Source organism: Paenibacillus sp. MDMC362 (assembly GCF_003269305.1).
Taxonomy (GTDB): Bacteria; Bacillota; Bacilli; order Paenibacillales; family Paenibacillaceae; genus Paenibacillus_AQ.
Genome location: NZ_QLYT01000003.1, coordinates 57,672 through 115,342, shown reverse-complemented (window position 1 = coordinate 115,342; position 57,671 = coordinate 57,672). Strand labels below are relative to the sequence as shown.

General features: G+C 50.7%; 58 protein-coding genes (2 of these 58 cut by a window edge). 15 read left to right on the top strand and 43 right to left on the bottom strand.

Annotated elements, in window-relative coordinates:
* Nucleotides 1–592: the 5' portion of a GerMN domain-containing protein gene (locus DP091_RS00585; protein WP_113056588.1), read on the bottom strand. The gene continues 467 nt to the left of window position 1, outside the view; 592 of the gene's 1,059 nt are visible here — the first part of the coding sequence; it begins with the start codon at nucleotides 590–592; its stop codon lies off the left edge, out of view.
* A gap of 167 nt (nucleotides 593–759) precedes the next feature.
* On the opposite strand from DP091_RS00585, the gene DP091_RS00580 reads away from it, so the two are divergent.
* Nucleotides 760–1,323, top strand: a complete 564-nt coding sequence (locus DP091_RS00580) for a phosphatidylglycerophosphatase A family protein (RefSeq protein WP_113056587.1) — start codon at nucleotides 760–762, stop codon at nucleotides 1,321–1,323.
* Between the two features lie 359 nt (nucleotides 1,324–1,682).
* Here DP091_RS00580 and DP091_RS00575 read toward each other — a convergent pair whose 3' ends face one another.
* From DP091_RS00575 to DP091_RS31665, 7 genes are all read right to left on the bottom strand, one after another.
* Complete coding sequence (locus DP091_RS00575; RefSeq protein WP_113056586.1) at nucleotides 1,683–4,127, bottom strand: glycogen/starch/alpha-glucan phosphorylase; 2,445 nt, start codon at nucleotides 4,125–4,127, stop codon at nucleotides 1,683–1,685.
* Nucleotides 4,128–4,165: 38 nt separating this feature from the next.
* On the bottom strand, nucleotides 4,166–5,269 hold the full coding sequence (gene glgD / locus DP091_RS00570; RefSeq protein ID WP_113056585.1) for a glucose-1-phosphate adenylyltransferase subunit GlgD: 1,104 nt from the start codon (nucleotides 5,267–5,269) through the stop codon (nucleotides 4,166–4,168).
* A 14-nt stretch (nucleotides 5,270–5,283) separates the two neighbouring features.
* Entirely contained in the window at nucleotides 5,284–6,468 is a 1,185-nt protein-coding gene (locus tag DP091_RS00565; protein ID WP_113056584.1) for a glucose-1-phosphate adenylyltransferase, read from the bottom strand.
* A 426-nt stretch (nucleotides 6,469–6,894) separates the two neighbouring features.
* A complete protein-coding gene (locus DP091_RS00560) occupies nucleotides 6,895–7,917 on the bottom strand; it encodes an MBL fold metallo-hydrolase (protein WP_113056583.1) in 1,023 nt (340 codons plus the stop codon).
* Between the two features lie 521 nt (nucleotides 7,918–8,438).
* Nucleotides 8,439–10,163, bottom strand: a complete 1,725-nt coding sequence (locus DP091_RS00555; RefSeq protein WP_113056582.1) for a proline--tRNA ligase — start codon at nucleotides 10,161–10,163, stop codon at nucleotides 8,439–8,441.
* A 368-nt stretch (nucleotides 10,164–10,531) separates the two neighbouring features.
* Nucleotides 10,532–10,837 carry an ArsR/SmtB family transcription factor gene (locus DP091_RS00550; protein WP_113056604.1) on the bottom strand — a complete coding sequence of 102 codons (306 nt, stop codon included), beginning with the start codon at nucleotides 10,835–10,837 and terminating at the stop codon, nucleotides 10,532–10,534.
* Nucleotides 10,838–11,172: 335 nt separating this feature from the next.
* Entirely contained in the window at nucleotides 11,173–11,517 is a 345-nt protein-coding gene (locus DP091_RS31665) for a hypothetical protein (RefSeq protein ID WP_258394351.1), read from the bottom strand.
* A gap of 183 nt (nucleotides 11,518–11,700) precedes the next feature.
* Between DP091_RS31665 and DP091_RS00540 the strand changes: the two genes are divergently transcribed.
* The 3 genes from DP091_RS00540 to DP091_RS00530 are packed head-to-tail and all read left to right on the top strand — an operon-like array spanning nucleotide 11,701 to nucleotide 14,031.
* Nucleotides 11,701–11,952: a FeoA family protein gene (locus DP091_RS00540; protein ID WP_113056581.1), complete on the top strand. Its 252-nt coding sequence runs from the start codon at nucleotides 11,701–11,703 to the stop codon at nucleotides 11,950–11,952.
* Nucleotides 11,949–12,695, top strand: a complete 747-nt coding sequence (locus DP091_RS00535) for a FeoB small GTPase domain-containing protein (RefSeq protein ID WP_113056580.1) — start codon at nucleotides 11,949–11,951, stop codon at nucleotides 12,693–12,695. The genes DP091_RS00540 and DP091_RS00535 overlap by 4 nt, the downstream gene beginning before the upstream one ends.
* Nucleotides 12,646–14,031 (top strand): nucleoside recognition domain-containing protein, encoded by a 1,386-nt coding sequence (locus tag DP091_RS00530; RefSeq protein ID WP_113056579.1) that lies wholly within the window; start codon nucleotides 12,646–12,648, stop codon nucleotides 14,029–14,031. Before DP091_RS00535 ends, DP091_RS00530 begins: the two co-directional genes overlap by 50 nt.
* A gap of 105 nt (nucleotides 14,032–14,136) precedes the next feature.
* Here DP091_RS00530 and DP091_RS00525 read toward each other — a convergent pair whose 3' ends face one another.
* The 7 genes from DP091_RS00525 to DP091_RS00495 form a co-directional block, all read right to left on the bottom strand.
* Complete coding sequence (locus DP091_RS00525) at nucleotides 14,137–15,021, bottom strand: carbohydrate ABC transporter permease (RefSeq protein WP_113056578.1); 885 nt, start codon at nucleotides 15,019–15,021, stop codon at nucleotides 14,137–14,139.
* Between the two features lie 13 nt (nucleotides 15,022–15,034).
* On the bottom strand, nucleotides 15,035–15,916 hold the full coding sequence (locus tag DP091_RS00520; RefSeq protein ID WP_113056577.1) for a carbohydrate ABC transporter permease: 882 nt from the start codon (nucleotides 15,914–15,916) through the stop codon (nucleotides 15,035–15,037).
* 99 nt (nucleotides 15,917–16,015) lie between these two features.
* Nucleotides 16,016–17,335 carry an extracellular solute-binding protein gene (locus DP091_RS00515; protein WP_113056576.1) on the bottom strand — a complete coding sequence of 440 codons (1,320 nt, stop codon included), beginning with the start codon at nucleotides 17,333–17,335 and terminating at the stop codon, nucleotides 16,016–16,018.
* Nucleotides 17,336–17,450: 115 nt separating this feature from the next.
* Nucleotides 17,451–18,236 (bottom strand): response regulator transcription factor, encoded by a 786-nt coding sequence (locus tag DP091_RS00510; RefSeq protein WP_113056575.1) that lies wholly within the window; start codon nucleotides 18,234–18,236, stop codon nucleotides 17,451–17,453.
* Nucleotides 18,211–20,004 (bottom strand): cache domain-containing sensor histidine kinase, encoded by a 1,794-nt coding sequence (locus tag DP091_RS00505; RefSeq protein WP_113056574.1) that lies wholly within the window; start codon nucleotides 20,002–20,004, stop codon nucleotides 18,211–18,213. Before DP091_RS00505 ends, DP091_RS00510 begins: the two co-directional genes overlap by 26 nt.
* A 179-nt stretch (nucleotides 20,005–20,183) precedes the next feature.
* Nucleotides 20,184–20,456 carry a hypothetical protein gene (locus tag DP091_RS00500; RefSeq protein WP_113056573.1) on the bottom strand — a complete coding sequence of 91 codons (273 nt, stop codon included), beginning with the start codon at nucleotides 20,454–20,456 and terminating at the stop codon, nucleotides 20,184–20,186.
* A 281-nt stretch (nucleotides 20,457–20,737) separates the two neighbouring features.
* Nucleotides 20,738–20,962 (bottom strand): helix-turn-helix domain-containing protein, encoded by a 225-nt coding sequence (locus DP091_RS00495; RefSeq protein ID WP_006208732.1) that lies wholly within the window; start codon nucleotides 20,960–20,962, stop codon nucleotides 20,738–20,740.
* A 288-nt stretch (nucleotides 20,963–21,250) separates the two neighbouring features.
* On the opposite strand from DP091_RS00495, the gene DP091_RS00490 reads away from it, so the two are divergent.
* From DP091_RS00490 to nagA, 3 genes are read left to right on the top strand one after another with little or no spacing between them, the layout of a single operon-like run.
* Complete coding sequence (locus tag DP091_RS00490; protein WP_113056572.1) at nucleotides 21,251–22,126, top strand: MurR/RpiR family transcriptional regulator; 876 nt, start codon at nucleotides 21,251–21,253, stop codon at nucleotides 22,124–22,126.
* A 3-nt stretch (nucleotides 22,127–22,129) separates the two neighbouring features.
* Nucleotides 22,130–22,858 (top strand): glucosamine-6-phosphate deaminase, encoded by a 729-nt coding sequence (gene nagB, locus DP091_RS00485; protein ID WP_113056571.1) that lies wholly within the window; start codon nucleotides 22,130–22,132, stop codon nucleotides 22,856–22,858.
* Nucleotides 22,855–24,042 carry an N-acetylglucosamine-6-phosphate deacetylase gene (nagA, locus tag DP091_RS00480; RefSeq protein ID WP_113056570.1) on the top strand — a complete coding sequence of 396 codons (1,188 nt, stop codon included), beginning with the start codon at nucleotides 22,855–22,857 and terminating at the stop codon, nucleotides 24,040–24,042. Before nagB ends, nagA begins: the two co-directional genes overlap by 4 nt.
* A 97-nt stretch (nucleotides 24,043–24,139) precedes the next feature.
* On the opposite strand, the gene DP091_RS00475 is transcribed toward nagA, so the two are convergent.
* From DP091_RS00475 to DP091_RS00385, 19 genes are all read right to left on the bottom strand, one after another.
* On the bottom strand, nucleotides 24,140–25,180 hold the full coding sequence (locus DP091_RS00475; protein WP_113056569.1) for a YhcN/YlaJ family sporulation lipoprotein: 1,041 nt from the start codon (nucleotides 25,178–25,180) through the stop codon (nucleotides 24,140–24,142).
* A gap of 176 nt (nucleotides 25,181–25,356) precedes the next feature.
* Nucleotides 25,357–26,316, bottom strand: coding sequence for an NAD-dependent epimerase/dehydratase family protein (locus tag DP091_RS00470; protein WP_113056568.1), 960 nt, complete (start codon nucleotides 26,314–26,316; stop codon nucleotides 25,357–25,359).
* Complete coding sequence (locus DP091_RS00465) at nucleotides 26,298–27,125, bottom strand: SDR family oxidoreductase (protein ID WP_113056567.1); 828 nt, start codon at nucleotides 27,123–27,125, stop codon at nucleotides 26,298–26,300. Before DP091_RS00465 ends, DP091_RS00470 begins: the two co-directional genes overlap by 19 nt.
* Nucleotides 27,122–28,108, bottom strand: a complete 987-nt coding sequence (locus DP091_RS00460; protein WP_113056566.1) for a polysaccharide biosynthesis protein — start codon at nucleotides 28,106–28,108, stop codon at nucleotides 27,122–27,124. The genes DP091_RS00465 and DP091_RS00460 overlap by 4 nt, the downstream gene beginning before the upstream one ends.
* Nucleotides 28,098–29,192: a non-hydrolyzing UDP-N-acetylglucosamine 2-epimerase gene (gene wecB / locus DP091_RS00455; RefSeq protein WP_113056565.1), complete on the bottom strand. Its 1,095-nt coding sequence runs from the start codon at nucleotides 29,190–29,192 to the stop codon at nucleotides 28,098–28,100. Before wecB ends, DP091_RS00460 begins: the two co-directional genes overlap by 11 nt.
* A 153-nt stretch (nucleotides 29,193–29,345) precedes the next feature.
* Nucleotides 29,346–30,746, bottom strand: a complete 1,401-nt coding sequence (locus DP091_RS00450) for a glycosyltransferase family 4 protein (RefSeq protein WP_113056564.1) — start codon at nucleotides 30,744–30,746, stop codon at nucleotides 29,346–29,348.
* 149 nt (nucleotides 30,747–30,895) lie between these two features.
* The gene (locus DP091_RS00445; RefSeq protein ID WP_113056563.1) at nucleotides 30,896–32,020 is read right to left on the bottom strand and encodes a CgeB family protein; all 1,125 of its coding nucleotides are present in this window, start codon (nucleotides 32,018–32,020) and stop codon (nucleotides 30,896–30,898) included.
* A 49-nt stretch (nucleotides 32,021–32,069) separates the two neighbouring features.
* Nucleotides 32,070–33,161, bottom strand: coding sequence for a CgeB family protein (locus tag DP091_RS00440; RefSeq protein WP_113056562.1), 1,092 nt, complete (start codon nucleotides 33,159–33,161; stop codon nucleotides 32,070–32,072).
* 203 nt (nucleotides 33,162–33,364) lie between these two features.
* Nucleotides 33,365–33,673: a hypothetical protein gene (locus DP091_RS00435; RefSeq protein ID WP_113056561.1), complete on the bottom strand. Its 309-nt coding sequence runs from the start codon at nucleotides 33,671–33,673 to the stop codon at nucleotides 33,365–33,367.
* 7 nt (nucleotides 33,674–33,680) lie between these two features.
* Nucleotides 33,681–33,995 carry a hypothetical protein gene (locus DP091_RS00430; protein ID WP_113056560.1) on the bottom strand — a complete coding sequence of 105 codons (315 nt, stop codon included), beginning with the start codon at nucleotides 33,993–33,995 and terminating at the stop codon, nucleotides 33,681–33,683.
* A complete protein-coding gene (locus DP091_RS00425; protein WP_258394350.1) occupies nucleotides 33,992–34,306 on the bottom strand; it encodes an alpha-helical endospore appendage domain-containing protein in 315 nt (104 codons plus the stop codon). Before DP091_RS00425 ends, DP091_RS00430 begins: the two co-directional genes overlap by 4 nt.
* Before the next feature lie 32 nt (nucleotides 34,307–34,338).
* Nucleotides 34,339–34,629, bottom strand: a complete 291-nt coding sequence (locus tag DP091_RS00420; protein WP_113056559.1) for a nucleoside-diphosphate sugar epimerase — start codon at nucleotides 34,627–34,629, stop codon at nucleotides 34,339–34,341.
* Between the two features lie 71 nt (nucleotides 34,630–34,700).
* Nucleotides 34,701–35,432 (bottom strand): glycosyltransferase, encoded by a 732-nt coding sequence (locus DP091_RS00415; protein ID WP_113056558.1) that lies wholly within the window; start codon nucleotides 35,430–35,432, stop codon nucleotides 34,701–34,703.
* Entirely contained in the window at nucleotides 35,429–36,160 is a 732-nt protein-coding gene (locus DP091_RS00410) for a sugar phosphate nucleotidyltransferase (protein WP_113056557.1), read from the bottom strand. The genes DP091_RS00415 and DP091_RS00410 overlap by 4 nt, the downstream gene beginning before the upstream one ends.
* Complete coding sequence (locus DP091_RS00405; protein ID WP_113056556.1) at nucleotides 36,157–36,918, bottom strand: glycosyltransferase family 2 protein; 762 nt, start codon at nucleotides 36,916–36,918, stop codon at nucleotides 36,157–36,159. The genes DP091_RS00410 and DP091_RS00405 overlap by 4 nt, the downstream gene beginning before the upstream one ends.
* Nucleotides 36,915–37,850: a glycosyltransferase family 2 protein gene (locus DP091_RS00400; protein WP_113056555.1), complete on the bottom strand. Its 936-nt coding sequence runs from the start codon at nucleotides 37,848–37,850 to the stop codon at nucleotides 36,915–36,917. The genes DP091_RS00405 and DP091_RS00400 overlap by 4 nt, the downstream gene beginning before the upstream one ends.
* Nucleotides 37,851–37,995: 145 nt before the next feature.
* Complete coding sequence (locus tag DP091_RS00395) at nucleotides 37,996–38,853, bottom strand: glycosyltransferase family 2 protein (RefSeq protein ID WP_113056554.1); 858 nt, start codon at nucleotides 38,851–38,853, stop codon at nucleotides 37,996–37,998.
* A gap of 178 nt (nucleotides 38,854–39,031) precedes the next feature.
* Entirely contained in the window at nucleotides 39,032–39,592 is a 561-nt protein-coding gene (locus DP091_RS00390; protein WP_113056553.1) for a WIAG-tail domain, read from the bottom strand.
* 82 nt (nucleotides 39,593–39,674) lie between these two features.
* A complete protein-coding gene (locus DP091_RS00385; RefSeq protein ID WP_113056552.1) occupies nucleotides 39,675–40,820 on the bottom strand; it encodes a glycosyltransferase family 4 protein in 1,146 nt (381 codons plus the stop codon).
* A gap of 291 nt (nucleotides 40,821–41,111) precedes the next feature.
* Here DP091_RS00385 and DP091_RS00380 point away from each other — a divergent pair, with 291 nt between their 5' ends.
* The gene (locus DP091_RS00380) at nucleotides 41,112–42,215 is read left to right on the top strand and encodes a YheC/YheD family endospore coat-associated protein (protein ID WP_113056551.1); all 1,104 of its coding nucleotides are present in this window, start codon (nucleotides 41,112–41,114) and stop codon (nucleotides 42,213–42,215) included.
* A 250-nt stretch (nucleotides 42,216–42,465) separates the two neighbouring features.
* Here the strand turns inward: DP091_RS00380 and DP091_RS32300 are convergent, their stop codons facing one another.
* From DP091_RS32300 to DP091_RS31180, 6 genes are all read right to left on the bottom strand, one after another.
* Nucleotides 42,466–45,702: a DUF5704 domain-containing protein gene (locus DP091_RS32300; RefSeq protein WP_373456878.1), complete on the bottom strand. Its 3,237-nt coding sequence runs from the start codon at nucleotides 45,700–45,702 to the stop codon at nucleotides 42,466–42,468.
* Nucleotides 45,703–45,712: 10 nt separating this feature from the next.
* Nucleotides 45,713–46,636 (bottom strand): copper amine oxidase N-terminal domain-containing protein, encoded by a 924-nt coding sequence (locus DP091_RS00370; protein WP_113056550.1) that lies wholly within the window; start codon nucleotides 46,634–46,636, stop codon nucleotides 45,713–45,715.
* Between the two features lie 322 nt (nucleotides 46,637–46,958).
* On the bottom strand, nucleotides 46,959–47,357 hold the full coding sequence (locus DP091_RS00365; RefSeq protein ID WP_076323038.1) for a helix-turn-helix transcriptional regulator: 399 nt from the start codon (nucleotides 47,355–47,357) through the stop codon (nucleotides 46,959–46,961).
* 113 nt (nucleotides 47,358–47,470) lie between these two features.
* Entirely contained in the window at nucleotides 47,471–48,094 is a 624-nt protein-coding gene (locus tag DP091_RS00360; RefSeq protein ID WP_258394348.1) for a hypothetical protein, read from the bottom strand.
* Nucleotides 48,095–48,387: 293 nt separating this feature from the next.
* Complete coding sequence (locus tag DP091_RS00355) at nucleotides 48,388–49,122, bottom strand: hypothetical protein (protein ID WP_113056548.1); 735 nt, start codon at nucleotides 49,120–49,122, stop codon at nucleotides 48,388–48,390.
* A 253-nt stretch (nucleotides 49,123–49,375) separates the two neighbouring features.
* Nucleotides 49,376–49,531 (bottom strand): hypothetical protein, encoded by a 156-nt coding sequence (locus DP091_RS31180; protein ID WP_181469697.1) that lies wholly within the window; start codon nucleotides 49,529–49,531, stop codon nucleotides 49,376–49,378.
* A gap of 218 nt (nucleotides 49,532–49,749) precedes the next feature.
* Between DP091_RS31180 and DP091_RS00350 the strand changes: the two genes are divergently transcribed.
* The 6 genes from DP091_RS00350 to queF all read left to right on the top strand — a co-directional run bounded on the left by DP091_RS00350 (nucleotide 49,750) and on the right by queF (nucleotide 53,748).
* Complete coding sequence (locus DP091_RS00350) at nucleotides 49,750–50,202, top strand: cell division protein ZapB (RefSeq protein WP_113056547.1); 453 nt, start codon at nucleotides 49,750–49,752, stop codon at nucleotides 50,200–50,202.
* A 51-nt stretch (nucleotides 50,203–50,253) separates the two neighbouring features.
* Nucleotides 50,254–50,958, top strand: a complete 705-nt coding sequence (locus DP091_RS00345) for an AIM24 family protein (RefSeq protein ID WP_113056546.1) — start codon at nucleotides 50,254–50,256, stop codon at nucleotides 50,956–50,958.
* 277 nt (nucleotides 50,959–51,235) lie between these two features.
* Nucleotides 51,236–51,907: a 7-cyano-7-deazaguanine synthase QueC gene (gene queC, locus DP091_RS00340; RefSeq protein WP_113056545.1), complete on the top strand. Its 672-nt coding sequence runs from the start codon at nucleotides 51,236–51,238 to the stop codon at nucleotides 51,905–51,907.
* Nucleotide 51,908: 1 nt separating this feature from the next.
* Nucleotides 51,909–52,400, top strand: coding sequence for a 6-carboxytetrahydropterin synthase QueD (queD, locus tag DP091_RS00335; protein WP_113056544.1), 492 nt, complete (start codon nucleotides 51,909–51,911; stop codon nucleotides 52,398–52,400).
* On the top strand, nucleotides 52,393–53,184 hold the full coding sequence (gene queE / locus DP091_RS00330) for a 7-carboxy-7-deazaguanine synthase QueE (protein WP_373456877.1): 792 nt from the start codon (nucleotides 52,393–52,395) through the stop codon (nucleotides 53,182–53,184). Before queD ends, queE begins: the two co-directional genes overlap by 8 nt.
* Nucleotides 53,185–53,250: 66 nt before the next feature.
* Nucleotides 53,251–53,748: a preQ(1) synthase gene (queF, locus tag DP091_RS00325; protein WP_009591586.1), complete on the top strand. Its 498-nt coding sequence runs from the start codon at nucleotides 53,251–53,253 to the stop codon at nucleotides 53,746–53,748.
* Between the two features lie 109 nt (nucleotides 53,749–53,857).
* Here the strand turns inward: queF and DP091_RS00320 are convergent, their stop codons facing one another.
* The 3 genes from DP091_RS00320 to DP091_RS00310 all read right to left on the bottom strand — a co-directional run bounded on the left by DP091_RS00320 (nucleotide 53,858) and on the right by DP091_RS00310 (nucleotide 57,096).
* Nucleotides 53,858–54,763 carry an EcsC family protein gene (locus tag DP091_RS00320; protein ID WP_113056543.1) on the bottom strand — a complete coding sequence of 302 codons (906 nt, stop codon included), beginning with the start codon at nucleotides 54,761–54,763 and terminating at the stop codon, nucleotides 53,858–53,860.
* Between the two features lie 204 nt (nucleotides 54,764–54,967).
* The gene (locus DP091_RS00315) at nucleotides 54,968–55,441 is read right to left on the bottom strand and encodes a Dps family protein (protein WP_113056542.1); all 474 of its coding nucleotides are present in this window, start codon (nucleotides 55,439–55,441) and stop codon (nucleotides 54,968–54,970) included.
* A gap of 206 nt (nucleotides 55,442–55,647) precedes the next feature.
* Entirely contained in the window at nucleotides 55,648–57,096 is a 1,449-nt protein-coding gene (locus DP091_RS00310) for a potassium/proton antiporter (RefSeq protein ID WP_181469696.1), read from the bottom strand.
* A gap of 194 nt (nucleotides 57,097–57,290) precedes the next feature.
* On the opposite strand from DP091_RS00310, the gene DP091_RS00305 reads away from it, so the two are divergent.
* On the top strand, nucleotides 57,291–57,671 hold the start of the coding sequence (locus DP091_RS00305) for a GNAT family N-acetyltransferase (RefSeq protein WP_113056540.1). It continues 729 nt past the right edge of the window; 381 of the gene's 1,110 nt are visible here — the first part of the coding sequence; the start codon lies at nucleotides 57,291–57,293; the stop codon falls past the right edge of the window.

Sequence of the window (57,671 nt, the reverse complement as noted above, 5' to 3'; positions counted from 1 at the left end):
TTGCTCGTGAAAGCGGACGGTCCAGCGGCGTGTGATTGACCGGCATTTCCGTTAGTTTGACTCCATCCACCCATACCTGCATCGATTCAATGCCTTCATGTCCCGTCAGCGTCCACGTCAACGCCTCCAAGATTCTTCGTTCATCTGCCGCTTGATACTCCGTAAACGATTTATTGAATTCAACAACGGCCAATTTGCTCTCCGGATCGACCGTCACATTGTGGATCTGCGTACCGGCAGGCAATACCGCCTGGAAACCCTGTGGAACATAGCCAGCATAGCGGCCTCCGTTCACAAGCACTTCAAGAGATTCCTTCACGGCGCTTGCACCTTCTACCTTCGGAATACCCAAGGTCACAGGTGCCAGCATTCCCCGTGCATCCGAAAGATAAACCGTTGTCTGCGTGCCAATGTCACCTTGTGCCGCTGTGGATCCGGCCGTGCCCAGCATCTGCTTCTCCACTTGCGCAGGCGGCGGGTCAATCGCCTCCGATTGCTTTCCGGAAAATACGCCGCAGCCGGACAACACGATCGGAACAGCAAGCAGCCCGGCGGCGGAAAGCTTGCGAAGATTACGTTTACTACGTTTCATGTATTGTTCCTCCCTAACATTTTTTTGTACAGGTTGTACTCCTATGTATACGAGCCCTTTCCAAAAAAATAACTCTCAGTTTTACCCTTTCTGGACAAAGGGGGGGTGGAAAAAGTACAATCGTCGTAAGCATCTTCATCAACCACGAAAATGAGGTGAGTTCCATCATGGCAGAAAAGGATTCAAACATTCCATACAGTCTGAACAGCAAGAAGGTAGCGGACGCGACACGGAGCCTGCTGCATAAGCGTGGAATCAAGTTGGAGGAAATCGCGGAACTGGTGATGATCCTTCAGAATAAATACTACCCGGATTTAACCATGGAAGAGTGCTTGGAGAACGTGGATGCTGTACTCAGCAAACGCGAAGTCCAAAACGCGGTATTAACCGGAATTCAACTAGATATTTTGGCGGAGGAAGGGAATCTTATATCCCCGCTTCAAGAAATGCTGGCCAATGACGAAGGGTTATACGGCGTGGATGAAGTCCTGGCATTTTCCATCGTTAACGTGTATGGAAGCATCGGCTTCACCAACTACGGGTATATCGACAAGCTTAAGCCCGGCATTCTTGAGCAATTGAATGATAAATCAAGCGGCCGTGTACATACCTTCCTCGACGATATCGTCGGCGCGGTTGCCGCTGCCGCCAGCAGCCGCATCGCCCATCGCAAGCAAGCGGAGCGTGAGATCGAGTTGTACGGCACGACCGAAGAGCTTCCAAAAGAATAATTCGCTCATAAAAAGAAGATTCGCTCAACATGCGAATCTTCTTTTTTCTGCCTACCAGAAGGAAGCAGCTACCGGGCCTATCCAAGCCGAAAGTGGGTAATTTCAAACAATTATAGACGATTGCAGATAGAAAGCATTCAACTTTACGGGCCGGAACGATGAGTTTCTTCTATAATAATAAGGCTTCTCTCACCTATGAAAAAACGGGCTGTCCAATTACGTTAATCGGTAAATCTATCTAGTCATTTTTGAGTAGATCCATCATATGATATGATGAAGAACATTCCAATAGAGCACCTATGGAAACCCCGCCAAGCCTATGGCGGGGTTCTTTTTTTAAAAATAGTGATAGAGATAGATTACCGGCTCGCACCAACCTTAACAGGAGAAACATTCCAGATGTCGGATGCATAACGGTGAATCGTGTTATCGCTGGAGAAATGTCCGGAGTGGGCCATATTTATAATCGATTTCTCGGTCCAGGCTCCGGTATTCAAATAAGCACGATCGATCTCCGACTGGGTTGCCACATAACTGGCAAAGTCCGCCAATACAAAAAACTCATCGTTATGATCAAGCAGGGACTGCAGAATCTGACCAAATTCCAACTCGTGACAGCAGAAAGGTCCTGAAGCTATTAACTGATTCAGCACACGGGCGATTCTGGGATCCTGCTCATACCGCTCCCTGGATACATAAGCTCCCGTCCTGTAATACTCGAGCACTTCCTCCAGCTTCAAACCGAACAGGAACATATTCTCATGGCCAAGCAGCTCGAACATCTCCACATTAGCCCCATCCAGCGTGCCAATGGTCAATGCGCCGTTCAACATGAACTTCATGTTTCCCGTGCCGGATGCCTCCTTGCCAGCCGTGGAAATTTGCTCGCTCACATCGGCTGCGGGGATAATCTTCTCCGCCAGAGACACCGAATAATTTTCCAGGAACAGCACCTGGAGTTTGTCATTGACCTGCGGATCCTTATTCACGACTTCGGCAACGACATTAATGAGTTTGATGATGCTTTTGGCCAGATAATAGCCCGGCGCTGCCTTCGCCCCAAAAATGACGGTACGGGGAACGCGATCCGCGCTTGGCTTATCCTTAATCTCGTTATACGCGTGCATCACCCGTAATATATTCAGCAATTGCCGTTTATAGCCGTGCAGCCGCTTCACGTGGACATCGAATATGGAATCGGGATTAATCACAATCCCTTGCTTATTCGCGATGTAATCGGCAAGCCGTTCTTTATTGTTCCGTTTGATCCGCTGAATCCCCTGCTGAAAGGCGGAATCGGTCTTCAGTCCTTTGAGCTGAATTAATTGATGCGGATCCCTGATCCATGAATCGCCGATACCATCGCATATCAATTGACTCAGGCCGGGGTTGCTGTGCATCAGCCAGCGCCGGTGGGTAATCCCGTTGGTTTTGTTGCTGAATCGCTCTGGATAAAGCTCATAATGCGGTTTCATGACCTGTGTCTTAAGCAGTTCCGTGTGCAGCTCCGCCACGCCGTTTACATGATAGCTGCCCACAATTGCCAGATTGGCCATGCGGATCTGGTCGCTTTCAATGATGGCCAGCTGCGATATGCGCTCATGGTCGCCAGGATAGCGTTCCAGCAGCATGCCGCAGAATCGTTTATTGATCTCTTCGATCATCATGTAAATGCGCGGCAGCAGCTCACGAACCATGCCGGCCGGCCATTTCTCCAAAGCTTCGCTAAGCAGCGTGTGGTTCGTGTAGGAAACGGTCCGGCTCGTGATGTCCCAGGCTTCCTCCCAACCGAAGCCCATATCGTCGATAAGAATCCGCAGCAGCTCCGGAATCACCAAGGTCGGATGCGTATCATTGATATGAATGGCCACGTGCTCAGGCAGCTCATGATAGGACCGTCCCCGCTTGTCGAACGTCCGGAGAATGCTCTGAACGCCCGCGGAACAGAGGAAGTACTGCTGCTTCAGCCGGAGAAGCTTGCCTTCGTAAGCCGAATCATCCGGGTACAAAAATTCCGATATCGATTCGACCGAACGGTTATACTCCAAAAATTTATAATAGCTGTTGTGATGATGGGCCGAACGGATTCTAGATATGTCCGAAGCGGACTCGGCGCTCCACAACCGCAGCGTGTTCACCTGCCCCTCACCGTACCCGATCACCGGAACGTCGTAAGGTACCGCCAGAACCCGCTCATAATCCATCGTGCGAAACACGGTTCGCCCCTCCTGCACATCCACCTCCACGCGGCCCCAGAAACGCACCTCCACCGCCTTGTCAGCCCGCCGTTCTTCCCAGACGTTGCCCCGCTGAAGCCAGTTGTCCGGCAGTTCGACTTGATGGCCGTCAATAATCTTCTGTTCGAACAATCCGTACTTATACCGGATTCCGCACCCATGACCTGCATAGCTTAGGGAGGCCAACGAATCGAGAAAACATGCCGCTAGGCGTCCGAGCCCCCCGTTGCCAAGGCCTGCATCCGGTTCCTGCTCCTCAATCTCATCCAAATTCCATCCCAGGTCCAAAAGGCCGCTGCGGACCATGTCCAGCACACCCAGGTTCAGCAAATTACTTCCCATTAACCGCCCGATCAAAAATTCAAGCGAGAAATAATATACCTGCTTCTGGCCGGTATCCCGGTATATCCGATTGGCGGCCGCCCATTCCCGTCCGACATGCTCCCGGATCATGCCGCCGAGTGTTTTGTATACATCCTCAGCCGTCGCTTCCTCAAGTCCCTTCCCCAACCGACTCACCAACTGCTCCGTAAAGACCTGCTTGAATGTTTCCTTGTTGTTAAACAAAAGAAAGTTCCTCCTGACGGATTCGTATTATTTTGCGATCAAATCGAGATGTCCTTGGCTATGACAAAAGGTTTGCGGAAATCCCCTTGAAGCTTATGATCCCGCGAGATCATCACATCTTTATCGAGAATGACGTTCTCCAGCCTCACATTCTCGCCAATGACGCATTTTTGCATGATGATGGAGTTATGGATGCTTGCGCCTCGTTTTACCTGTACTCCGCGAAACAGGATGCTATTCTTTACTTCCCCGTCGATCTGGCAGCCGTTGGCCACCAGTGCGTTGCTCACATCGGCCGAATTCAAATATTTAGCGGGAACCTCATACTTGATCTTGGTGTGGACAGCCTGCTTCCGGAACAAACTGTTGTACGTCTTAGGATTCAGCAGGTTCATGCTGGCACGGTAATAACTCTCAAGCGAATTGATCACCGCATGATAGCCGAGGTATTCATATCCCGCAATATTCAGCTTGTGCCGGTTACGCATGATCGCGTCCCGGAAGAAATGGCTGCCCCCATGGGCGATGCAGTGGTCCGCCATCTCCAGAAACCGCGCTTTCTCCATCACGAACACCTCCATGTATACCGCATCATGCTTGTGATCGTAATGAATATCCGTCACCATGCCGTCCTCATCGACATCGAGGCGGGCACAGGAACGGTGCTCTTCCCGTGGTGCATTCACTTTGGTATAAACAAGCGTCACGTCGGCGCCCTGCTCCAAATGGTATTCGTATACCTCATTCAAATCGACCGTGCTGATATGCTGGCTGCCGGAATGCACGATATGCTTCGCCGCTCCCCGCTCAAAAAAATCGAGATTGTTATAAATATGCCGCAGCTCGCCGGCGGACACATCGGCTTCATCGTTCCAATCCGGCGGAAGTATGAACAGGCCGCCCCGCTTGCGATGCATATCCCAAGGCCTGCCTTCGCCCAGATGATCCATCAGGGACCGGTATTTCCTGCGAACGAACAGCGCAATATCCTCGATGCCCGCATGCATCATATTGGACATCACGAAATCGATCAGGCGGTACCTCCCCGCAAAAGGCACAGCGGCCCCGCACCGGTAATACGTCAACTCACTCAATACATCCCGTTCATGCTCCAAATGAATAATACCCATGAGTTCTCTCATCTGCGAATCCCGTCCTAACCTTGATTATTATGGGACGAAGACGACGATTGAAGCAGCTTCAGGACGTCTTCATCTTGATCGCTTACAAGGACAATCCGAGATGGATCTTCAGGAGGGGGGCCAATGACGGCATGATCTTGAATGATCATGTCCTCCGTGATAATCGCCCGGTGTATCCGTACATGTCTGCCGATGCGCACCTTGGGCATAATGACGGAGTCGGTAATGACACTGCCTTCCCCTACCTCCACGCCATAAAAGAGGACCGAATGTTCTACCTCGCCGCACACGGTGCAGCCCTCGTTAATCATGCTGTTCCGGACGACGCCGGTTGGAGAAATATACTCTGCCGGCTGATTCGGGTTTCGGGTGTAAATGCGCCAAAGCGGATCGTTCAAGTCCAGCTTAGGCTGCTCGTAGAGCAGATCCATATTGGCTTCCCATAGGCTCTCGATGGTGCCGACGTCCTTCCAGTACCCTTCGAATGGATAGGCGTACAGCGTTTTGCCGTCCGCCAGCATGTTCGGCAGAATGTCTTTGCCAAAATCATGGCTCGTATCCGGATGCTCCGCATTTCGCAGCAAATAGGATCGCAGCAGCTTCCAGCGAAACAGATATACGCCCATGGATGCCGTCGTACTCTTCGGATGCGCAGGCTTCTCTTCGAACTCGAAAATCCGATTGTTCTCATCCGTATTCACCATGCCGAACCGCTTTGCTTCGTCCAGGCTTACCTCGATGACGGAGATGGTGCAATCGGCATCCTTCTCCTTGTGATAAGTCAGCATACGGTCATAATCCATCTTATAGATGTGATCTCCCGACAAAATCAAAACGTGCTCGGGCTCGTATTGATCAATAAACTTAAGATTCCGATAAATCGCATCCGCGGTCCCGCGGTACCAGGTCGTCCCGTCCTCGCGTTCATGAGGCGGAAGCACGAATACGCCCCCATTCAACCGGTCCATGTCCCAATCGCTTCCTACGCCAATGTAAGAATGCAGAACCAGAGGTTCATACTGGGTTAGTACCCCAACCGTGTCGATTCCCGAATGGGAGCAGTTGCTCAGCGGAAAATCAATGATCCGGTATGTACCCCCAAAATAAACAGCCGGCTTGGCGAGCGTCTTCGTGAGGCCCTTCAGCCGTTTGCCTTGACCTCCCGCGAGCAGCATAGCGACCACATCTTTTTTCTTCATGGCAGATTCTCCTTTAAGGGGCTTTATGAGATACGAATCCTATAACATGAAAATTGCGGAACCAAGGGAACGCTTCGATACGAATATGGTGAAGTGGATCATGGTGATGAGTGATTAAGAAAAAAACTTGAGGGAATGCCTTACTTAAACAGCAAGGTACATCAACTATATGCGGGGTATTGAGAAACTCTGACTCTAATGAGGGAAAGGCCCCCCATCTTAGGAATTACCGGCCTTCTCTTCTATAAAAAAAAGCCATGTTGCCGCTTGCCAAGCATCCTGATCGCGGCGGCGGCGCGGGGGCCGCATCTGAGCAAGAGATGTTCCACAATGCAGCTCTCTGAATCTATTAAACAAAAAACCGCCTATTCTACGCATGATGAAGTCAACGTACAAGCAGACGGTTTTATTTATGTCTTGATTATATCAGGAATGCGGCTGTTTCCGTACAGAAAAATAGCACATTCCATCCTCGTTTTCGATTATCTCGGCTTCCTCGCGGCGGGCCAGCTCGGCGAGGTGGGCCAGCGCTTCGCACATGGCGAAGCGGAGCTGGTGGATGCCGAGCTGCTCGCCGAAGAGGGCGGTGCAGACCTCGAAGGCGGTTAGGCGGCCGGCAGCGCTCAGCATGCCAGCGATGGCGGCCAGGCGCTCCTCGTGATGGAGGAGGAGCGCGTCGATCCGTTCACGGAAATGCGTGAACGGGTGACGGTGTCCGGGGTACGCCGTCCGGACAGGCAGCTCCCGCAGGCGGCGCAGCCCTGCGAGGAATAGTGCCAGCGGCTCGGCGTCGCTGCCGGGCAGCAGGCTCACGTTGGGCGAGATTTGAGGCAGCACGGCATCGCCGCACAGCAGGACGCCGCTGTCTGCATGGAAGAACGACAGATGCCCCGGAGCATGGCCGGCCGTTTGCACCGGCGCCCATATCCGGCTGCCCATCCGGAACGGCAGGTCCTCGCTGATAAACGAGATCTCCGGCTGCGGCATAACTTGGGGGAAGAAGCCGTTCAGATGCTCCGGCAGCAGGGCAAGCTTGGTTTCCGGCATGCCATGCTGCCGGAAGAGCGCCGGGAGCGCGTGATCCATCGTGGAATCCGTTCCCCACATGAGCATCGCTTCCCGATGCGCCCGCTCTGACATCCACACCTTGGCGCCCGAACGCTCCTGAAACCACCCGGCAAGCCCATAGTGATCGGGGTGATGATGGGTCAGCACGACCGAAGCGATGTCGCTGAACTCGAACCCGAGCTGCTCCATCGCCGCCAGCCATTCCTGCTCCGAGGAACTCGTTCGCGGCCCCGGATCGATGACGGTCACACCGTCATCCCCCCGCAGCACATAGCTGTTCACCCATCTTAAGGGATTGGACAATGTAATCTTCACCTGACTGAGCTGATGTTCTTCTATATGATGAATGTCCGGGTTATTTCCCTTCTCTTCCTGATTCATTGTAGATGCAACCTCCATCTGCATTATGACTTCAAATCCGACTCTTTCATCATAAGCTTGTAATCGGGATATGTATAGCAGGGTGCCTGGTTTAGATCCTACTGTTTTCCATCAAAGGACGCTTCACGTACGCATCGTTCCTCCAATCGCTGTTGCTTTTACGGAATCGATTCGTCCGCTCCGCTGCTTCGTGCTCGTTCATCATAAAGCGTGTACCATCTGATCTTAATAAGCAGATGACCTTCTTTCATATACGAAAAGCATCCCCATAGTCATATAAACTTGGGGATGCTTCTCCATTAGCGAAACTGTAATTTTTTTGAGTTAGCTGAGTACGCTTCATTTCAATCCTGTAAGACTTTCTTAGGACTTGCATGATGTTTACACTCTCTTTTCGATCCACAAAGTCCCTCTTGCTTGGGAAATTGCACGTTCTGCAACCTCTTGATATTCCAAGTTAATTCCTTCTACTTATCTCCAGCTTAATGAATACTCGCCTCATACTGAAAAGCTGCATCATATCACTTCAGCTGACGGTCTACTTCCTGGCATGAACGCTGGATGGCTTCCTCGGCAGGCAGGGTGATCTTGACTCCGTCCTCACCCATCCATTCGACCTCTCCGTTAGCGGCTCCGCGTCCAACGATCAGACGCAGCGGAGCGCCGGCAAGGTCGGCATCCTTGAACTTGACGCCTGCCCGTTCGTCCCGGTCATCCAACAGCGGCTCCAGACCAGCCTTGTTCAGCTCGCTGTAGATATGTTCAGCCAGTCTCATCTGAATCTCATCCTTAACCGCAACCGGGATAATGTGCACCTTGAAGGGAGCCACGGACATCGGCCAGACCAACCGCTCTTCCGAGATGCTCTGTTCGGCGATGGCGGACATGACTCGGGAGACGCCAATACCGTAGCAGCCCATGATCAGCGGTTTCTCCCGTCCGTCGGAATCCAGGTACATGGCGTTCATAGCCTCACTGTACTTCGTACCGAGCTTGAACACATGTCCAAGCTCAATCCCGCGGTGAAACTGAAGCGGAGCTCCGCAGCGCGGGCAAGGTTCACCTTCCGTTACATTCCGGAAATCGCCGGTGTGTTCCAGCGAAAAATCATGCCCTGGGCGGACTCCCTTCAGATGGGTATCCCCCTGGTTGGCACCGGTGATCCCCTCTGCCATAGCTGCCACTTCGGAATCGACCAATACCTTCAGGGTTAGACCTACCGGTCCCGCAAACCCGACTGGGGCTCCCGTCGCCTGCATCACCTCTTCGGCGCTCGCTAATTCCGCGAGTTCTGCTTCTAGGTAAGACTTCACCTTTGCCTCGTTTGCTTCGCGGTCTCCCCGGACAAGCACCGCAACCCGTTCTCCATCTACGTGGTAAATCAGCGTCTTGATCAATTGCTCCGGGCCGACTTGGAGGAAGTCAGACAGTTCCTGAATGCTCTTCACATTGGGAGTTATTACCCGTTCTATTACTGAGCTGCCGTCGGTCTTTACGGATTCTCTTCCTGCAGGCTCAGCTGAAACCGCAGACTCCGCTCGCTCGAGATTCGCAGCATAACTGCAATCGCTGCACGAAACAACGGTATCCTCGCCTATATCCGCCAGTGCCATAAACTCATGGGTTTCCCCTTGCCCGCCAATGGCACCCGCATCGGCTTCCACCGCCCGGAACGCTAGCCCGCAGCGTCTAAAGATTCGTTCATACGTTTCATACATGTTCCGATAGGACACATCCAGGCCTTCCCAGTTCCGGTCAAAGGAGTAGGCATCCTTCATCAGAAATTCCCGCCCCCGCAGCAGACCAAAACGCGGACGCCGTTCATCCCGGTATTTGTTCTGAATTTGGTACAGGTTGACCGGCAGCTTCCGGTACGAAGAAATCTCTTGGCGAACGATGGACGTAATCACCTCTTCATGGGTTGGTCCAAGCACAAACTCCCGGTTATGGCGGTCATGCAGCCTGACGAGTTCCGAACCGTAAACATCGTACCTGCCCGATTCCTTCCACAGCTCGGCGGGCTGAACAGCGGGCATGAGCATCTCCTGTCCGCCGGAGGCATCCATTTCCTGCCGAATAATAGCTTCGATCTTTCGCAAGACCCGCCATCCCAGCGGCAGATACGAATAGATTCCTGCTGCCGTTTGACGGATATAGCCGCCGCGGAGCATCCATTGATGGCTCAGTGCCTCCGCCTCGGAAGGCACATCACGCATCGTTGTCATCAATAATTGGCTTTGCCGCATCTTCCTCATACTCCTTCTTATATCCATGAATGAACCTGCCTGAGCGCAAAAAAGAGCACATTCGCTCCTAGGGACGATGTGCTCGTGGTACCACCCTGATTCCATCTTGCCGAACGCAAAAGGCGCTCCATTGAAGATGCTTCATAAGGCGGTAACGGGCCGAACCGGCGCCGCTTGTTCACAGCGGGCAACTACAAGGTAGGAAGGACACAGCCTAGCGGGTGGAAGCCTTTCAGCCAGGGGCTTCTTTTCTGTCTCGCCGAATCTTGCATCCTCATGTCCTTGATGATCGTTATTCACGGGAAATTCATTTTCCAATACATTACAGCCGGAAGGTCGGAATGTCAAGCATGAACGGGTAGGCGATTCTAATGAGCGATATGGTCCAGCACCTGCCGTAAGATCCCGATGACATGCTCATCTTCATACGTATAAAAATATGTATTTCCTTCTCTCCGGTATTTGACCAGTCTTAAACCTCGCAGATAGCCAAGCTGGTGGGATACCGCCGACTGACTCATGCCAAGCACCTCGGCAATATGGCCGACGGGGCATTCTTCTTGCGAGAGCAAATGAAGAATCCGGATCCGCGTCGGATCCGAAATGGCCTTCAGCAGTCGTGACGCTTCCATGGCCTCGTCTTCGTGCAGCAGCACATGGTGCTCTTTTTCCATAAACTAATCCCCTCTTCTCCATAATGGCTTGAACGATTTCGCGGGCATCCCGTGAAACTCCTGCCAAGAGTGCGGAGCCCCGGTGCGTCTGCCAAGGCAAACCTACATAATAGTGCCCCATTACCGAACTGATACCGCGTGTATGAATAACAGCCTTCTCATGATCCAGCGCTTGATCCACATGAAGCCAATCATAGCAGGGAACAAAGCCGGTCGCCCAGATGATAATCCGGACCTTAAACTCCGTTCCATCCGCGAATCGCATGCCGGAAGCGCCGGCATCAACGGCTCTCTTTTTTAACATCACTTTACCGCACTTGACCGCTTGTTTCAATTCATATCCAAAAATCGGGTCTCCGCGGCGCTTCAGCTCCGACCCAGGAGGAACCGCCGGCTGATAAAATGCCGAGTTTGTCCAACCACCAGAACATGCCCGTTCCCCAAGGGTCATGGGTAAATACCGCGGCTGCTGTCCGAGGGCCAAATACGTCTCCCGACCACCCGACAGTCGACCGCAATCTGCGCCCCGCTGTTCCCGCCGCCAACGACAAGACCCCCGCCCTCTTGAAGCTGGGAAGGCTGCCTGTAATCGGATGAAAGCAGCTGGAGGATTTCCTCTGGAACCGATGCTGCAAACGTTGGATTTCGGAGGCTGCATACGATTTCAGATAGGAAGCCATTCGTATCTTGTTTCCCCTTCGAGCATAAAATGGTGACTGCATCGTCAAAGGCCGCATGAACTTGGAATAAATATCTGATGAATCCAGTTGACAACATACACATTCAGTCATACTATAGGCATAAAGTTGCTTCGAGGAAACAATATATGCTCGGCCCAATTTAGTAGGGAGAGGTTAAACTTTATGGATGAGACAAAATATCGGCAGCATTTGCATCAGGCAGCGCTCGGCGAGCGGTTTCTGATTGAACAGGTAGATATCCGCGGAGAGCATAAGCGGCGGCTTCTGGACCTCGGATTCGTACCGGGCTCCGTTGTCGAAGTGCTGCAAGCCAGCCCGCTCGGCGATCCGACCTCTTATAGAGTGGCAGGTACCGTCATTGCATTAAGAAAAGAAGAAAGTCAGTTAATCTGGGGTAAGGTGATGTCATCATGAGAACTTTTACCGTCGCGCTGGCTGGCAACCCGAACACGGGAAAAAGCACGCTTTTTAATGCGCTCACCGGGCTGAAGCAGCACACCGGCAACTGGTCCGGCAAAACAGTCAGTCTCGCAAGCGGCTATTACGATTACAAAGACACCCGCTTCCAATTTATCGATCTGCCCGGGACGTACTCTTTGTTCTCCAACTCGGCCGATGAAGAAGTGGCGCGCGATTATATTATTTTTGAAAAACCGGACGTTACCCTGCTGGTTCTGGATTCTACGGCGCTGGAAAGAAGCCTTAACCTTGCGCTGCAAGTGCTGGAAATGACCGACCGGGTCATTATCTGCCTGAATCTGATGGACGAAGCGAAGAAAAAAGGCATCAAGATTAACGCACGCAAGCTGGCGGATCGGCTCGGGGTTCCCGTCATTCCGATATCGGCCAGAAATAACGAAGGTCTGGATACCCTGTCCGAGCAGCTGCTTCTCATGTGCACAGGGCAGACTCCGACTACGCCGTACCGGATGAAATATAACGAATATCTGGAATCGCAAATTTCCGGTCTGGAGTCCGAATTACGAGACATTCTTGGCGACGAATATCCAGCCAGATGGCTGGCGATCCGTTTTCTTGATGGAGACCGGAAGCTGATCGCGACGCTGAAAGAACGATTAAAGGCTTCGGATAAAGGAGGGATTTCGCTTGGAACAGCTAAAGCGCTTGGAAGCTCTAACAGCCGCCATTCCTGCTGAGCAGGTAGAGGATGTTCGGGAAGACATCGTGGGCGAATTATTCAAAAAATCCCGCGAGCTGTGCAGTGATGCCGTCACCGTCACCAACCGCGAGCTCCTATACCGTTCCGAGCGTCTGGACCGCATCTTCACCTCCAAGCTGTGGGGATTTCCGATTATGCTGGCCATGCTCGGCGTTATTTTTTACTTAACGATCGCAGGGGCTAACGTGCCTTCTTCCATGCTGGCCAGTTTCTTCGGCTGGATCGAAGGTTACCTGACGATGGCCTTTCAGGCCCTCCATGCTCCCGATTGGCTCTATGGCGTGCTGATCCTCGGATTGTTCCGGGGGACCTCCTGGGTTGTCAGTGTCATGCTGCCTCCCATGGCCATTTTCTTTCCAGCCTTTGCGCTGCTTGAGAACTATGGCTATTTGCCTCGGGTAGCCTTTAACCTGGACCGCCTGTTCAAAAAAACGGGAGCGCACGGCAAGCAGTCCCTCACCATGGCGATGGGATTCGGCTGCAATGCGGCGGCCATTATGTCGACCCGGATCATCGAGTCGCCTCGGGAGCGGATGCTCGCCATTCTGACCAATAACTTCGTGCCCTGCAACGGTCGCTGGCCGACCCTGATCCTGCTGGCCTCCTTGTTCATGGCTGCAGGTTTCTCGGGAGGTGCCCAGACGCTCGTAACGGCTTCCGTTGTTATGGGCATGGTGCTGATCGGTGTCGTTGTCACGCTCACGGTATCATGGGGATTATCCAAAACCGCCTTGAAAGGCATTCCTTCCCACTACACGCTGGAGCTGCCTCCATACCGTAAACCGAAGATACTGAATACCATTCTCCGGTCGACCCTGGATAAAACCTTCTATGTACTGCGCAGAGCCATTATTGTAGCGGCGCCTGCAGGCGTCCTCACCTGGGTGCTTGCCAACATTTATATTGGCGATGCCAGCATTCTGATTCATTTTGTAGAATTTCTCGATCCGTTTGCGCGCGCACTCGGACTCGATGGCTTCATTCTGATGGCCTTTATCATTGGCCTTCCGGCCAATGAAATCGTGCTGCCGATCCTGCTGATGGGATATTTGGCTACGGGGTCCCTGACCGAGGTTACCGATATGTTTGCCCTCAAGCAAATCTTCCTGGACCAAGGCTGGACCTGGCTGACCGCACTGAACATGATGCTCTTCTCGCTGCTTCATTATCCATGCGGAACCACGCTCGTCAACATCTGGAAGGAAACGAAAAGCGCAAAGTGGACGTTCCTGTCCTTTGCCATCCCGACGGCCATCGCCATCGGCGTCACCTTCCTGGTCGCTCAGATGGCCCAGGCACTGGGATGGGTTTAACGACCGAGGATTGAATCAGCGTCATATAAAGCAAACGAGCCGCTCAAGAAGTCTCTTGAAGCGGCTCGATATGTTTTACCCGGATATGGATAAGTTCTATGAAACTTAACCTTTCACCGAACCAGCAGCGATGCCTTCCACGATACGATCGCTAAGGAACAGGAACATCAGCAGGATTGGCAAAATACTGATCATCAAGGTTGCGCCAATAGCACCCCAATCGGTTGTGTATTGTCCGATAAAGTTCTGCACGCCGACGGTAAGCGTCTTGAACATATCCGAGCTGATGAACGTATTCACAAAAATAAACTCGTTCCAGTTGTAGATCATGTTAATGATGGCTGTCGTCGCCAGCACCGAGCCGGTCATCGGAAGCACGATCCGGAAGAAGACCCGGTGAACCGAGCAGCCGTCCATAACCGCCGCCTCTTCCACTTCCTTCGGCAGCGTGTAATAGAACCCGAGCAGAATCATAATGGTAATCGGCATATTGAAAGCCACGTACGACAATATCAAAGAAACCGGATGATCGGTCAAGCCAACCTTGTTGAAAATGCTGAACAGCGGGATCAAGGTGGAGTGAACCGGAATCATCATGGCAACCATAAATAATCCGAGGACGAAGGAGCTGCCCTTCCACTTCATTCTCGTAATCGCGAAGGTGACGAGACTTCCCAGAATGACCGTTAGCGCAGTCGCGGCGACGGTAATCCAGACGCTGTTCAGAAAATATACGCTGATGTTGCCGGCACTCCATACCTTCTCGTAATTCTCCCAGCGCGGATTCATCGGAAGGGACAGCGGAGGAAGATCGAACACTTCCTGATTGTTTTTTAATGAGAACAGCAGCAGCCATACGAGCGGGAACAGCTGGAATACGGCTACGCCAATCAGCACGATATACAGCAGCGCGCACCCCAGCTTGCCTCCTACACCGTTTCCGGACCGGGCGCGCCCGTCTTGGAGCTGTCCTGTGGCTCCGGATATCATGAAGCATTCCTCCTTATGAATATTGGATCGTTTCTTTCGATGCCGTTAATTTCCGTATGACCCACGTTACGATCAGACAGATCACCAACAGGAAGAAACCGATCGCGCTGCCGTAACCGAAATCATAAGCGCGGAACGCCGTGTGATACATGTAGGACGCCATCACTTCACTTGCGCCGTTAGGTCCCCCGTCCGTCATAACAAAGATGAGGTCGAAATATTTCAAGGAACCTACCACCGCCAGCACGATCGTAACCTTAATCACTTCCATGATGAGTGGAAGCTTGATCCGGAACGCAATTTGCAGGGAAGTCGCCCCGTCGATCTTGGCCGCTTCCACCAGCGATGCCGGGATATTCTTCAAAGCTGCATAATAGATCAAGATATAGAAACCGGCATACTGCCACAGAATCGGAATAAACAAGGCGAACAAGACAAGCGACGGCTCAGCGAGCCATGCCGGCGGGTTCGTGATCCCGATGGATTCCAGGAAGCTGTTCACGATCCCGTTCGTCGGGTGGTAAATGCGCAGCCACAGCTGCGCGATCGCAACGGAGGACAGCAGCATGGGGATGAGATAGATTTTACGGAACAGGTTGGCGCCCTTGATCTTGGAGGCCAGCACCATCGCCACGGCCAGGTAAATGATCAGGCTTGCTGCCGAGAATACGGCTAACAGCAGGGAGTGCCATGCACTGTCCCAGAACTTGCCGTCCGAGAGCAGGGCCTGGTAATTATCAAGTCCGATAAAGGTCATCGAACCGATGCCGTTCCATTCGTTCAGTCCGTAATAGGCGGTTAGTAGGATCGGAATATAAACGACGGCCATAATCACAAGCAGCGCGGGCAAAACATACAGTGCGATGATTTTTTTGTTGGACATCACTTTATCCAAAGTGTCCGACTCCTTTCTTCCTATGGTCTTAAGGAAAGATTTATCCGGCATCGCTGCCGGATAAATCAGGGTCCCGTTTCTTTGTTGTCCTAAAGAGTCTTAGTTCCCTTTGGAGATCGCCGCTTCATGCTCTTCGGAGAATTTCTCCGGCGTCACGGCTTTGCCGAAGAGCGCCTGAATCATGTTCAGATGTGTCTCGGCGGCATTCGCCTCCATCTGAACATCCGCGAACAGGGTGATGCTGCTTGCTTGGTTCATTTCATCAAAGAGATCGATGTACAGCTGCGGAAGCTCAAGCGTCGAGGTATCCACCTTCGTTGCCGGGATGACGCCGGCACCTGTAACGGACTGCTCGCCCCACTTGGTGACGAAATACTCAACAAACTTCTTGGACTCCTCTTTCACCTTGGAGTTCTCGCCGATGAACAGGCCGACGCCCGGTCCGCCTACCCAGCTGTTAATATCGCCTTTGCCGCCTTCAACCGTCGGGAATTTGAAGAAACCGACGCTGTCGCGGAATTCTTGCGGAATCTCTTCATTGGTCGTAAAGTTAGGCAGTTCCCAGGTCCCCATCATGTACATGGCCGCTTTGCCGTTCAGGAATTCGGATTTCGCTTCCTCGTTGGATAGGCCGTTGAACCCTTTGACAAACGCGTTGCCATCCACCAGCGATTGAACCTCGGCGGCTGCCTTTACAAGCGATTCGTCCTTGAAAGAACCCGAACCGCTGATTGCGCTGGCAAGCGTTTCTTGTCCGCCGATTCGGTCTGCCAGGTACATGTACCAGAGCGAACCGGTCCAGCGATCCTTGTTGCCCAGTGCGATCGGAGCAATCCCGTTATCGGACAGCGTTTTCACGACATTTTTGAATTCTTCGTAGGTTTGCGGAATCGCCAGATTATGCTGCTCGAATATCGCTTTGTTGTAGTATACCGGAGCGATATTGAACTCGAGTGGAAGCGCATACGTTTTGCCGTCAATGGCATAAGCCTCGGTCGTGCCGGCTACGAACTTGCCATTAAGCTGACCGTCCAGCAAATCATCTACCGGTGCAAACAGTTTACCTTCGACATATGGCTTCAGGAATCCCGCTGCCCAGGTTACCCCTACGTCCGGAAGCTCGTTCGAGGCGGAAAGCACTTTCAATTTATTTTTATATTGCTCATTATCCAGAACTTCCTGTTTGATCGTCACGTTCGGATTCTCTTTTTGATATTCTTCGATGATCTGATTCACAATTTTGTTCTGTCCCGCAGAAACGCCTGCCGGCCATAAGTGCATGAAGTTCACCGTAACTTTATCGCCCTCGCTGCCGCTGTTGCCTGAATCCCCCGTGCTGCTGCTGCTCGATCCACAACCAGCCGCAACCAGAGCGAGACACAATGTTAAAAGCAGAACCGTCCATTTTTTGTTGAACACGTTTACAACCCCTTTTCTAGTATGCTGTTCGCGTATTGAAACCGCTTTAATCAAATTTTATCAGTGAGGGGATGATTGTATAAGGTCATAATGATTGGGACTAATTCCACTTTTATTAGATTTCCTCTCCGCTGTCGGATACGCTGTGGCGGTATTGACTCGGGCTTACCTCCTCAAGGTCACGGAACACTTTCACGAAATACTTCGCCGTTTGGTATCCCACCTTCTCCGCAATTTCCGCAACAGGCAGCGATGTGCCCGCCAGCAGCTCCTTGGCCCGCTGCACCCTGCGACGCGTCAAATATTCGCTGAAGGTGAGTCCGGTCTGCTCTTTGAATAACACGCTGAAATAACTGGAATTCAGGTGAAGCACTTCTGCCACCTCCTTAAGCGATACCGATTCCTGAAGGTGCTGATCCACGTACTTTAGCGCTTCCTGCACCTGAATGCTGTAGCCCTTATCCTGCTGCGCCGCCTCCAGGAGCTTGGGATCCACCAGTTTCTCCATCCGCTCAATCCGGTCTATTTTTTCCCGGCGTTCCAGGGCCGATTCGACCGCAGTTACCAGCTTCCGCTTATCCAGCGGCTTTAGGAGATAATCCACGACGCCGTATTGCAGCGCTTTACGGGCATAATCGAATTCCGAATACCCGGATATGACAATAATGACCGGCGGATGCTCTATTTCATGCAATCTCTCAATGAGCTCAAGCCCCCCGATTTCCGGCATGCGGATGTCCGTCACCACCAGATGAGCTACCTGCTCCTGCAGCCACTCCAGCGCCTCTACGCCGCTTGAAGCCGTCACGATTCTGCAGCGACCCGACGACCATGCCTCCAGCGTCTTCCTTACCCCTTCTCTCGTCCTCGGCTCATCATCCACGATCAGTATCGTTTTCATGCTGTTCCCCCTCCCCACCATTAGCCTGAAAATCATTCGGAATTTGAAATGAGATCGTCGTTCCCTGACCCACCACGCTGTGAATACGCAAGCCGGCTTGCCCGGAAGCGTAATACAACCGGATTCGTTGCTCTACATTGGCAATGCCAACACCGCTTTTTTTAGAAGATTCCGCGTATCCCTTTTCCATGGAGGAATACAGAGAGGCCACCGTCTCCTCGTCCATTCCGGGACCGTCATCGCTAACCGAAATGACCGTATATCCCGGGTGATCCGAGGCATTCGCCCGTACCATAACGGTGCCCGGCCCCAATCGCTGCTCAACTCCGTGGAGGATCGCATTTTCCACGATCGGCTGAATCAGCAGCTTCGGAATCGGCACGTTTTTGCTGGTCTCATCCGCCTCGATTTTCCAGGATAACCGGTCCAGCATCCGCATTTTCATAATCATCAAATAACGCTCGGCATGATCCAGCTCGTCCCGGACCGATACCCACTCATCCTCGTCTTTGCGGTTAATGACGTAACGGAATAAGCCGGACATCGCGACCACGATTTGGGCCAGCTCTTCTTCGCCTTGATCATCCAGCGCCCAGTAAAACGCTTCCAATGTGTTAAAAAGAAAGTGCGGATTGATCTGCGCCTGCAGCGCTTTAAGTTCTGTCCGGCTCTGAATGATCTCCTTCTGATACACGACCTCGATTAATTCGTTCAGCGAATCCACCATCTGGTTGTACGAATTGTTAAGCTCGTTGATCTCCATCGTCTTCGAGGTGACGGCAATGGGCCTCAGCGTTCCCAATCTCACGCCGCGCATGGCTTTGATCAGATTCAAAATCGGCCGGATGATCATCGTGGTCAGTATAAAGCTTAAGAACAGAAACAGCAGCGCACCCACGCCCCCGGATACGATAATCGCGGTCCGCAGCACCGATATCCCCTCCGTCGTATAGTCGACAGGCGTCAAGATGACCAGGTTCCAGCCCGTGGCCTCAGACTGTTTCTGTACGGCAATGTAGTCCTCGTGGCCGACCGTAACCGTCTCCCCTTCGCGGTGCAAAACCTCCTTCGCATCCACCTCGGTGGCAAATTCCGACGAGATTTCATTTCCCGCCTGATCAAACAATCCCATCGTTTCACGCGAATCGCTGCCCATGCCGCCTGCAGAGTCCGCCAGCGCAAAATAGTCCTTCTCCAGCTTCACGAGCAAGTACCCGGCGTGGGCAAAGGAATGGTCAATCAGCCGAATTCTCCGTACCGCTACCACCACATCCGGATCCCGGGGATCCTGACCGAACCATACCAGCTTTCCCATGCCCTGGTCCGCCGCAGCAATCCAATCGCCTCTAACCCGGCTGGTCAAACTTCCTTCATCCAGTGGAAACAGCCGCCGATAATCCTTCGTATATAATTCCAACGACCGGATGCCCGTAGCGTAGGCTTCATATTTACGAACCTCCTGTTGAAGGGACTGCCGTTCACCGAATGTAATCGGCTTACCCGCAGTCTCCTGCGCCAGAAAGCGCTGAACCGTTGCGTTCGTCGAGACTTGGGCCGTCAGGGTATCCACCTGCTTCAGCAGCGCATCCAGCTTCCCCGTGGCCTGAACGGCCGTCTGCTGAATATGCTTCTCCGCACTGTTGCGCAGCAAAGCCGAAACCTGATCATATACAAACACCCCGACCAATGCCAATACGATAACCATCACCAGCATAAATCCAAGGAAGATTTGATTCCGCAGTGTATTCAGCCTGCCAAACCTGTTCAAGTTCTGCACTCCCTTTCGATTTGGAACTGTTATTCACTATACACAATCTTGTTGAAGTTAGGGAGTCCTCGCCGGTACGCAAAGGTTTAAAGCATATGTACTTTATTACTCAAAAAAAAGAGGAAATGTGAAAGGTAGTTTCCCCTTGCACTTCCTCCCATATACAGACGAACATATCACTATACCGGATATAATTCCTGATGCCGCTCAAGCTCTCTTTTGCAATCGGTGCACAGCCCTCTTACGGCGCCGGTGTCATCCGCGTAAAAGATTAATTGTCGCTTGCGCCGGCATTTACTGCATGCTTGTCCATGCTGACCGCTCCGGGTTCGTGTTGTTGTGTTCAGATGGATGACATTACGCTCGCCCCCGCTTCTTTTCTTGCGTCTGAACCATACAACTGCAAGAAGGACTAGAACGGCTCCGGTCATCATCCCGATCATCCATCCCATGTTTATTTCACCTCCGACATGTGCAGGCTATTTGTACAAAACAGCTAAAAAACGAATAGCAGATTTACACTCCATGATCACGTATAAACGACGTCGCTACATCTAATACCAGCTGCGAACATTTTAACATATCTTGTATTTGTCATGGCGCTTCCTGCTCATTTCCAATTACAGAATATAACCGGAATTCCGGAAATGAAAACACAAAAAAGCCTTCTCACTCCCGTTGCTACGGGAAGGAAGGCTTTCGCTGTGCTTTCGTTCATGCAACCGGCATGGTGTCAGATCTTCAACTCACCGAGTTTTATCAACTCAACGACAGCTTGCGAACGGCCCTTGACGTTTAATTTCTGCATGACATTGGAGATGTGGTTACGCACCGTCTTTTCGCTAATAAACAACTGCCCGGCGATATCGCGAGTCGTTTTGTCCTGCACTAGCAATTCAAACACTTCGCGTTCACGGTGGGTTAACAAGAACTTGCTGTTATGGTCGGTCCCCTTCAATGGTGTCACCCCTCCTTGCCCGGGTATGTGTGGTCTAACAAGGGTAAGGGATACAGTCAACTCATCTTATGTAAGATGTGGGGGGAAGGTGCGAAAGAGGCGCACAATTTGGGCGATTGGCCCGTATTGGCGATTTTTGTCCTTGCTTCCTCGCGAGGGTTGGTCTATGATGATGTTGTAAAAATAGTTTTCTTTATTTTTTCATATTTATAAAAATTATTTTCAAAATTAGAATCCCCTGTTATGCCCTGGCAATAAGCTCACCGGGAACCTTGAAGGAGGCTTGTGATGACACCAATCTTGCATATTATATCTGTCGAAAAGGAAAGTCTGCCCCGTCAGGAACGACGGCTCGCAGAGTTTATTTTGACAGCTCCATCCGAGATTGTGCATATGGGCATTAAAGATCTTGCAGAGCAGTGTGAGGTCAGCGCTGCCACCGTAACCCGTTTTTGTAAAAACTTTCAGTGTAAGGGATATCCTGATTTTAAGCTCAAGCTCGCCGCCGAAATCGCTCATGCAGAAATGGCTTCACGCACGGGAAATACGCGCTATCAGGATATCGTTGCCGGCAACGCGCTTGCCGGCATTGTCGAGGCGATTGAATCCAATCATCTGACTTCGATACGGGATACGACAGAGCTGCTCGATCTGGGTCAGCTGGAGCGTGCCGTGGATGCCCTATGCCGCGCGAAGCGCATTGATCTGTACGGAGTGGCTACCTCTTCCATTGTGGCACAGGACTTCTACCAGAAGCTGATCCGGATCGGCAAAAACTGCACGGCTTTCGCAGATTCGCATATGCAGATCACGTCTGCCTCTACCTTGACTTCAAACGATGTTGCCGTTGCTGTTTCATACTCCGGCGAAACTCCGGAGACCATCGATGCGTTGACTTGTGCCAAAGACGCCGGCGCCTTCACGATCAGCATCACGTCGTACCGAAGCAGCGCCATCTCCGCTCTGGCAGACATCACACTGTATTCCTCTTCATTAGAGGAAGGAATGCGCCGGGGAGACATGGCTTCGCGTATCGCTCAGCTTCACATTATCGACATCCTGTTCATGGGTATGGCCAGTCGGGACTTCTCCACGTATGTTCCCCGTCTGGAGCAATCATATCTTAATGTTCAAAACTATCGCAAAAGCCGAGGAGGACAATAACCAATGAATATTTACACGTTCCGCGATGAAGAACAATTTGTGCAAACAGGTGCCAACCTGATCTCCAGCCTGATTCACACCAATCCGCGCGCTAAGCTGGGACTGGCTACAGGAAGCACACCGGTCGGGCTCTATGCCAAACTGATTGAAATGAATCGTCAGGGCCTGGTCAGCTTCGCCCAGACCACAACATATAATCTGGACGAATATGTAGGCCTTCCCGAGAACCATCCCGAGAGCTACCGCACCTTCATGAATGAGAAGTTCTTCAATCATGTGGACATCCAGATCGAACGGACCCATGTGCCGAACGGAAATGCTGCCGATCCAGAAGCAGAATGCCTGAATTACGATAAAATGCTGGAAGAATTCGGCCCGGTTGATCTCCAGCTTCTCGGCCTTGGACATAACGGACACATCGGTTTTAACGAACCTGGCGAAGCCTTGAGTGGGGGTACGCATGTGGTGGAGCTGCAAGAGAAAACACGCACCGCCAATGCAAGATTCTTCCCTACCCTGGATGATGTGCCAACCCATGCGATTACGATGGGCGTTGCCACGATCTTGAAAGCCCGGCAAATTCTTCTCCTCGTCCGTGGTGAGGATAAAGCGGAAATTGTTCACCGTGCATTAAAAGGACCGATTACGACAGAATGTCCAGCATCGCTGCTTCAATGCCATCCGAATGTGGTTGTCCTTCTGGATCAAGGTGCAGGGAGACTGCTGGTATGAGCGGCGAACGAAAAGAATCTGTCCAATTGCTGTATGGTCAAGTCCTGACGCCAAACGGCATCTGCGAAGACGGCGTGCTGGCGATTCAAGGTGAGAGCATCTCCTACGCCGGTGATGCTTCCGGGCTCCCTGCCGATCTGAAGCAGGCCGCAGCGGAAGTGATCCATCAACCGGATGGGTACATTATTCCCGGTTTTATTGATATCCACGTACATGGGGGCAACGGTGAAGATTTCATGGATGCCTCCAAGGATGTCCTGGATAAAATCACGTCGTTCCACAGCTCCCAGGGCACAACGGCCATGCTTGCTACCACGATGACGGCACCTAAGGCAGCCATCGACCATGTGCTGCAAGAAGTTAACGACTACAAGAGCCAAGACATGCCTTACACAAGACTGGTGGGCGTACATCTGGAAGGCCCTTTTATCAGCCCGAAATGGCCCGGCGCACAAAATCCGGAGCATATCGTCCACGCTAATATCGATTGGCTGGAAGAGTGGGTATCCACTTACCCTGGCCTGGTCCGCCAGGTGACGCTCGCACCCGAGCGCGAGGGAGCACTAGAGGCTATCTCTTGGCTGAACACCCACGGGATCGTAGCCGCCTTGGGGCATACAGATGCCACCTATGAGGAAGTCGAAGCCGCCGTTGAAGCAGGTCTTAGCCATGGCGTGCATACCTTCAATGCGATGACAGGACTGCACCACCGCAAGCCTGGCGTGGTGGGGGCGATGCTCAGTGATGATCGCTTAAGCTGCGAGATTATCGCTGACGGTATCCATGTCCACCCCGCAGCCATTCGGATTCTGGCCCGCATGAAGCAAGACGGAAATCTGATTCTGATTACCGACGCGATGTCCGCTACCGGTATGGCTGACGGCGAATATACGATTGGTGACCTGCCGGTTGTTGTCGAGAACGGCATCGCCACACTCAAGAGCAACCGAGACAGCCTGGCTGGCAGTACGCTGACGATGATCAAAGGCTTTCAGCTGTTGGTCCGAGAGGTTGGGTTAAGCCTTGAGCAGGCTTCCCGCGTCGGAAGTCTTAATCCCGCCGCAAAGATCGGCATCGCTGATCTTACAGGCTCTCTTGAAGCCGGCAAGCTTGCCGACGTGCTGATGCTTTCAAGTGATCTGGAGCTTCAAGGCGTCTGGATTCAAGGGCAACGCAAACATTAATCCTGATTGATTATTACTTATAGCAGACATAGCGAAGGAGCTGCCTTTTTAGGGATGATTTCATTCCTAAAGAGCAGCTCCTTTTGGTATAGAGGTTTTACCGGCTGTTCCGATTACCGCCAAACCAACCGTCATCCGTATCATTCTTCATCAGGTTGCCGCGGGTATCGTTCATGCCGTCACGACCGCCAAGGTTCAGTGGGAACACACGGTTAATCCATGTGCCGAAATCGCGCGTGAGCGTTCCAACCGTGTTCGAGGCATTACCGTCAGTTCCAAAACGATTGGCATGCTGATAAAAATCCTCATCCGTGGAAACATATACTTGACTGATATGCGGAGCGGTCTTGCGAATTTTGCTCGTAATCTCTTGACGTACATGTTGAGGAACCTCTTCACGATTGTTGCTCATGATGCCCATGCCATTGTTGTTGTAAGTGCCATAAGGAACGCCATTAATGCCTGTTCCCATATGAGTGTCATTTGTCGTACCGTTCGTTCCGTTAGTACCCATCAGTCCATTCGTGCGTGTTCCGTTTAACGTATTATAATTGCTGCCGCCAAATCCGCCATTGGTTGTCGTTCCGTTTACACCGAAGCCGCGGTTATCGGCATTACGGCCTAAACCTGTTCCAAGACCTGTTGTATTGTCCATAGCACGTCTTGTGTCGTTTGCCATTCCTTGCAGGAGACCGACGCTGCCTGTACCTGAGGTACCAAAGGTACGGTTTCTGACATTCGTGGTGTTCGCGCCCGTCAGCGTACGGTCAGCGGCACGATTAGCTCCAGTGCTCATACCCGTCACACGACCGTTGATGTTGTTCGTGTTCATGCCATCCCGGGACAGCGATACATACGCATTGCGGTTCGTCACGAATACATGGGCAGTACCTAACCCACTGATATCCGAAACTTTTCTCGACAGCGTTTTGCTGTATTTCAGGTTGGTCAGGTCATGCTGCTGCGTGCTGCGGACGTTCTGGTTGTTCCGTACGGAATTCACACCGATACGGCCATTGTCCACATTGTTCGTACGTGTCGTGTTGCCATCGTTGGCGTTGCCGCATCCTGCTACTGCAGCCATACTCAGCAGCAATGCCGTGGAGACGGTCAGGTTGAGGGCCTTGGATTTAATCATGATTCATCCTCCATCTCTATAATGAGTGTATTAACATCGTATAGGATGGCCTTGCGGCAGAAGTGGTATGCTGAAAGGTTTTAACATGGAAGATTACTGATGATCAAGCCTAATTTTATGGACAAAAAAACACCGATTAGATCAGGAACATCCATCGGCGTTTTATTTCAATTTACTTATGAAGTGGAGGACTGCACCTGTATTCTGGCGTCATCCATAATATCGGCAAGCGATTGCTCCAGGACGTATTGCGTGCTCCATCCCAGCGCTTTGAGAAGCCCGGCCCCTTGCTGCCCTCCGGTCCCCTTATTTAACGAATCCAACGAAAGCGAGGCGGATTCAGGTCCCCAATCGATGGGCACCGCCGTCCCGGTCTCCTTCAGTAAGCGCTCAGCCAGCTCTCCAAGCGTACGCTCTTTCCCCGAATCGATGGGATACGTCATGCCGGAAGAACCGCTCTTCAGAAGTACGCCGTATGCAGCTACCGCATCCCGGACGTCCAGAAAGTCCCTGGATTCGAATCGGGAACTGAGACGGAATAGCGGCAGGGCCCTACCCGCCTCACAGCCTGCAATATACCGGGCAAGCAGCGTGCAGAATCCTGTCGATTCTCCAGGGCCAATCAGGTTGGACGGCTCAGCAAGGACGATATGCTGGTTAAACATGCTGTGCCAGGCCGCTGCGGACCAACTGGCAAAGGTTTTGCTAAGGCTGTATGGATGAGGAACGGCCGCCGCGCCTTTTGCGGGATCTACGCTTAGTCTGGACCCAACCATCACCATGCGACTGTCCGGACAGTGCTTCCGAACAGCATCAAGCAGATAGATGGTACCCATAACATTACTCTCCATATATGAAGCAGGATGTTTCCACGACTCCGAAGCTGAATTTTTTCCGGCTAAATGTAAAATATAATCGGGAAGGTTATTTTGAATAAGGTCATTCACCTGTTCACGGTTCTCCAGGTGACACTCGGCGGATATGACACCTTGTATCGAATCCAGCGTTTTCTTATTCCGACCGGCAGCAATGACCGTGCAGCCCTGCCGGACGAAATAAGCACAAGCATGTAAGCCGGTAAAACCTGTGGCTCCTGTGATCAGCAGTTTTTTGTTTGTTAATGTTTCTGCTGCCATTCATACATCTCCTTTAACATTTGGGCATAATCCGGAAATGGATAGGTTGCATCGAGTCGCGTGCTGCGCAGCGTCCGATCCTGAACAAACTCGTCGGTCGGGACCACAACCACATCGTGTTTTCCCCATATGTCCTTGAACAACAGCAGCAATTCATATTTGCTTACCGGATTCGGATGTCCGAGATGGATGAGCCCCCCCACGTCCTTGGTCATGAAGAATTCGATCGCTTTGGCAAGCTCCAGCGTTGTGACACCATTCCATAGTACAGCCCGGTAGCCGGAAACCTCGCCTCGCTGCTTCATAAACCAGTTGAACAGGCCGATTCCGCTCTGCCGAATTTCAGGTCCGATGATGGAGGTTCGAATCGTCAAGTGATCCGGATCTTGGACCTCGCCCAGCGCTTTGGTGACCGCATAGGAAGTCACACCATCGGGAAGATCATCTTCCCGATAGCCTCCCTTGGTCCCCAGAAACACGCAATCCGTGCTGATATGAATAAGTCTGGCTGAAATGCTATTCGCTAAATATCGCAACCGATGTGGTAAAAAACCATTGATATGATACGCGTTTATCTTGTCTTCCTCAGCTCGTTGATTCAAGACGCCTACGGCGTTGATGATGATATCGGGCCCAACCGCCTTCACGATATGCTCTACAGCACTCATATCGGTTACATCGAGCACCAGGCCTTGTGGATCGCTTTTGTCCCGGGTCGTATAAAAGACATGATGCTTGCCGGATAACCGAAAGTACTGTACAAGCATATGTCCCGCCATGCCATTTCCCCCGAGAATGAGCATCTTCATGGCAAGAATCCTCCACGGCGCAGAATATCCCGTATTTCGACCTTCGTCATTAATTGATGCTCCGAGCTGAAGCTGTTGAAAGACACTTTGGGCAGGTGTTGATACCGTTCCTTCAGATCAGGAATATCTAAAGTCGGTAATATGACCAAATATTCGTCATCGTAAACAACGGTTGTCTGGCTTTCAAAATCACTCATCAGGATTTCATGGATTTTCTCTCCCGGTCGAATTCCGGTTTCAACCACTGTGACGTCGTTTCGCCCGGAAGCCTCTATAAGCACATCCGCCAAATCCACGATGCGGCAGGTCGGCATCGTCATAACGAAGATTTCGCCGCCAATGCTTTCAATCGACGCTTTGAACAGCAAGGAGATCGCGTCCTTCAAGGTCAGGAAGAAACGGGTCATATTGTGATCGGTGATGCTGATCTGTCCCTTTTGCCGAATCTGATTCTTGAATACATGGACGACGCTTCCGTTCGTTCCGAGAACATTGCCGCCCCGCACGCAAACGAATTTCGTGTGATTACTCAACAGATTAGCATACACAATCAGCTTTTCGCCAATCGCCTTGGTCATGCCGTAAAAGTTGGATGGATTTGCCGCCTTATCCGTTGAAATATATATCACTTTTTTCACTTGGTTTTCAATGGCTGCTTCAATGACATGCTGCGTCCCTACTACATTGGTTTTCAGAGCTTCATAGGGATGCTCTTCACATACAGGCACATGTTTCAGCGCCGCAAGATGAAATACGTAATCAACATCCTGGCAGGCTGCCGTAAGAGCTTCCTTGTCGCGGATGTCTCCAATGCGGAAAGTGAGTCTCGGATCTTCAAACTCACGGTCCATGGCCACTTGCGTGGCCTCGCTTCTGGAATAGACGATGACCTGCTTAGGATTTAGCGGCAGAAGCTGGCTGATCAGTTCATGTCCCCAAGAGCCTGTGCCGCCAGTCACCAAAATCCGTTGATTAGTGAACATTCACTTTCCCTCCAAGCACATATTTTACGACGGTACGCGACACATTGTCCGCCATGTATCCCTCCGGACACTTCCAGTCGCGACTCAATTGAGTCATCAATTTGACCGATCCATGGATCCGGTCGGCACTCAAGCCGGATACGATGTTACTTCCACAATCCACAGTCTCCGGTCGCTCCGTCGTCCGCCGAACCGTTACTGTGGGTACGTGCATGATGCAGCATTCCTCCTGTACGGTGCCGCTGTCGGTAATGGCACACAGAGTATCCTTCTCGAGCCTCACAAAATCAAAAAAGCCAAACGGCTCGTGGAATTCAATGAGCGGATGGAGACTAACCTCCTTCGCCCCTTCAAGGCGCGATGCCGTCCGGGGATGAAGGCTGCATATGAGCCGGTGCCCGAACGTTTCTGCAACCGCATTTAATCCATTTAAAATTTCCTTTAAATTCTCAGGTCGATCCACATTCTCAGAGCGGTGTATCGTCACCAGAAAATATTGCTGAGGCGACAAGGACAGCTGCTCCATGATCCGGCTTTGATTGACCTGCGTTTCATAATGCTTCATGACTTCATAGATCGGGTTCCCTGTCAGAACGATCCGCTGACTCGGCACGCCCTCGCGAAGCAGATGATTCTTGCTGTAGTTTGTATAGGGCATATTGATGGAGGATACCGCATCAATGACTTTGCGGTTCTTCTCTTCAGGCACATCGAGATCAAAGCAGCGGTTCCCCGCTTCCATATGCACCACGGGATATCCCAGACGCTCAGCCAGCACAGCGCAAAGCGCGCTGTTTGTATCGCCCAGCAGCAGTACGGTATCGGGCTTCTCCTGCTCCAAGATCTCTTCCATACGACTGAACATGACGGACAGCTGGCCTCCTAGCGTTGCCTGACGGTCCTGAAGGACATAGTCCGGACTGCGGAGTCCCATCTCCGAGAAAAACACCCCGCTTAAGGTATTCGTGAAATTTTGCCCAGTATGCACGAGCACATGCCTCGTTGCATACTGGTCTAGCAGAGGAATGATCAAGCTTAATCGGATAATTTCGGGCCTCGTACCCAAGATTGTCATGACTTTCATATCGGATTCTCCCTTGCCAGTTAATCACAGATCCGAAGGCGATCTTTCCGCAGCACGACCATTCTTCCCGTATTCGTGGGAAGGCAGAGTGGATGCATATCTGCTTTTCAATGTCTCAAAAAGCCTGAGGACAGCTCTGCCTTTTCCCTCGTCTTATGCCTTCCGTCGCCTTGCGGACGTTCTGCGTTGTCTAGGCTTTGATGCCCGTCGCCTGGTCGGTTTTCCTTCTGTTCTTCTGGTTCGCGTGCGAGGTAATATTCGGCGCATTCCGGCTTCTCCGTGTTTCTTCCGGAACCGCCTACGCTGTTTATGCCTTCTCGTCGGAGCAGCCCGGTGTTTCGCTGTTCTTGCCGTCTCCTGGAACCACTCAGGATGCTCATTCATCCACCGGGAAACCATTTCGTTCACTCGTACCTGGTACATTGCAGGACCATAAACAGCCTGCGCTTGCATCCGGTTCTGCATTCCCAAGGAAACTCCCTGATCCGGCTGATCCAATACGAACCTTACTTTCTCCACCAGCGAGGCCGTACTCCCTTGGTCGGCAAGCATATGCGGACAGCCGGCAGCTGTCAACACTTCCTGGAGTCCTCCTGACGCATAGGCAACAACCGGTTTTCCGTACATCAGGCCCTCCAGTGCGGTCAACCCGAATCCCTCCGGTACCACGCTCGGTACGATAACAACATCGAGCGCACAGTACACCTGAGTGATGTCATCCTGGGTACCGGCGAATATGAATCGGTGCTGAGCTCCGGACCAGGCAATCCGATCGCGGCACAATCTCTCATAGTCCAGGTCCAGCACGCTGCCAACAATGAGGAAGACCGCGTCTGGATAAGCATCCTTGAGCGAAAGCGCCATGTCGATAAAATGAAGGACCCCTTTGCTCTCGATCAGAAACGAAGAGACCATCCCAATTACGGGTCTGTTTGATGTGATCCCAAGCTTCTCCCGGTAGGAGGCCCTCCATCCCGGCCATGCTTCCGGCTGAATGTCAGACTCGCTCCAGGATGGAGGAAGAACCGTCATCTTCGACTGCCTTACTTCCGGGAGGAAGCTCTCGGCTACCGACTCGGAAATACTGATGATCCAACTGCTGTACTGATGGATTAACGAAGTGGAGAAATGAGCATACCCGTTATCCGTAATTTTTTCTGTCAGCTGCCACATCACGGGAATCCCGAGTCGTTTTCCGGCAGCCGCCGGCATAAAATGAACGCAGGTATTGGTAAGAATCACCTGAGGTCCTTCATTTGCTATCCATTTTGTCAAGGCACGGAATACAGGGGTGGTCATGAACTTATCCGCTTCGTTCATAAGATGGGCACCAGGTGTATACATACTGTGGAGCAATGGGATTTTGTAGATTTTGACCATAATCCCGGATTGTCTGGCCAACATGGTCAGTCGGCCTTCATTCGGTGCAACCAGAACGCAATCGAAGTATGGAGCTAACTGCCCGCAGAAGAACAAAAGCAGCTTTTCCGCTCCCGTAATGCTTGAAGGATTGGATACGTGTGAAAAAATCAACATTTTTGGTTTAAGGGCCATCGGTATCATCCGCATCTTCAGTAACCGTGATTCTCGCAGTCCCGGATGCGATCCACCTCCTTTTCACCCAGTTGGTACAATATATTAGGGAGACAAAGATACCGCAACGACACTTGTTACCCCAACATTCATCTATTTCTGATTACCAATCAAGGGAAGATGGTCGAGAACAGCGTGTTCAGCCGATGTGCATAGGTATGCTCCTGAAAAGTTCTCTCCAGAGCACGATGGGCGATATCTTTACGCAGTTGGTCATTCGAAAGGTAATACTCAATTTTCTCCAGCAGTTCACCAGGCGATCGATACGTCTCAATCTCCACACCCGGCGTGTAAAAGCGTGCCAGATCCGCGCGCTCATCACAGAGTTGAAGCGTACCGCAGGCACTGATCTCAAACGTACGTGGGTTCGGGGAAGCCGCAGGAATATGACCACTATTTTGATTAATGTCGTCGTCATCTACTGCGCGGTGCAAATTGATGATAATCTTGGCACTGTTGTATACGTCTGCCGTTTCCGCGGGGCCCATCCACTTGTTGACCTCGATTCGGTTGTTATATCGCCCATACCCAGGGAATCGTTCCCACCAATTTCCGTTAATAAATGTACGGTGCGCCATCAGTTGATTCATAATGGGTTCAAAGAACTGAACCCGCTTAGGGTAGGCTGTACCGACAAAACTGATATCGCGTGTTACCGCTCCAGGTTTGGTGATCGGACGATAATGGCCGGGATATGCAGCAAATGGCAAATAATGAACCTGAGCGCAGCCCATGTTCTGATAATGGGCCACACAGTTAAACTCCAGCGTAAACACATAATCATAGTGTTGAACCCAGCCTATGGTCATATCGGAGTAATACGGATCGTCGGTCATCCATACGGCTGTCCGAATCCCCATGGACCGAACGGCATCCATCTGTTCCACCGGAAGATACATGCCGTCCAGCACCAGCACTAGATCCGGCCTGGTGCGGCTTGCTTCCGCTGCTACATCCTGCTTCGCATCCGTCAGCGAAAGCTGACGTACCATGCCATACAGCGTACCAATAATCGCCTCATCAATCGGCGAATAGGGAAATCCTTTTCCCGAGCTGACAAACAAAACATGGATATCCCGCACAGGCGGGGTGTATACAATCCGGTTGACGATGCCTTGTGATTTCCCCCGGAAGTACCCTTCATCGTATCCCGCTTGAAGACCCGCATTTCTTCCTTGCCCGTATGCCTCGGATACGGCGGACCGACGTGGTCCTGTAACTAAACTTCTAGGCATCCGCTTCGCTCCTCCCTGATATTTGCTTGAACGAAAAAACAAGTCCATCCTATCGATTGGCTTCGACCAAAGTCAGAAGTTCCGGCAGTCGGTGAGCATACGTATGTCTTGTCATCGTTGTCTGAAGCGCCCGCTGCGCTATACTTCTTCGCTGATCCTCTTGAGAAAGATAATAGGAAATCTTATGTTTCAATTCCGGAACGGAGCCAAAGGTTTCGATGTCGATTCCTGGCGTATAATACTGGCTCAGATCCTCACGGATATCCGTGATCTGCAGCGTGCCGCAAGCATTGATCTCAAAGGTGCGCGGGTTGATCGAGCGTCCCGGGTAATTCAAGCTGTTGCGGTTATCGTCACCGCTTTGCGTCGGTCGGTGCAGGTTGATCACAATTTTGGCGCCGTTGTAGAATTTCACGGTTTCAGCAGGCGGAATGAAGCCGCTGTACACAAACGGAGAGAGTTCTTTATAACGGGCTAGTCGTTCCCAGTAGCCTCCGATTATACGAACCTGCTTCCCTTTCAAGAACGGGGCCAATTCATCAAACAGTGCCGCACGGTTGCGGAACGCGTTGCCGATGAAACAGATGTCAGAACGATATGCCGGCCCTGCCATCGTAGGGGTGAATAGTTCCGGATGAACGCCAAGCGGAAGATAAAACACTTCTTTCACCCCAACGCTTTGATACAATGAAACACAGCTCAGCTCGTGCGTGAATACAACGTCAAAGTGCTGTGCCAATCCCGGCGTCTCCTCCGTGAAATAAGGGTCATCCACAAACCAAATGGCCGTCCGGAAGCCGAGGTTTCGTAGCTGATTCATCGAATGGCGAAACCCTTCCGGAAATACATGCAAGCCGTTCATCACCAGGATGATATCCGGCTGTTGCTGCAGTGCCACATCCACCACTTGTTCCGGCGGCACCACGATACATTCCCGAACGATTCGGCCAAGTCCCTTGACTACTCCTTCATCAATGGACTCAAATCCTTGAGGGACATACAGAATTTTCAGATTGAAATATGGCGAGGGCTCCACTGGAATACGTTCCATCAGCGCACGGCACCCCCCCAAACGGTAACCTTCACTGTACCCTGCCTGGTAGCCCTCCTTCTGACCTGTAAGAAACGATACGCTCACCATCTTCACCCTGTCTCTTATGGGATTTACAAAGGTTCATATAACTATATGCCAAGAGGACGAATGCATCATGGACGATTGTCCCTTGAACCGGGAATTTGGCGTATGCCCTTACGTATCGCCCCCTTGAAAACGGCAAGTGAAAATAAAAAAAGAGCGGTCCTTCACGGATTCGAAGCCTTCCGTGAGAGCCGCCCTGTCCGCCTTCATACAGGTGCAGGAGGGATTTGCCCGTCTTCATAACCCTTCGCAAATCCCGATTTAAATCCTTCGTCATATGCCTGACTATACCCTTGGTTATACGCCTGGGATGAGGCGGGATAGAAAACGCGCGCTCCTCTTCGTAAACGATAGCGGCCTCGAATCCCGCGGCGTTTACGCAAACTCAAGTTTCCGCCACGCCGCCGCCTGGCACCTTTAACAACCTTCAAGCGTCTTACAGCCAAGGATAATCTCTTACTACCGGCATGACGTGCACGTCCGCTCTTTCGCAAGCCCTTTATTTTCACTTTCATCCTGTCATTAACCTCCCGAGTGCGTGGTTTGTTTCTGGTCTGCTGTACCGTGGCTTGCATTTCTTCCGGCTGCAAGCCATGGGGAAGAAGGAGATCCCCGTTTCGTTCGGTTCAGCGGTATGCCTGTCAGCATCTCCGTCATAACCGACTGGTAACCGGTTAATAGCCGGATATTCTCAGCAAGCTTTTTCGCAGTTACGTTGGAATGGGCCGAGACTTCGGCAATATTCTCCAAAATGCCGGCCAATGCCTCCTGGCTTCTGGCGATAGATGATATCATGGCTACCCTTGCTTCATGCTCCCGGTGGGTGCGTGTAATCATGAATCCGAATCTCCAAAATCAAATTCATCAAAACCTCCGCTTGACGCCTGATCATCGGTACCTAAAGCCACACGCAGATTCCGGCAGAGCCCCGATCCGATTCGGGTCAGTCCTTCTATCTGCTCCACGATTTGCTCATGCATCACCAGCGAATCCTTCAATCCACCGGCGGAGGGATCCTGCGAAAGCACCCACTCGCGAACTTTTTCAGCTTCGACAGCCTTCCCTTCCAGGATCAGAGAGGTCTCGCGCTGAATGGCAACGGCTGATTCCAGCATTCGCATCAAAGACTCTTCCTTGCTCACCTGCATTCCCGCCTCTGTCATCCGGTAAGATTACCGGGTTATTCTTCCTCTTGGTCTCTCAATTCCTTTAACACGATCTCCAGGCTATCCGCTGCGGTTTGCTGCAGATCCGCCATGGCGTTCAAATAAGACACGATGCTGCGATTGATTAGGGTCGTCTGTCCTCCTGATGATTTCGGACCTTCAGCAAGCTGAAACTCATATTCAGGAAGAGAATGTATAATTTGAGCCATGCGAACAGCAGCATGGCGCTGAGCTTCCAAAATCCGGGCCAGCTGCTGTTGAGAATGCGAAAGATGCGCTATCATATCATCGATTTTGCTCTCCACGTCGGTACTCCCCTTCACTCTTCTATCAGTTCAGCATATGCGGAAAACGAATTCTCCGTGCAACATTCAAATCATATCTTCCCGCTTGCAAATAGCGATGATGCCTCTATTTGTAATCTCTGTTCCGCGGGTATCCGTTCAAGCCATCTGTGCATATGGTCTTCCGCGGAAAGGATCTCTTCAGTCCACAGTCCGATCTCCGCCGGGAGCGAACGTCTGAACAGCAAACAGCTTAATGGACTGGGCGAGGTATTCGGCAGAGCTGTCTCCTCCTCATCCACCCATGCTGCTCCTATACCCGTTGCTTCAGATCTGGCGTAGACCATTTTTATTGGAGGCTCACGCTCAAACTCGCACATCAGAACCCCAAGCCAGTTATCCATCTGCGGAGGATCGTTGGCCAATATGGCGATATACTCGCCAAGTGAAGCTGAAATCGCCTTATTCACTACGCTGGCTAGATGATCTCCGCTATTCCCCTTGACGTGACGCACGACTCCTCTTCGATCATGAATATACCGCCTCGTATTCGCTGTGGCGCCAGCATCGGCAACAAGCACCTCGTAGAGATGGGGAGTCATTGTCTCAATATGCTGTATGACTTGAACCGCCGCATCATGCCGAGAATCCGCAGGGATAATAATGCTCGTTCCTTCGAACACGCTGCCCCTGTCCTCCTGCCCAAGCCTTAGCCCGAGAGCATAACCGGCCTCATAACCGGCTCGGTAATGCTCGCCCGATACTCCCCCCTCCTGCGGCTCTCCGGTATGGATTGCAGCCCGTACTGCACGCCGTTTTTTCATGGCAATTCATCCTTCATATGCACAGCCGCCTCCTGCAACGATTCAAAAGTGCCGGCATCGCACCACCACTGCTGCAGGATGTCATAAATTAACGTCCCGTTGGCTGCATACAGATTGTTGACATCGGTAATCTCCAATTCCCCTCGTTCTGACGGACTGATTCGGCTGATGATATCAAATACGCTATGGTCATACATATATATTCCCGTCACCGCATGACGGCTCCGGGGATTTACGGGTTTTTCCTCAATGAACAGCAATTTCCCACTGCCATCCTCCGCAAATACAGGTACGCCATACCGATGGGGGCTATCCGTAGGACTGAGCAGTACCATAGCCGTACCGGAAGGCTGCTGTACATAATGCTGAATGAACGGCTTTAAATCATCCTGAAACAGGTTATCCCCCAGCAGAACAACGAATTTTTCACCGTGAGGTATATATCCCTTCGCCAGCTCCAACGCCTCCGCAATTCCGCCTGCCTGCTCCTGCACCTTATAGGTCAAATTGACACCAAAGCTCCGTCCGTTCTCCAAATATTCGGCGTACAGGCCAACCGATTTGGAGCCGGTAATCAATAAAATGTCATCGATGCCCGCCTGATGCAGCTTGTGGATTCCATAAGCAATCATCGGATGCTTTCCTACCGGAAGCAGGTGCTTATTCATATATTTCGTCAGCGGAAGTAGTCGGGTGCCGTTCCCCCCTGCCAGCAATACGCCCTTCATGATGCGTCACCTCTCTCCTCGATGAATTGTAATGGGTCTACATTCCACTTCTCTACAAACCGTCTCCGGTTTCGTTCAATCAACTCCTGGAATCCGCTCGGGAACCGGGTTCGGAAGCTTGCACTCCCTTCATGATGCACGAGCACATTCCCTGCCACCACCAGCTTGAACCCTGCAAGGCGAGCGCGATAACAGTAATCATCATCCTCATAGTGTCCGGGCGAGAACATCTCATCCAGGTATCCCACCCGATCCATGACCGTGCGCTTAAACAAATAACATAACCCCACGATACGATTCACTTCGTGCCACAGTGCCGAATTCGGTACATTCCAACGTTCTGCCTCCTGGATGTAGCCTGCTCTGTCCGTATAACCTACCTTTACCTGCTGGATACCGCTTGCGTAATTCGTCACAGGCCCCACAACCCCGATCTCTTCCTTGCTGTATAACGCTTCTTGCAATAATGTCAGCCACCGCGGCGAAACAAAAACATCATTGTTCAGCAGCAATAATTGATCTCCCGAAGCCAACCGGAGACCCTGGTTACACGCGATGGGAAAACCGGTGTTTTCCGGCAGCGAGACAAGCAAAAGCCCTTCCCGTACACAATATTCACCGGTTCCATCCCGCGAACCATTGTCCACGACAATAATCTCGTAGGGGACATCGGTATATGCCCGGATATGGTCCACACAGGTACGGAGCAGATGCAGTCCGTTATACGTGGGGATAATAATACTCGTTAGTCCGCTCATAGGCTGTTCCTCCGTAAGGCTAATTCCGTCCGTGACACCTGTCCCCATTGAAGGCGCCCGCCAAGGCTTTTCATCGTATCTCCCAGGGCTTCGATATGATCCCCAATGATCAGCTTTGCCACTGGATTGTCCTTGCCGCGATTCGTCTTCCTTCGCCGGTTGACGCTCAAAACATCCACGGTCCTTACCGCTTCAATCCGAAGCCCATGTCTTATGGCCAACGTCTGGGCTCTGGGAGGGACTGAAAGATTCGCATAACCGATACGCTCCAGCGCCTGCCTTGTCATCGCATGGGGAACAGCCGTTAGCGAATTGGCCTCCAGATCGTCACGTCCCAGCATGCGGTTGAGAAAGGTTTTACAGCGGGTAACTTCATCTTGGCGGCCAAATTCCGGCAGCAATGGCATGATATCATTCAATGCCACATCCACTCCGCGATCTGCCGCGACCAGATAGGAAATCAGCTCCTCCGCAGGCACCGGCATATCCCCGTCCATGAACAGAACGATGTCCCCGGTGCTCATCTTCGCTCCCAAGGCACGGGCCACATCATGCCCCAGCCGCTCGGGAATGTGGATCACCGTAATGCCTTCAAATGAACGCGCTGCCGCGTACGTATGATCATGGCTCCCATTCTCGACAACGATGATTTCATGAAATGGAAGCCGTTTTAGCTCTCGCAGCACCATGGGAATGGAACCCGCTTCGTTGCAGGCGGACACGATAACGGAAGCACGCCCGTTCAGAGGCGGCAGCAGCGGTGCCGGAATCGACTGCCTGGAACCTCTGACGTATCCTCTTCGGAACGCTTCCGCTACCCCCGGCAGAACGTGATAGAGTTGGTGCTGGGGGATTCCGCTGGATGTCAGCCATTGACCTAAGGCCATGGATGCATCCCTTTTGGAGGCGGCTCCTCGTCTTCTCCCGATCATACCTCCCGCATTCAACGCGAGCCGTTCCCAACGGCTGCTCCGTGTTAAACGGTATGCCACCACCCGTGAGGAACCTTTCTTTAAACGTCTTCGGCCTTTAAATCCTGGTCGACTTATTTTTTTATGAATCCGTCTTTGCACGTGCTCACCTCACCACGCTCCGTCTTCGTCCACCATCGTGATACCCGCCCCGGATACCACGCTCTGCAATCACGGCTTCCAGTGCTTCCAAATGATCGCCAAGCACCAGCATTTCCAGCGGATCTCCGCCCGGAATTCGACCGGGATTCAAGCGTCCAACCTCCACGCGATAGACCGCCTCCACACGCAGCCCCCGGTTCACTGCAGCCGCTTGCGCTTTCGGCGGAATGGACAGCTCCCTTGCACCGATTGTCTCCAGCGCACGACGGCTTAAGGCATGCGGTACAGCTGTCATGGACGCGCCCCGCAAATCAGATCTTCCCAGCATCGAATTTAATGTATATTTCGCAAGAATGACCCGGTGAACCGGCTGCCGATCGATAGGACCGGTATAATCGTTCAACGCCACATCAACGCCGGATTGAACCGCCTGTACGAAAGGCCTTAACTCACCGGAGGGAATAACCATATCGCTGTCTGTAAAAAGAAGAATTCGTCCTTTTGCTGCTTCTGCGCCTACACTTCGTCCCACATCGTGTCCCAGCGGCTCGGCAAAAGACAACACCTTGGCTCCCATCCGTTCGGCGACAGCTGCAGTCTGATCCTTACACCCGTTCGCAACAACGATTACCTCTGTTTCGGGATGAACCGCCCGCGCTTCTGCTATGACCGCGGAAATCTTACCAGCTTCATTCATTGCCGGAATAATGACAGACACGCAAGGATGGGGATGATTCTCCCGTGGAATCTGTGGCTCCATAGGACGATAGGTGGTAGGAATAGCGGGTGGCTGCAACGATTCCCTGGAAGGACGCCGAGAAATCGACCTTCTTCGGGGTCTTAACCGCTGCACATTGCGCATACTTGCACTCCTCCTCCCTTGTAACGGTCACTTGCTCCTTGGCAATCTATCCTATTGTATGTTTGCTCTTCTTCACCGTAACGGCATATGTACGGTTACGCCCCAACGCTTATTCCCATCCGCTATCTGTACATACAAAAAGGGCGGGGAGTATACTCCCCGCCCTTTTTTGACGATTCTATTGCCCGCCTATCGCTATCCATGATAACCATCCGGCTGCAAGCGGATTGCCTGCGGACCTTGTGATGCCGACCATCGCCTGAAGCTCATTCCGTGACTTGACCCCCGCTTGAAACCCCGGGTCGCTGCATGATACCACCATGAGATAATTCCCATCGGCATATGGGGACTGGAGCGAGACGGCAACATCGATGGTGTCCACGCCTTCAGGAAACATGAACGGCATATCGCCAAACTGCTGCATTAACGGCCTGCCAGGCATCCCTTGTACCGGATTAAAGCTCAAATGCGCCAAGTCCACCGAATGGCTTGCAATTTTAGAGGAAGTAATCGATTCAGGGGATATGTGAATGCTATATACGGAATAGTCTTCAATCGCCTCGCTTCTTACACTGCGATGGCGAAGATGAGCCGCGTCAATCGTATCATCGGCCAATTCATACTCGGCCGTACCGCCACGATCAATGCCCGTTCTGTGCGCGGATGTCTTGAGACGGCCAGGATATCGCCGGTACGGTCTCTTCCCTCTTCCCCTGGTGATCCTTCTGGCTTTGTTCACTGTCGGCTCTCTCCTCTGCTTCTAATCGTTACTTCATCCTATTCGGCAAGGGGGGCGCCTGCCACTGTTCCATCGGTTATCCTCAGATGGTTTGCATTAAATGAACCCAGCGCTCGGCCGTATGGTCCCATCTGAAGCGCTGCCGCACCGTTTCGCGACCGGCCATGCCGATCTGTCTGCGAAGATTTTCGTCCTGCAGCAGATTGTTAATCCGCTGCGCAAGTCCGGCTGGAAAATCATCGCTTTGCACCAAATATCCCGTCACTCCGTTTTCCACAATTTCCGGAATTCCTCCGGCACTTGAGGCGATTACCGGCACGCCTGCTGCCATGGCTTCGACATTCACGAGTCCAAACGCCTCTCTTGGGGCGGATGGAACAACCACGATATCTGCGAGCGAATACCAATCCGCAATGGCCGGGTATGGTACAAAGGGGCGAAAGTTTACCCAATGCTGGTAGGGTTTTGCAGCTCTTTTCAATTCCCGCACATAGGCGGTTTCCCGATCCGACCCGTATCCGGCGCTCCCGATAATGAGCAGCAGTACATCCGGATGCTTATCTATGATCTGCGGCAGTGCTTCCAGCAGATGGTGAACGCCTTTATCCGGAATAAGTCGTCCGGCAAACAGGATGATGCGCCGCCCGCTCCATCCGTAATGAGCAAGTCGGGCTTCCCGCCATGCCTTGGCTGCCGGGCTGAAGGGCGGGGTAAAATGCTCCAGACTGACTCCGAGATGATTGATTGTAATTTTATCCGACAGCTCTGGATGCCTTATCGTGATATCTTCCAGCAGAAAACGGCTGTTCACTACGATGCGGTCCATCCACCTGGCAATGTTCCCAAACCGCTGCTCGCTCATATACGGAGGCGATATAAAGGTATTGGAGTGGAGATTAAGTACAGTTTTTACATCGGGGAGATGCATCTTCAGACGCTGAGCTAACAGCGGGCGATTGTGTACTTCGATTATATCCGGTCTCCATTTCTGAAGCCTCCGCAGCAGGGAAGGATAATAATTCGCTCCCGATGGCAGGCGGTAACACGGAACGCCGTTGATCGTGTCTTTTGAAGGGAGTCCTTTTCCAAGCACTCCATATATGCGTACATCCATGGCTCCCTGTGCCAATGGAATGGTCTGCTCCACTACACGCTCGACAGAGCTGCTCCTCCCCGAAGGAATCACAAAGGACCCCGGCGTCACAACGGCCACCTTCCGCAAATCCATAACTCCACACCCTTCTCACAACATATCTATATGAAAAACCACTACTGATATATCATAGGTACCTATCCCCTTGATACCAGCAGTGTTTCATTGCCCTAATTCAAAAGCCGCATCCCTGTCATGTGTATGGCCGGATACCTTAACATATACCGAATCAGGGGCTATTGGTGACTAATCTTTCGATAAAGAATAGGCCAACCACGGGCGACACCCGTCCACCCGGGACAAACTTCCTCCTGCATACGATGTGGTACAAAGACTCCATGATCTGTGGTAACAAGGAGGATGACCATGCATCCGGAATTTGTCGGCATTCTGCTCAACAACAACACGTATCGCAGAATTTCCAGCGGGAGAATCGGCACTGAATCACTGGCTAACTATGAAGAAGCCGCTGCCATGTACGGGCTGGTTCCTTGTTTTTTTACCATTCATCATATTTCATTGGATACCGGAAAGGTGACAGGATATATACCCATTCCATCCGGTTACCGCCGTGTCCACATTCCCATTCCGCGCGCCATCCATATGCGCGCCATCTACCACAACCGACGTGAACTCAAGCGGATCGACGATCTGATCAAACAAGGAATCTTTGTGTTTAACGGCCGTACGCGCTACGGCAAGGATACGATACACCATATGCTGGAACAGGATCCGGGATTAACGAATGCCTTACCGCATACGGTAAAGGCTACGCCCGTCTCGATTCGATCCATGTTAAGCCAACATGGTGACCTTGTCTTAAAACCATGCAGCGGCAGCATCGGCATCGGCATTATGCGGTTAAAAAGGAGCACCGGGCACAGCCAATTGACGTATTCCCGCTCTTCCCCTTCGGCTAAAGGATGGAGAACAGTAACATTGGCCGAAGGCAAGCTTCATCCGCTAATCTACCAGAGGATCAGACGTGCGCCCTTTCTGGTGCAGGAGCGCATCCCGCTGGCAGAATACCGGGGGCGTCCCTTTGACATCAGGGTCACCGTGCAGCGGGGAGGCAGCGGCAGCTGGGAAATCGCGGGCATGTTCGCCAAAACCTCGCCGCCTCAAACCTTTGTCTCCAACATCGCGCAGGGGGGCTCCGCCTATCAGGTACCGGACATTCTAACCCGCTGCATGCCGAATGCCCCTGTCGGAGAAACCCTTGAGCGTATTGCGGAATTCTCCCTGCATATCGCCCGCATCCTGTCCCAGTTTATTCCGTATGCTGCCGATTTTGGACTGGACATCGGTATCACCGAAGATGGAAGGCTCTATTTCATTGAGTGCAACGGCTGCGATCAACGGTATGGTTTCCTGGAGGCCGGCATGGGAGAGGCGTGGAAGAACTCGTATCGGAACCCGATGGCTTTTGTCCGCCATCTCTACGATAACGATGCCTGGCCCTCGTATTAAGATAAGCCGAATGCGTTGGCGATGACGCTTACGGTTTGATCCCGATACGGGATACACCGCCCCTTGTCTGTACCGAAACCTAATCCCCTGGTAAACAGTGTAGCCGTGAATCAACAGTGCTTTTTCATTGCAGAGTGAGCACAACACCAAAAACAGCCACCGCCTTTGAGAATATCAGGCGTGGCTGTTTTTTTGGTGTTGTTATGGGTAAGGATTAGGATCATCCTCTAACATAAGTCCGGTGAAAACTTTAATGAGGTACCTGAGATTTAAAATCCCCTTTGCTGGATTGATCGGCGTGATAGAATATGACATCCCCGTCCATCAGAGAAAACCTATTACCATACGGATCGTTATATGTGCGGCTGTATCCTTCAAGCTGCCATTGATTCATGAGTGGGCCATGAATATATTGCAAATGGGGTTTGGCCGTATTGCCCTCCCGGATCGTCTCGATGTTGAAATTGACCACGATATACCCTTTTTTGAGAAAAATCGGGGATTTTTCGTCCAGGCGGTTCGTCCGTCCATAAGCGGCCAGGTCGGTCCCTTTCTTCACCACATACACGTCGGCAGGAAGACTGTATTCACCGTACCAGCGCTGTACGGCCGCGTTGGCCCGCTCCGTGTCAACGGAGGCTGGCAATCCTGACTTCGGACCGATCAGTGTGCGTATTTCGAATGGAAGCAGCATCCAGTCGAGCCGACCTACCCAGGTCTTGCTTTTGCTGATCTTCTCCAAGTACTGCTTCATGTAGGCTGCCGCGGACATTCCCCCCGGGGCTCCGCCGCGATTGTACAAATACGAAGCAGTATCCTGCAGCTCTTCTTGCGGAACATTGCGCAGCCTGTCATTCAGGATGACATAACGCTTCTCCGTGTCCTGCGGGGAACCGATCCGAATAAACTTCCGGTTTCCGCTATGGTAATACAGATCAACGGGCTGTCGTCCGCTGCCGTCCTGACTAACAAAATAAAAGCTGGGGGTAATTGAAATGCCGTCTTGTACACCAAACATATTGCCCTTCGTCTTCAAATCGAATTTGAAATGGTAGCCTGTCTTTACGACCGCATTCTTATATCCCTGTGCCGGATGCTTGCCCGGTGCAATGGGAAGTGTGTACGGCAGCGAGTTCCCGCGTGCTCCACCGTCAATATCGCGAAGTCCTGTCCAATAGGACGCGCCGCTTGGTGCCGCATTCCCTTTTTGTTTGCGGAAGACCGTCTCCCAGTTATAATCGGCAATATCCGTGATATGGAAATCATATACGCGCCCGATCACTTCAACCGGTTCTATATCCGTAGCCACATGGTGAGCCAAATCCAGGTTCGCGCTGGGCTGCGTCGTGAAGTCGGATGGAGCGTTCTCCGCAATCGTACGAAAATATACCTGATAATCCCCCTCATCCACCCATACCGGCAAGAAAAACTCCGTGTCCAGCTGAGCCGTCGGGATTGTAATCCAGGTGCCTTTTGGATAAAAGGTGCTCCTGTCGCTGCTGTAAACATCGAACGGAAAATACACCTGCTTCGATCTTACATACTTCGCATAGTCTCGGTCTCCGTATCCCTGGATGTTTCGATGCTGACCCGAGGTAGGGATGCGTACCGTAAACGGCCGATCCAAGATGAATGCAGAGCGTTTCGGGTTCGGGGTCGTTTTCTGATTGTGGGCCTGATCATCCGTCACCGAGGAATAATTGACTACCGGCGTGTGGACGGTGACGGTGTTGATGGCGTGAATCGGAAATTCTTTGTTACTTCCACCATTAATGTTGCCGGGTAATAAATCATATTGAATGGTACCTGCACTTGTTGTATTTGCTCTGTTAACCTTATCGCTACTAATCATATTATTAGGCTTGTACAGCACATTGTCACTAATATGTGTGGGAGCGGGGATACTGCTCGGTGTAGGCCCTTTTTCCGGTACTCGATTCGAATTCATAATGGTAGATCCGTTAAAAATCAGAGAGTCATTCGTGACCTCGACTTTTTCTACAGCATTCTCAGCTACACTCTGTAGATTCTCACTTGGCGGGGAAGGTTTTGTCTTATATGAACTTCCTCCGTAAGAGCCTGATGGAGCTACAATGGGATCAGGTGGGGATGGAGGATAAAACGCCCCAGATGCACTGGTTGTAAACTGAGGTGGCTGGTACCCCTGCGGATAAATTGTAATTTGCTCACCTGGTAGTGCGTAATTCCTTAGAGTCCCCTGATCGATCTTATAAACTTCGAGGTTATCAATCACCCAATAAGAATATGGCCGTTCCACGGTGTATCGTTCTGTGACCTTTTCCTCGGCTTGTTGTGGATCAGGTACCGTTGTAGGATTACCGCTCGGATCATTTGGTCCTGGTTTACCTGGGTCCCAATACACGGTCCATGTTTTTTCTACATTGACCTCAAAGGTGCAAACACCTTTCATATTTACAAATGTATTCTGATACAGGTAATTACGAGCCAAGATATTACCATACAAACTTTCAGACGTCGGTATTCCTTGCAAAACATCAAAACGTTCACTTCCACGCAGGTCAGCGAGAATCTTCGCTGTGACCACCGGATCCATGTAACGACCATTCATTTTCGTCCCTGGTGATGGTCTAGTGCAAGAGGCCTCCGGTGGGTCAGGGTTGGTAGGCGGTTTATCGGTCTCATAGTAAAAAAACAGATAATATGTCGGGAATGAGCCATCATAAGTAAACCGGCTAGGGTCACCAGGTGTTATTGATCGACCACTCGGGGTTGAAACAGTGCTTTTCTTGTGTCCAACATATGTATAATCTGCATTCCCAGGGGTATGAGTGAAAGAGTATGGACTATTCTTCTCTAATAATTCTTCACGATCTGTAAAGCCCGGTGTACCGTTCAGCGAACGACCTGTGGTTGTGTAATGTTTTATAATGGCGTTACCTACGTCGGGTTCTAGTTCGATTGTGAAAAGTATAGGGAAGTAATAACGGAGTCCCATAACGTTTTCATTCTGCTCTTGTTTTGTGGTAACAACTGGGTCCAGTGCATCTAAGTCCCCTATCACTTCAATATTAAAAGTAACCGAATCGGTACCATATCCATGAACATTTCCGTCAATTCTTGGCGTGTATCTGTTACTTACACTTCGGTATCGATCATCCCAAGTCTCTTGCTGATATCGGGAACGAAAATAAAGATCTCTGCCATCTGGATCTGACATACTGACATCGAACCATTCAACTGAAACACTCTTGATTTTCCGGTTAGGGATATCAAAACTATAGGTGTATGGCATCTTTTTATTGCGCTGTCCTTTGTACCCTTCAGGAGTCCAAGTTACTCCATCAGAGTATCTCCAAATTTCATAACTGAATAATCCAACAAAGTAATGAATATTTCGATTACTAGGTTTTGGTGTGGTAGGTAATGCTGCGTAGACACTTTGAAATATTATAGAATTTAATATCAGTACCGCTAGCAACCCGAATAATACTTTTTTCATTTTCATGGATCGCACCCTACTTAAATGGATTCTGAAGTAATACCAATGAATCAGTACCGATATCAAATCCAATGTACAGTGCTTTATTCAACTTAAATGACTTATAGTTCCTATCGCCGTCTCTTAAATCGTCTCCTTCACTCGTTGTTTGATAGGTTATTGTTACAGACTTATCTTTATTGATTAAGTAGTTAGTATTGCCTCTACTACGGACTTGATCTCCAAGATAGAAGATGTTTGCCCGGAAGTTAGAATAGCGAATCCTTAATGATTGATACTCACCAAATTTAACCGGCCACACATCATATATGATACGATCACCAATTTCTAGTGGAAGATCATTTAAGGTAAAGATTTGGACACCTGATTTATTGTCGATGTAGAATTTCTTTGTAGAAACCAAATCTATGAACCTTTTGCTCAATGGTAGTTTTTCTATACCTGCTTCATCAATTGTTGGAACTTCCTTCGAACCAATCCAAACCCAATTACCAACCTTATCCCAGTTTACTGGTACACCAAGATTTTCACTTACAAATCTTAATGGCACATAAGTGCGCCCTTTAACAGCTTTAGCAGCAGTATCCATAGTGACATTTTTACCGTTTACAACGGCCTCTCTACTCCCTAAGGTAAGGGCAATCGACTTTCCATCTTTCATATAAGTAACAGTTTTACCACTAAAGCCGATTTCTGCCTTTAAAGCTTCACCAATACCTCTGAGTGGCACTTGCACCCGGCCATTTTCAAAGACAGGGTCTCCGCCTTGAAACTTCACCTTTCTTCCATCCACCAAAACTGCTAATTTAGGACCTCCAACAGCACTATCTGCCTCAAGGGGAATAGGTTCATATAACCCGAGCCATGTCATACTAATCAAAGCTATAACCAATAGCTTTATATTCCATTTTCTTACCTTGTTAGTTACCTCTTTCTTCATGAATATCCTCCTATACAAGTTGTGGAATAAACCTATGCTATTGCTCCATATCTCCTTCCTACGCCCTTGCTTAGGGACATCAACCGCCGTCTCTCACAATTACACATCCATGACATTTTTGGATGAATGAGAGAATTATAGTTATATTATCATATAATCATCTATTTTGGTATAATATTCCTATCCTGATTCTAATTTACTACTACATTCGCTTCTCCACATGAGAATAATGGATTCCCCATACATTAATAAAAACCTCGACGATAGTCACATGAAGATGTGTCCTTCGTTCGAGGTTGAATTGTTACACGTAGTGGAACCGTTATAAACCGGTGGAGGATTCATCCCGGTCCCCGGCCTGAATTTCAGCTTTTTCCGCGCTTTGCTTATATACAGCAGCCAATACCTTCTCATAAGCGCTTTCAAATTCATCGGGCAGCATCGGCTTGATTTGCTCCAATATGGTCAATAGCTTAAATAACGCCTGTACCTCCTCTTCCGTTAAACCAAGCGGGTACATTGCAAAATGCCCGATAAATGTGTAGCCTCGGCCTCGGCCTTGGTGAGTGATGGGAATATGCATGGCGCTGAGGGCATCCATATCCCGATAAATGGTTCTTTCGCTGGTTCCACAACGTTCGGCAAGCTCTCGAGCCAGTATACCTGGTCTTGCTTGTACAAGGGTAATGATTCTCATTAGTCGGATCAGTCGGTCTGTCATATGGCATTCTCCCTATCTTTCTAGTAAATTAGACATACATTTATTGACTGCTAAATAGTACATTCGACCCTGAAATCATTTTTCCTTTTTTATATACAGATTCTTCATTCCAGTTAATCTTTAAGTCTAAAGTCCCCCTTTCTATTCGCATTTTCAGAAGATAATTGCCGATATGTATCCAGATACAATCCAATTAATTGATAAAGGGTCTCTGCCTCCCTCAAATAATCCGCGTCCCGAAATCGGATTGCGTATAAAAGCATCTCATCTGCCTGTCTACGAATCATTTCTTCTCCTCGAGCCAGCTTCCCCCGCTCCAGCTCTCTTCTTGCTTGCTCCAGAATGGAAGCATTCTGGTATAACTTCAGCACCTTCTCAACGCGATCATCTGCCCTCCGGTATTTCAATGCCGTATGATTGCTGAATTGTAGCGGAATCGTTCGAGACGGCTGCAAGACGACCTGCTGCTTCTGAACATCCATATAGGTCCACAGAGCGGTAATTATGGGATACACCCCCGATTGCCTGGCTCCGACACTTAGCTCAAGAACCAGCTGTTTGGATCTCCCTTCCGACAAAGAACCTAAAGACAACGAAATGTTGCGATCATTCAATATCTCGCCATGGCATCCATACATATGTCCTACTTGAACGTATTCCCCTAGTTGAAGGTGTAATCGGACATCTTCAGCCATGGGCTGATTAAAGCCATGAGACTGCTTTTTTTGCTTCAACACACCAGCCCTCCACTCGATCAGCAGAAAGACCTGACTAGTGCCCCCAGCGAATACATGGCTGTGGCTCCATGTAAAATCCGAAAACAAGCCAGACTGCAATACATCCACCTCTTTCCTCTTCTTCTAATAATGTACCAATACAGATGGACATCTTACTGTCACGGAACATATGTTCCTATTATGAATTCGACAAAAAAAGACCACAGCCCTAGCAGCTGCGGTCCTTTGAATATGCTGATTATTGTCAGATGTCGGACAAGGAAGTCTTTTACTGGGTCGGAATTGACTTATTCCTACAATAAAACGGTTTGTACAATGGCAAATAATAAAACATAAATGCCAATAGCAATCCCTAAAAATTTCATCCATTGGCGGGATCCAATGCGGTACAATTCGATAATGGCTGCGCTGTTCGCTGCCAGTCCGGTCATTAAAGCAAATACAAGAATGAGGAATGCCAGCTTTAACGACATGAAACTGATCAATCCGCTTATTATAAGCGCCGCTCCGAACGGCAGCTGAAAAGAACCGATCTTCGCAATGAATTCCTTCCAGTCAAGCTTCTGCTTCGTCACCATATTGCCCGCAAACCAGAAGGAACCCAATAAAATGACGGTTGAGAACAGCCCCAGCAATAGCGCGCGGCTCCCCATGCCGAAGTTACTTAACAAGGCAGACACCATGCCCAATCCGGAATAGAACATCTGTTTAATGCCAAGGCCGAACAACCAAAATCCGATGACGCTGGAAGCCATCCCGATCATGCCGTAGATCAAACCAGTTTGATCTCCCCGCATGTTCAAAGCACTCATCGGATTTTTTAATAGCTTCAGCAGCACTTGACCATCCACTTGAATCGTTGAGGCAGTCTTGGCATCTGAAGCTCCAGATGATGAAGAGGCTCCGTGCTCTTGTTCAGGCTCCGTCGCTGCGGCCGTGTATTTCATAGGATTCGCTGCGATGTCGTCAACGCATTGATGTGCGACGCCCTCCGTTAACTTGTTGCCGCAATGTGTGCAAAATGCCATTTCTTCAAAACTCCTTTTTCATCATTATGGTTTATGTATATGGGTTCTTGTTACAACCCAGTATAAAGGAAACTTGTATAAATTTGTAACATTATCTTCCATATCTCGTCATATTCAGACGAATTTTTTTGTTTTTTATGCCAAACTCATACGCAAAAGAATGAAGGTTCATTCACAATTAAACGCAAAAAAACCGGAGACCTGCTCCGGATTTTAAAGGCTTTTGATTTCACGATACAGGGTCTATTAACCATTAACCTATTTCTGCTGCCGAAACGGGTTTATCTCCCATATGTCTTGATGTACGTTGAATGGGAGCGTACGTTACTTTATCAATTAATAATCCGTTTCCCACGGGTTTTCCATTCACTGTAATCATAATTTTTTTCACATTGTTATCCTTCATCATGATTGTAATCTCCTTTTATCTGTTAGTTCATTTTATGATCATTCTTACGGGATGGCTGTTGGGCGCTTGCTTACATACATTACCCTTCACTTGAGCTAGTTAAACAACTTGGCTGTTAATAGATTCACTTCCATCGCAAATATGGGTAATATATTAATAGAAACCTGTCAGATTCTGATTCGTAATTACTATAAATAATCGAATGGTGGTGGTCCCTCTTGCATAAGCCGACAAAATCCAAGCTAATTCAACTTTCTCTCATATTGCTGGTGGCGGGGATCGCGCTGCCGGCCGGTGGACGGACCGCCAGCGCCAATTACTTTAATAATTTGTACGATAATATCCAGCAGTTCTCCGGACTGCCCGATGAAATAAACCAGCTCAAGAGCAACTATAACCAAGCCTTACAGGAACTAGACAAAGCCAGAATCGCCTCCGAACGGCTGCAGCAGCAAAATCTGACCCTGGCGGAGCAGAACTCCAATCTCGCGGAGCAGAACCAGCAATTAACCCAAATGGTAAGCCAGCTTCAGGAGGCTGAAGCCGCACGAAATCGCGGGGCGGAACGTATAAAGACCGTGGCGATCACCGCCGTTGCGTTGGCTGCCGGATACTTTGTCATCATTCGCGTCCTGCGATTCGGCATGCGCCGAACGAACCGTTCTAAATAACAAACTTTATCCAGATCCCTACCATCCAACCAGGCAAAAGGAGGTGCGGCCATGATAATCCGAATGGAAGATGCAGCCGGCAGCGGAGCGGGACAAGCGGTTACGTTCTCCCTGACGGAAGGGGACACGGTCCATGTCCTCCATCCTGAGCAAATCGTTGCCTATCGGGGGCCCTCCTCCGGACGCAGCGACCGTCTCATGAACGTAAAAGGCATATACCGCAAGAAAAAATGGATTCGTGCCGATATTACAGGGCCCAGTCAGTTCACGGCTGCGCTCCCGCCAGGCTTCAATATGCATGAAATTGAGCTGGAAGGCGAACAGGACATGCTCTATGATTTTCGGCATGTTTTCTTTTATACCCAGCATGTTACGATGCAGACACGAATTCTTAAGATCAAGAACATGCTGGTCACCCGAGACGCGATTAAGATGAAGTTTTCCGGAAATGGCAGCATCGGCATTTTGACCCAAGGTCCGGTATGTAAAGTCAAGCTGCATCCTACCGAGCCGTTGTATGTGGACGCCGGGAGCATCATTGCCTATCCGGAAGCGGCCAAGCTGGACCTGACCGTGTACGGCAATCATCTGGCCAGCCAGCATATGAACTACCACTGGAAGCTGACCGGTGACGGTTACGTGTTGTTTCAAGCCGGACGCCAGAATCAGCGACTCGTGGACGAATTAAACGATGAGGGCATCATCAAGCGTTTTCTGCGGGAAGCAATTCCCTTCGGCGGAGTGTTTATCAAATAATCGGGCCGTGTTATAATGGAGGGCGTGATCAGACTGCGTGCTGGATTCTAACATCCTCAGCGGTCACAAGGACAACAGAAGACAATCCATGCGCCTATCGCGGTGTGTGGGAGAGGTTCGTGAACTCCCTCTATAAAAAACTATCGTGTCTTATTCGATGCTGCACCCTAAGAATAAGGCTTGTTTTTTTACGGATTCAGTTCAATGAACTTCTCTTTCTTCTACAGGTTCAGCCCTTTTGGCTGTTCTTAAAATATGAAGGATGAGAGGTTTTTTTATGCTTAAAAATGAAAAAGCGGTCGTTGTTTTCAGCGGTGGTCAAGATAGCACCACCTGCCTGTTCTGGGCGAAGGAACGCTTCGCCGAAGTGGAAACCGTAACTTTTGATTATGGCCAACGCCATAAGCTTGAAATAGAATGCGCGGCACAGATCGCCAAGGAACAGGGCGTGAAGCAAACCGTGCTTGATATGAGCCTGCTTAATCAGCTGGCACCGAATGCGCTGACGCGAAGCGATATCGAAATTGCCGAAGGCGACGGCTTGCCTACTACGTTTGTGGAGGGACGAAACCTGCTGTTCCTTAGCTTTGCCGCTGTGCTGGCCAAGGGCATCGGCGCCAAACATCTGGTCACGGGCGTATGCGAAACGGATTTCAGCGGTTATCCCGATTGCCGGGACAGCTTCATCAAATCACTCAACGTTACGCTGAATCTGGCCATGGATTACCCATTCGTCATTCACACGCCGCTTATGTGGCTCGACAAGTCGGAAACCTGGGAACTAGCCGATCAGATGAATGCACTCGAATATGTTCGCGACCATACGTTGACCTGCTATAACGGCATTAAGGGCGACGGTTGCGGGGAATGTCCTGCATGCAAGCTGAGAAAAGCGGGGCTCGACAACTATATGCAGCGCCGTAATCGTGTATCCGAAGGGGGCGTCTAATATGAGCCGCGAGCCCGGCGCTTTCCGCATTGTAGAACATCTGCAAAAGCTTGGCGAGGACATCGATGCCGGAAGCCTGCGTTACCATCGGAAGCGGGTGCTTGTCTCCAAGGAGTTTACCTTCGATGCTGCCCATCATCTGCACTGCTATGAGGGAAAGTGCAAGAACCTGCACGGCCACACATACAAAGTGGTCTTTGGTATCAGCGGTACTCCCAATGAAGTGGGCATTACCGTGGATTTCGGGGACATCAAGGATTGCTGGAAAAAGGACATTGAACCTTATCTGGATCACCGTTACTTGAACGAGACTCTGCCGCCAATGAACACAACAGCGGAAAACATGGTGGTCTGGCTGTTTGAAAAAATGGAAGAATCCCTCCGCAGCAGAGAGTCGCACGAGCAACAAGGCACACGAACCGAATTCGTTCGCCTGTTCGAGACGCCGACCAGCTACGCTGAGGTCAGACGGGAGTGGATGATCGATGAATAATGTGCACGTAAAGCCTGAGAACGATTCAACTGCCTCCTCTACGGTCATAGCAGTGGACCGTCCGATTCCCGTGATGGAGATTTTCGGTCCTACTGTTCAAGGTGAAGGCATGGTCGTTGGCCGGAAGACCATGTTCGTTCGTACGGCGGGCTGCGACTATCGCTGCTCCTGGTGCGACTCCGCGTTTACGTGGGACGGATCCGCCAAGGACACCATTTCGCCCATGAATGCAGACGAAATCTGGCAAGAGCTGTACCGGCTGGGCGGTGAGCGCTTCGATCATGTCACCCTGTCCGGCGGCAATCCCGCTCTTCTCTCGCAGCTCGGTACGCTTGTGGATGAGCTGCACCGACATGGAATTACCGTTGCCGTGGAGACCCAAGGTTCACGCTGGCAGGACTGGCTGAATGACATTGATGAGGTCACCATCTCCCCCAAGCCGCCAAGCTCAGGGATGGATACGGACTGGGCCAAGCTCGATGATATCGTCTCCCGGCTGTCGGCTCGGGCGCCCGGCAGATCCTTCAGCCTCAAGGTTGTCGTATTTGACGATAAAGACCTAAGCTATGCGGAAACGGTCCATGAGCGATACCCGAACGTGCCGTTTTATTTGCAGACCGGCAATCCCGATGTAGGTACAGGCGATACCGCTTCGCTGGTCTCCCACCTGTTGGATCGGTACGAGTTGCTTGTCGATGCCGTCATGCAATCCGACCGGTTGAACGATGTGCGGGTCCTGCCGCAATTGCAAACGCTCGTTTGGGGCAATAAACGCGGCGTGTGACGGTATAATAAAAATACGCTGCGCCTGATTAAGCATTTAATAATTTTATTTAAGGAGCTACCTTATATGGCTGGAAGACAAAAAGAAGAAATGGAAGACGTTACCCTGCTCGGCAACCAAGGCACGAAATACACGTTTGAATATGATCCCGGCATTTTGGAGAGCTTTGACAACAAGCATCCTTACCGCGACTATTTCGTCAAATTCAACTGTCCCGAATTCACAAGCTTGTGCCCGATTACAGGGCAGCCGGACTTCGCTACCATCTACATCAGCTACATCCCGGATATCAAGATGGTGGAGAGCAAGTCCTTGAAACTGTACCTGTTCAGCTTCCGCAACCATGGGGACTTTCATGAGGACTGCGTCAATATCATCATGAATGACCTCATCAAGCTGATGGATCCGAGATATATCGAAGTATGGGGCAAATTCACCCCGCGGGGCGGCATTTCCATCGATCCGTATTGCAATTACGGTCGTCCGGGGACCAAATACGAGGAGATCGCTGCGAACCGTCTGATGAATCATGACCTCTATCCGGAAAAAGTGGACAACCGATAGGCAGCCTTTTTCTTTTTCCTGAATCATGTCACATCTAATTGCATAATGATAATAAAAAGGGTTGCCCGCCTAAGGTGGGCAACCCTTTTTATCAAGGAAGACTGAACGATTACAGGGGATATTCCATATTCTTAAGCCGGTAATTCAGACGCCGCTTCTTGTACAGCATTTTCCCCGCTTCGGCCACATCGCTGATCGTCCCTTTGTTGCTGATCGAACCGAATACAATCCCGGCGATCGGGATCAGCTGAAACAGCTTCTTCATCCCGAAGTTATCGGTATAAGACTGAACGACTTCACGCCAGCCCTGGAGCTGTGAGAATACCTGCTCTGTCATTTGTTCATCATCAAAAGTGGCGAGTTCCTCGAGCACCGCTTTTTTTCCCACGATATCGGCAGATGCAAACTGCAAGCACTTCACGATAAATACCCGCTCCCGGGGATCGTTCGGATCATATCCGTAACATAGCGCCATCTCCTGCAGCACCTTGAGCGATTGACCGAGCACCATCGGCAGATCGGCTGCAATCGTGAATATCCCCCCGATTCCCGTTGCTGCTCCCTGCGCTGCGGCGAATTTGACTCGTTTTACCGTCAGCGTATCCGCTGCCGTATCCATGACTTGGAGCGGCAACTTTGAGGCAGATGCCAGCGTAAGCCCTGAATTCGCCGCCACCTCCTCCTCGTTCTCACCTTCAATGGATTCCTCCTGAGCGGACTTTACGGAAGGGCCGGAAACCGCATTCGGACCGTCTAATCCCGCTGCCTGTGCCAGAACGTTCATAACCGACTTCTCGCGAACCAGATGCTTCCCGCCGCTCTGAATAAATCCGCCTACCTCATTCAAGGCGCTTCCGATTTTCTCTTGAACAGCCTTGGGTGTGAGGCGATCCAGCAGCATGAAAGGAATTCTTCCGAGCTTTTCCCAGAACATGACATCCTTCTGCTCTTTCTCCCATATCAAAATCTCTTGAAGTTGCGACTCCAGCTGTTGTCGTGATTCCATCTCTGTCATCCTCACTACTCCTATCCAACATTAAAAGTGACTATAAACTGTATACGCAGTTCATGGAAGAAAGACGCAATAAATTTCAAGTTTAATCTTACAACATCGCACGCAAGATTAACAAAAAAGAGGGAGATCACCCCCAATCAGGTCGATCTCCCTCTTTATTCTCGCAATCCGTCATGGTGACGGCAAGCTTACAAATGTGAATGATTATTTACCCAAGAAGGCATTCAGCATCCAGGTATGCTTCTGTACATCGCTGACCATGCCGGTCAACAGATCGGATGTAGCGTCATCACCTTCTTGATCTGCGGCTTCGATCCCCGCCTTCAGTTCGCCGGCAAGCTGATCGAAATCCGCAACCAGCTGTCCGACCATCTGCTCGGCCGTGTTTTCATCGGAAACCTCTTGCAGCGTGGCCAGGTTCAAATATTGCGCCATACTGGCTGCCGGTTTGCCGCCAATGGCCAGCATCCGCTCTGCCAGCTCATCCACATAACCTGCTGCTGTGTTGTACAGTTCCTCGAATTTCTCGTGCAGCATGTAAAACTGAGGACCTTTTACATACCAGTGATAGTGGTGAAGCTTCACGCCAAGCAAACTCCAGTTGGCTACCTGCGTATTCAAAATTTGTTGAAGTTCATTGGTTGTCGTTCCTTGTGCTTGTTGGGTTAAGTTACTCATCTATATCGTCTCCTTTATTATTGTATTTAGACTTATTCTAAATCCTTGTATTAATCATAACAGATTCTTGTCTCTTTTGCAAAGGGAATCGGAAACTTATCAGATGAAGATAGGATGAAGAAATTGCCTCCTATTTATACCCATCCTAATTTATTTTTAAGTCAACTGCTATGATTGGCATCATATTTCTCAGGCTGCAAAAAAACTTAAGACAACCCCAGAATCGTTTTCATTTCCTTTCGTTTTTGCTTCGGATTCATCACATACAAAGTATCCCCTGCCTCAATGACCGTACTCCCCTTTGGCGTAATGATCCGCTTCTCCCGAATAATAGCCGTAAAGAGGATATCGTCCGGCAGATCCAGCTGCTGAATCTCCTTGCCGATAATGGGCATCTCCCCATCCACCAGAATATGGTTGATCTCGGAATCCGTTTTTCCAAGGGCCATTAACTCTAATAAAGTCGGTGCTTTGGCTTTATCCTTCTCCACCAGCGAAAGCATTTGCGTGAGCGGAGAGATTGTGGTGCCTTGGATCACCGCTGAGGTTAACACAACAAAAAACACGACATTAAAAAACAATTCTCCATGCTTGATACCCGCCAGAACGGGATATGTAGCCAGGACGATCGGCACGGCGCCGCGAAGGCCCGCCCATGAAATTAATATTTTCTCCCGCATGGCAAATTGGGTAAACAACAGGCTGCTGAACACGCCGATCGGCCTGGCCAATAATATGAGAATCAGGGACAACAACAGTCCTTGCCATACGACCTTCGACAGCTCATTCGGGAAAACAAGCAGCCCGAGCAGCACAAACATGACGATCTGCATCATCCAGGCGAAACCTTGGTTAAATGCCTGAATCGTCTTGCGGTATGTCAGCTCGGTATTGCCGAGCAGCAAAGCCATGACGTATACGGCAAGCAAACCGCTGGCCCCAAGCCAAGCGGCAGCGGCATAAGTCATCACGGCGAATCCCAATGCCGTTACGGGATATAAACCCGAGGAATCGAAATTGATGCGATTGATCACGTATACGGCCAGCATTCCGATAAGAACACCGACAACCAGACCAAGTCCCATCTCCATTACGAACGAGAAAATAAGACCAATCAAATTCAGTTCCGGGTATTCGATCCATTCGATAAGGGATACGGTTAGAAATACCGCCATCGGGTCATTGCTTCCGGATTCAGCCTCCAGTGTCATTCGAAGCCGTTTCTTCAAATTCGTGCCGCCTAGAACCGAGAATACGGCCGCCGCGTCCGTCGAACCGACAATGGCGCCAATTAACAGCCCCTCTTGTAACGAAATATCCAGAATGAATGCAGCGCATATTCCGATGACCACCGTTGTCAGTAAGACACCTATCGTTGCAAGTGAAATGGCCGTTCCCATAACCGGCTTGATTTCTTTGAAATCGGTCTGCATCCCGCCCTGAAACAATATGACTATCAATGCAAATATGCCGACCAGCTGTGTGAGCTCCGCATTATCGTAATAAATGAAGCGGCTGAGTATCATCCCGATGGCAATAAACAGCACCAGGGCGGGCATGCCGAAGCGAGAAGAAAATTTGGTGGTCAATACACCTGTCACTAGCAAGGCGCCGCATAATAAAATCATGGAATCAACAAAACTTGGCAAGCTCATCCCTCCGGTGCGTCAGATTCGTACATTATATTACCCGAAAATCATCGCTTCCTCGCACACAGCAAGTGCTCCATCCGTCAAAAATTAACGGCGAGGCCGGGCAGAAAAAGAATTTGCAAACGTTTACTGGAAATTCCACGCCCAATGACTTTATACTGGTAACAAGCGACATACATAGGGGAGGCGTCAATCGAGTGAACATTTCTATTATGAAAAGCGATCAACTACATCATGCTGTTGAGCTGTCGGACCGTATATTTCTGAAGCAGCAGGAACAGCCTTCTATGGGAGTCTCCTTTCCTCCGATATTCTCTCCGGGAATCAGCCATTCTTACGGTGCATGGGATCAAGATAAACTCGTTTCCTTCATGGGATTCGTGCCATTTACCATTCAAACTCGCGGTGCCCGATTAAATGTCTACTCCATCGGCTCCGTCTGCACGGATCCGGAATACCGGGGGCAGCGACTCGCAGGCACTCTCCTGGAGCAGTGTATCCGTCATGGAGAAGCTTCGGGGGCATCCTTAATCCTCATTTCCGGTGGCAGATCCCTGTATACCCGGGCAGGCAGCCGT

Excerpts from the sequence above, each read along its gene's own strand:
- DP091_RS00540 (WP_113056581.1), top strand. The coding sequence starts at position 11,701 with ATGGATGAGACAAAATATCGGCAGCATTTGCATCAGGCAGCGCTCGGC.
- DP091_RS00415 (WP_113056558.1), bottom strand. The coding sequence starts at position 35,432 with ATGAAAAAACGGCGTGCAGTACGGGCTGCAATCCATACCGGAGAGCCG.
- DP091_RS00525 (WP_113056578.1), bottom strand. The coding sequence starts at position 15,021 with ATGATATCCGGAGCCACAGGACAGCTCCAAGACGGGCGCGCCCGGTCC.
- queE (WP_373456877.1), top strand. The coding sequence starts at position 52,393 with ATGAATAATGTGCACGTAAAGCCTGAGAACGATTCAACTGCCTCCTCT.
- DP091_RS00465 (WP_113056567.1), bottom strand. The coding sequence starts at position 27,125 with ATGAAGATGCTCATTCTCGGGGGAAATGGCATGGCGGGACATATGCTT.
- DP091_RS00555 (WP_113056582.1), bottom strand. The coding sequence starts at position 10,163 with ATGCGGCAAAGCCAATTATTGATGACAACGATGCGTGATGTGCCTTCC.
- DP091_RS00500 (WP_113056573.1), bottom strand. The coding sequence starts at position 20,456 with ATGGGATGGATGATCGGGATGATGACCGGAGCCGTTCTAGTCCTTCTT.
- DP091_RS00395 (WP_113056554.1), bottom strand. The coding sequence starts at position 38,853 with ATGCGCAATGTGCAGCGGTTAAGACCCCGAAGAAGGTCGATTTCTCGG.
- DP091_RS00385 (WP_113056552.1), bottom strand. The coding sequence starts at position 40,820 with ATGGATTTGCGGAAGGTGGCCGTTGTGACGCCGGGGTCCTTTGTGATT.
- glgD (WP_113056585.1), bottom strand. The coding sequence starts at position 5,269 with ATGAGAGAACTCATGGGTATTATTCATTTGGAGCATGAACGGGATGTA.
- DP091_RS00440 (WP_113056562.1), bottom strand. The coding sequence starts at position 33,161 with ATGGTGAGCGTATCGTTTCTTACAGGTCAGAAGGAGGGCTACCAGGCA.
- DP091_RS00510 (WP_113056575.1), bottom strand. The coding sequence starts at position 18,236 with ATGAAAACGATACTGATCGTGGATGATGAGCCGAGGACGAGAGAAGGG.
- queF (WP_009591586.1), top strand. The coding sequence starts at position 53,251 with ATGGCTGGAAGACAAAAAGAAGAAATGGAAGACGTTACCCTGCTCGGC.
- wecB (WP_113056565.1), bottom strand. The coding sequence starts at position 29,192 with ATGAAAGTCATGACAATCTTGGGTACGAGGCCCGAAATTATCCGATTA.
- DP091_RS00400 (WP_113056555.1), bottom strand. The coding sequence starts at position 37,850 with ATGATCGGGAGAAGACGAGGAGCCGCCTCCAAAAGGGATGCATCCATG.
- DP091_RS00345 (WP_113056546.1), top strand. The coding sequence starts at position 50,254 with ATGATAATCCGAATGGAAGATGCAGCCGGCAGCGGAGCGGGACAAGCG.
- DP091_RS00565 (WP_113056584.1), bottom strand. The coding sequence starts at position 6,468 with ATGAAGAAAAAAGATGTGGTCGCTATGCTGCTCGCGGGAGGTCAAGGC.
- DP091_RS00475 (WP_113056569.1), bottom strand. The coding sequence starts at position 25,180 with ATGATTAAATCCAAGGCCCTCAACCTGACCGTCTCCACGGCATTGCTG.
- DP091_RS00380 (WP_113056551.1), top strand. The coding sequence starts at position 41,112 with ATGCATCCGGAATTTGTCGGCATTCTGCTCAACAACAACACGTATCGC.
- DP091_RS00405 (WP_113056556.1), bottom strand. The coding sequence starts at position 36,918 with ATGAGCGGACTAACGAGTATTATTATCCCCACGTATAACGGACTGCAT.
- queD (WP_113056544.1), top strand. The coding sequence starts at position 51,909 with ATGAGCCGCGAGCCCGGCGCTTTCCGCATTGTAGAACATCTGCAAAAG.
- nagA (WP_113056570.1), top strand. The coding sequence starts at position 22,855 with ATGAGCGGCGAACGAAAAGAATCTGTCCAATTGCTGTATGGTCAAGTC.
- DP091_RS00435 (WP_113056561.1), bottom strand. The coding sequence starts at position 33,673 with ATGAAAGTGAAAATAAAGGGCTTGCGAAAGAGCGGACGTGCACGTCAT.
- DP091_RS31180 (WP_181469697.1), bottom strand. The coding sequence starts at position 49,531 with ATGATGAAGGATAACAATGTGAAAAAAATTATGATTACAGTGAATGGA.
- DP091_RS00430 (WP_113056560.1), bottom strand. The coding sequence starts at position 33,995 with ATGATTACACGCACCCACCGGGAGCATGAAGCAAGGGTAGCCATGATA.
- DP091_RS00580 (WP_113056587.1), top strand. The coding sequence starts at position 760 with ATGGCAGAAAAGGATTCAAACATTCCATACAGTCTGAACAGCAAGAAG.
- DP091_RS00365 (WP_076323038.1), bottom strand. The coding sequence starts at position 47,357 with ATGACAGACCGACTGATCCGACTAATGAGAATCATTACCCTTGTACAA.
- DP091_RS00445 (WP_113056563.1), bottom strand. The coding sequence starts at position 32,020 with ATGCCTAGAAGTTTAGTTACAGGACCACGTCGGTCCGCCGTATCCGAG.
- DP091_RS00460 (WP_113056566.1), bottom strand. The coding sequence starts at position 28,108 with ATGTTCACTAATCAACGGATTTTGGTGACTGGCGGCACAGGCTCTTGG.
- nagB (WP_113056571.1), top strand. The coding sequence starts at position 22,130 with ATGAATATTTACACGTTCCGCGATGAAGAACAATTTGTGCAAACAGGT.
- DP091_RS00370 (WP_113056550.1), bottom strand. The coding sequence starts at position 46,636 with ATGAAGAAAGAGGTAACTAACAAGGTAAGAAAATGGAATATAAAGCTA.
- DP091_RS00425 (WP_258394350.1), bottom strand. The coding sequence starts at position 34,306 with ATGCAGGTGAGCAAGGAAGAGTCTTTGATGCGAATGCTGGAATCAGCC.
- DP091_RS00355 (WP_113056548.1), bottom strand. The coding sequence starts at position 49,122 with ATGGCATTTTGCACACATTGCGGCAACAAGTTAACGGAGGGCGTCGCA.
- DP091_RS00470 (WP_113056568.1), bottom strand. The coding sequence starts at position 26,316 with ATGGCAGCAGAAACATTAACAAACAAAAAACTGCTGATCACAGGAGCC.
- DP091_RS00450 (WP_113056564.1), bottom strand. The coding sequence starts at position 30,746 with ATGGCCCTTAAACCAAAAATGTTGATTTTTTCACACGTATCCAATCCT.
- DP091_RS00560 (WP_113056583.1), bottom strand. The coding sequence starts at position 7,917 with ATGAATCAGGAAGAGAAGGGAAATAACCCGGACATTCATCATATAGAA.
- queC (WP_113056545.1), top strand. The coding sequence starts at position 51,236 with ATGCTTAAAAATGAAAAAGCGGTCGTTGTTTTCAGCGGTGGTCAAGAT.
- DP091_RS00315 (WP_113056542.1), bottom strand. The coding sequence starts at position 55,441 with ATGAGTAACTTAACCCAACAAGCACAAGGAACGACAACCAATGAACTT.
- DP091_RS31665 (WP_258394351.1), bottom strand. The coding sequence starts at position 11,517 with ATGGCTTCCTATCTGAAATCGTATGCAGCCTCCGAAATCCAACGTTTG.
- DP091_RS00535 (WP_113056580.1), top strand. The coding sequence starts at position 11,949 with ATGAGAACTTTTACCGTCGCGCTGGCTGGCAACCCGAACACGGGAAAA.
- DP091_RS00490 (WP_113056572.1), top strand. The coding sequence starts at position 21,251 with ATGACACCAATCTTGCATATTATATCTGTCGAAAAGGAAAGTCTGCCC.
- DP091_RS00320 (WP_113056543.1), bottom strand. The coding sequence starts at position 54,763 with ATGACAGAGATGGAATCACGACAACAGCTGGAGTCGCAACTTCAAGAG.
- DP091_RS32300 (WP_373456878.1), bottom strand. The coding sequence starts at position 45,702 with ATGAAAATGAAAAAAGTATTATTCGGGTTGCTAGCGGTACTGATATTA.
- DP091_RS00410 (WP_113056557.1), bottom strand. The coding sequence starts at position 36,160 with ATGAAGGGCGTATTGCTGGCAGGGGGGAACGGCACCCGACTACTTCCG.
- DP091_RS00550 (WP_113056604.1), bottom strand. The coding sequence starts at position 10,837 with ATGGAAAAAGAGCACCATGTGCTGCTGCACGAAGACGAGGCCATGGAA.
- DP091_RS00310 (WP_181469696.1), bottom strand. The coding sequence starts at position 57,096 with ATGAGCTTGCCAAGTTTTGTTGATTCCATGATTTTATTATGCGGCGCC.